The sequence below is a fragment of the Gordonia lacunae genome, assembly GCF_002149015.1.
GTDB classification, from domain to species: domain Bacteria; phylum Actinomycetota; class Actinomycetes; order Mycobacteriales; family Mycobacteriaceae; genus Gordonia; species Gordonia lacunae.
Genome location: NZ_NGFO01000005.1, coordinates 173,014 through 230,184 on the forward strand (window position 1 = coordinate 173,014; position 57,171 = coordinate 230,184).

Below are 57,171 nucleotides of genomic sequence, written 5' to 3' on the forward strand. Positions count from 1 at the left end.
GTCGGGGTCATGCGTGATGGCAACGCGGATGCCGTGGTCGGTGGCGAGCACCTCGGCCAGCTGGAGGTCGAGACCACCGATCGACAGGCCGTGCTCGGTGAATATCCGTTCGGCCGCCAGGTCGAGAACGTCGATGTGATTGCGCCGGTCATAGAAGAAGTCGCGGACCTCCTCGAAGGGCATCGGGGTCGACGGCGGCCGGGCCGGGTCGCCGGATACCTGCGCCCGGTAGTTGTCCATTTCGTTGTCGGCGGCGGCCAGGCGGCGATGCAGGTTCACCAGTGTCGCCCCGACGGCCGGCATCCGGGCGACGAGTTCGGCTATTTCGGCGCGGCTGACGTCGGGGGCGTCGGGCTGAGCGGCCAGGACGTCGGCGAGATCGGCGACGAGTCGGGCATCACCGTCCGGTGCGAAATAGTCGGCGTCGAGGTCGAATTCGCGTGACAATGTCAGCAACACCGGCACCGTGATGGGTCGCTGGTCGTTCTCGAGTTGGTTGACGTAGCTGGTCGACAGGTCTATCCGCCGGGCCAGTGCGGCCTGGGACAGCCCGCGCTCGTCGCGCAGGCGACGAAGACGCGCCCCCACGAACGTTCGCCGCCCAGAGGATCCGCCCACTGTTCTCGCCACGACGACAGCATAACGCGTGCTTCGTCCGCAACATCCGCAAGTTCGCTCGTGCGCGTCCGCAGAAATACGCATTTGCCAGGTCTTTTCGCGGTTGCCTCGCGATGCGTACGGTGCGGACATGATCAATCATCACGTTCGTACCCATCGCAGTTCGGAGGATTTCCCGCAGTCCGAGCATCTGGCGCAGAAGATCGCCGATGTCGCGGTCGACCCGGTCGAGGTGCCTGCGGACACCCGCGACATGATCATCAACCGCATCATCGACAACGCCGCGGTGAGTGCCGCCTCGGTCATCCGCCGGTCGGTCACCTCCGCCCGTCGGCAGGCGCAGGCTCATCCCAGCGCGCCGGGTGCGACGGTGTTCGGAATCGAGGGCAGCTTCTCGCCGGAGTGGGCCGCGTGGGCCAACGGAGTCGCGGTGCGCGAGCTCGACTTCCACGACACCTTCCTCGCCGCGGAGTACTCCCATCCCGGCGACAACATCCCGGCGCTGGTCGCGGTCGGTCAGCATGTCGGTGCCAGCGGTCACGACCTGATCCGTGGTCTCGCCACCGCCTACGAAGTCCAGGTCGACCTGGTACGTGGAATGTGTCTGCACGAGCACAAGATCGATCACGTCGCCCACCTGGGGCCGTCGGTGGCCGCGGGCCTGGGAACCATGCTGGACCTCGACGCCGAGACCATCTACCAGGCGATCGGGCAGGCGCTGCACCTGACCACGGCGACCCGCCAGTCGCGCAAGGGCCTGATCTCGAGCTGGAAGGCCTACGCGCCGGCACACGCGGGCAAGATCGCGGTCGAGGCCGTCGACCGGGCGATGCGCGGTGAGGGCGCCCCCGCCCCGATCTGGGAAGGCGAAGACGGCGTCATCGCCTGGTTGTTGAGCGGGCCCGATGCCGAGTACACGATCCCGCTGCCCGGGCCGGGGGAGCCCAAGCGGGCGATCCTCGACACGTACACCAAGGAGCATTCGGCCGAGTACCAGAGTCAGGCGCCGATCGACCTCGCACGTCGCATGCGGGAGAAGATCCGCGACTTCGGCGACATCGAGTCGATCGTGTTGCACACCAGCCATCACACTCACGTCGTCATCGGAACCGGATCCGGCGACCCGCAGAAGTTCGATCCGACCGCCAGTCGCGAGACGCTCGATCACTCGGTGATGTACATCTTCGCCGTCGCACTGCAGGACGGCACGTGGGATCACGAGAAGTCGTATGCCCCAGAGCGTGCCAACCGGCCCGACACCATCGAGCTGTGGAAGAAGATCTCCACCGTCGAGGACCCCGAATGGACCCGGCGCTATCACTCGAGTGACCCGAACGAGAAGGCCTTCGGTGCGAAGGCGGTCATCACCCTGCGCAACGGTGAGGTCATCACCGACGAACTCGCCGTCGCCGACGCCCACCCGCTCGGCGCGCGTCCGTTCGCTCGCGACCAGTACATCGGCAAGTTCCGGGCGATGGCCGAGGGTGTCGTCGACACCGCCGAGCAGGAGCGGTTCCTCGGCGACGTCGAGAAGCTCGAGACGATCACCGCCGGAGGCCTCTCCGTGTTGAACACACTCGTCGTCCCCGCGGTCCTGGACAAGGCGCCGCAGACCGGGAAGGGCATCTTCTCATGACATCGACCGCATCCACGTCCACGGTCTCGGGCCTGTTCTCGTCGAGCACCACCGCATCGGCGAAGCGGCAGGCCCTGCGGGCGGGTCTCGACTCCGGGACCCTCCAGCGTTGGCCGGGGGCATTCTCACCGCTCGTGGCGAAACTGATCGCAGACATCGGTTTCGAGGGTGTCTACGTGTCCGGTGCGGTGCTCTCGGCCGACCTGGGACTTCCCGACATCGGGCTCACCACTCTCAGCGAAGTCGCCGATCGGGGCGGATCCATCGCCCGCGCAACCGAACTGCCCACCCTCGTGGACGCCGACACCGGCTTCGGCGAACCGATGAGCGCCGCCCGCACCGTCGCAGCGCTGGAGGACGCCGGACTCTCGGGCTGCCACCTCGAAGACCAGGTCAACCCCAAACGCTGCGGCCACCTCGACGGCAAGGACGTCGTGTCGGTCGGCGACATGGTCAAGCGGCTGGGCGCGGCAGTCGCGGCCCGGCGCGACAGCGACTTCGTCATCTGTGCGCGCACCGATGCCCGCGCCATCGAGGGGCTCGACGCCGCCATCGACCGGGCGAAGGCCTATGTCGACGCCGGCGCCGACCTCATCTTCACCGAGGCCCTGCGTGACCTCGGCGAGTTCGAGCGGTTCCGGAACGCCGTCGATGTGCCGCTGCTGGCCAACATGACCGAATTCGGCAAGTCCGATCTGCTGACGGCGGAGCAATTGACGAGTGTCGGCTACAACGCCGTCATCTACCCGGTGACCACGTTGCGTCTCGCGATGGGTGCGGTCGACCGAGGACTGCGGGAGATCTCCTCGCAGGGAACGCAATCCGGGTTGCTCGACGACATGCAACACCGTAGCCGGCTCTACGAACTGCTGCGCTACGCGGACTACAACGAGTTCGACAGCGACCTGTTCGACTTCACCATCGAGGGAGCATCGCAATGACCACCACCGGAGCGGGCGCCGCGACTCCAGTCGAGACCCCCACCATCTACAAAGGACTCGCCGGTGTCGTCGTCGACACCACGGCCATCTCGAAGGTCGTCCCCGAGACCAACTCGCTGACCTATCGCGGCTACGCCGTGCAAGACCTTGCCGAACACTGCTCGTTCGAACAGGTCGCCTACCTGCTCTGGCACGGCGAGCTGCCCACCGACGGACAACTGGCGCTCTTCACGCAACGCGAGCGAGCGAGTCGCCGACTCGACCGGTCGACTCAGTCGGTCCTGCAACGCATTCCGGACAACTGTCACCCGATGGACGTGGTACGCACCGCGATCAGCTTCCTGGGCACCGAAGACCCTGACGAAGAACTCAGCACGCCGGAAGCCAATTACGACAAGTCGCTGCGGATGTTCGCGGTTCTGCCGACCATCGTCGCCGCCGACATGCGCCGACGCCGCGGGCAGGATCCCATCGCGCCGCATCACGGTCTCGGTTATGCCGAGAACTTCCTGCACATGTGCTTCGGCGAGGTCCCCGACCCCGTGATCGTCCGGGCCTTCGAGAAGTCGATGGTGCTGTACGCCGAACACAGTTTCAACGCATCGACTTTCGCGGCGCGAGTGGTCACCAGCACCCAGTCCGACATCTACAGTGCGGTCACCGCAGCGATCGGCGCGCTGAAAGGTTCGCTGCACGGCGGCGCCAACGAGGCCGTCATGTACGACATGATCGACATCGACCGGCCCGACCGCGCCGCGCAATGGCTGAACGCGAGACTCGACGCCGACGAGAAGATCATGGGATTCGGCCATCGCGTCTACAAGAACGGCGACTCGCGCGTACCCACCATGAAGAAGGCGCTGCTCGACGTCGCGAATCACCTCGGTGAGACCAGATGGTGCGAGATCTACACCGAACTCGAAGCGGTCATGGATGCACGCACCGGCATCAAGCCCAACCTCGATTTCCCTACGGGCCCTGCCTATTACCTGATGGGCTTCGACATCGCGTCGTTCACGCCCATCTTCGTGATGAGCCGGATCACCGGTTGGACCGCGCACATCATGGAGCAGGTCGCCTCCAATGCCCTGATCCGCCCGCTCAGCCAGTATTCGGGTCAGCCCCAGCGCTCGCTGACCTCGGCGTAGTCCCCACACCTCAGCCCGACGAGAGCGAGACACGTGTTCGAGAAAGTCCTGGTCGCCAACCGTGGCGAGATCGCTGTGCGCGCGTTCCGTGCAGCGTTCGAGCTCGGTGCCCGAACCGTTGCGGTCTTCCCGTACGAAGACCGCAACTCCGCGCACCGGGCCAAAGCAGACGAGTCCTATCAGATCGGGAACCCGGGACATCCGGTCCGCGCGTATCTGTCCGTCGACGAGGTCATCGCGGCCGCGGAACGCTGTGGCGCTGATGCGATCTACCCCGGATACGGGTTCTTGTCGGAGAACGAGGGCCTGGCCCGGGCGTGCGCTGATGCGGGGATCACCTTCGTCGGTCCGTCGGCCGACGTGCTGGAGCTGACGGGGAACAAGGCGACCGCCGTCGCGGCGGCGAAAGCGGCCGGGCTGCCGGTCCTGGCGTCGTCGGAGCCCTCGGCCGACGTGGACGAGTTGGTCCGGGCTGCCGGGGACATGGCCTTTCCCGTGTTCGTCAAGGCCGTGGCCGGCGGTGGTGGTCGCGGTATGCGCCGGGTGGCGAAGATCGCGGATCTGGCCGGCGCCATTGCCGCGGCCTCTCGCGAGGCCGACGCCGCATTCGGCGATCCGACGGTGTTCCTGGAGCAGGGTGTCGTCAACCCGCGCCACATCGAGGTGCAGATCCTCGCCGACAGCCAGGGCAACGTGGTCCATCTGTTCGAGCGCGACTGTTCGGTGCAGCGACGCCATCAGAAGGTGATCGAACTGGCGCCGGCGCCGAACCTCGCGCCCGAGTTGCGCGATCAGATCTGTTCGGACGCAGTCGCCTTCGCCCGTCACATCGGATACACCTGCGCCGGGACCGTGGAGTTCCTGCTCGATGAACACGGCAAGCACGTGTTCATCGAGATGAATCCGCGGATCCAGGTCGAACACACGGTGACCGAGGAGATCACCGACGTGGATCTGGTTGCCGCGCAGCTGCGTATCGCCTCGGGCGAATCGTTGGACGACCTGGGTCTGAGTCAGGACACACTACGGATTCGCGGAGCGGCGATGCAGTGCCGCATCACCACCGAGGACCCGGCTGCCGACTTCCGGCCCGACGTCGGGCGGATCACCGCCTACCGCAGCCCCGGCGGTGCCGGGGTTCGCCTGGACGGTGGCGCAGTGCTGGGCGCCGAGGTCAGTGGGCACTTCGACTCGATGCTCGTCAAACTGACATGTCGCGGACGCGATTTCGCGACCGCGGTGCGGCGTGCTCGGCGTGCGGTGGCCGAGTTCCGCATCCGCGGGGTGGCCACGAACATCCCGTTCCTGCAGGCCGTGCTCGACGACGCCGACTTCCGCGAGGGGCGGGTGACGACCTCGTTCATCGAGGATCGGCCCTGGCTCCTGACCTCGAGATCGTCGGCGGATCGCGGCACGAAGATCCTGTCCTACCTGGCCGATGTCACGGTGAACAAACCGCACGGGGAGCGTCCGACGACGGTGTACCCACGCGACAAGCTGCCCGCTCTCGACGGGGCGACGTTGGCGTCGCCGCCGGACGGGTCTCGGCAGCGGTTGCTGGGTCTGGGTCCTGACGGGTTCGCCGCGGAACTCCGCGATTCCACGCGGCTGGGTGTCACCGACACCACCTTCCGTGACGCCCATCAGTCACTGCTGGCGACCCGGGTGCGCACCGACGGTCTGCTGATGGTCGCCCCGTACGTGGCGGCGATGACCCCGCAGTTGCTGTCGCTGGAGTGCTGGGGTGGGGCCACCTACGACGTCGCGTTGCGTTTTCTCAAGGAAGACCCGTGGGACCGGCTGGCGCAGCTGCGCGAGGCGGTGCCCAACATCTGCCTGCAGATGCTCCTGCGCGGTGTGAACACCGTGGGCTACACCCCGTACCCGGCGAAGGTGACCACGGCGTTCGTCGCCGAGGCGACCGCCACCGGCATCGACATCTTCCGGATCTTCGACGCGCTCAACAACATCGAGGCGATGCGCCCGGCGATCGACGCGGTCCGCGAAACCGGGACCGCGGTCGCCGAGGTGGCCATGTCCTACACCGGCGACCTCGCGAACCCGGCGGAGGACCTGTACACGCTGGACTATTACCTTCGTCTGGCCGAACGGATCGTCGACGCAGGTGCGCATGTCCTGGCGATCAAGGACATGGCCGGTTTGCTGCGTGCTCCAGCCGCCACCACGCTGGTGTCGGCGCTGCGCCGTGAATTCGACCTACCGATTCACGTCCACACCCACGACACCCCGGGCGGCCAGCTCGCCACCTATCTCGCGGCGTGGCAGGCCGGGGCGTCCGCGGTCGATGGTGCCAGTGCCGCACTGGCCGGCACCACCAGCCAGCCGGCGTTGTCGGCGATCGTGGCCGCAGCCGCGCACTCCGACCGCGACACGGGCCTCGACTTGCAGGCGGTCTGCGATCTCGAACCGTACTGGGAGGCGCTCCGCAAGGTCTACGCCCCGTTCGAGTCGGGTCTCCCGGCGCCGACCGGGCGCGTGTACACCCACGAGATCCCTGGCGGACAGTTGTCGAATCTCCGTCAGCAGGCGATCGCGCTCGGACTCGGGAACCGGTTCGAGGCGGTCGAACAGGCCTATGCCGCCGCCGACCGCATGCTGGGCAGGCTCATCAAGGTGACGCCGTCGTCCAAGGTCGTCGGGGATCTGGCGTTGGCGCTGGTGGGCCGGGGCGTCACGGCCAAGGAGTTCGCCGCCGACCCGCGCGCCTACGACATCCCGGATTCGGTGATCGGATTCCTCCGGGGCGAATTGGGCGATCCGGCGGGCGGGTGGCCGGAACCGTTACGCACGATCGCGCTCGAAGGACGCGCGGACGCCCCGGCAACCGAGGAACTCGCACAGGAGGATTCGACGGCACTGGACACGCCCGGTGAGAAGCGGCAGCACACCCTCAACCGACTGCTGTTCGCCGGACCCACACGTGAGTTCGACGATCACCAGGAGACCTACGGCGACACCTCGCGGCTGTCGGCGAACCAGTTCTTCTACGGCTTGCGCTACGGCGAGGAACACCGCGTCGAACTCGAACCCGGTGTCGAGTTGCTGATCGGGCTCGAGGCGATCAGCGAGCCCGACGAGAACGGTATGCGGACCGTCATGTGCATCCTCAACGGGCAACTCCGGCCGGTGCAGGTACGCGACCGGTCCGTCGACGCCGAGGTCGCCGCGGCCGAGAAGGCCGACCGCGGCAATCCGTTCCACATCGGTGCGCCGTTCGCCGGGGTCGTGTCCCTGACCGTCGGGGTCGGCGACCAGGTCGCAGCCGGCGCCGCCATCGGCACCATCGAGGCGATGAAGATGGAGGCCACCGTCACCGCGCCCGTCGGTGGGAAGGTCTCGCGGCTGGCGATCGACTCGGTCACCCAGGTCGCCCCCGGCGACCTGCTGGTCGAGATGGTTTGACGCACATCATGTTCCCGACCAGGGCATAGATGGCCCCGGCCGTCGCACTCGCGTGGGAGTCGGCGGCCGGGGGGTCATCTGTGCAGCCGGTCGACCGCCTATCCGGTCAGCGGGATCGACTCGCGCAGGCGCGCCGCCGCGGCCACCATGTTGGTGAGCGAGTCGACCACCTCCGGTGTGCCGCGGGTCTTCAGCCCGCAGTCCGGATTCACCCACAGACGTGCCGCGCCGACGCTCGACAACGCCGCCGACAGGGCTGTGAAGATCTCGTCCTGGCCGGGCACGCGCGGTGAGTGGATGTCGTAGACGCCCGGGCCGACCGCGTTGCGGAAACCTGCTTCGTCGAGATCGCCGAGCACCTCCATGTGCGACCGCGCCGCCTCGATGGACGTGACGTCGGCGTCGAGGTCGGCGATCGCTCCGATGACCTCGCCGAATTCCGAGTAGCAGAGGTGCGTGTGGATCTGCGTGTCGTCGCGGACTCCGGACGTCGCGATGCGGAAGGCCCGCACGGCCCACGCCAGGTAGGCGGGTTTGTCCGCGTCGCGCGCCGGCAGCAACTCGCGCAAGGCCGGTTCGTCGACCTGGATGATCCCGACGCCGGCCTTCTCGAGGTCGACCGTCTCGTCGCGGATGGCGAGTGCGATCTGGTCGGCAGACATCGACAGAGGCTGGTCGTTCCGCACGAACGACCACGCCAGAATGGTCACCGGGCCGGTCAGCATCCCCTTGACCGGCTTGCTGGTCAGCGTCTGGGCGTAGGTGATCCAGTCGACGGTCATCGGCTTCGGCCGACTCACATCGCCGAACAGGATCGGCGGCCGCACACACCGCGAGCCGTAGGACTGGACCCAACCGTTCGCCGTCGCGAAGTAGCCCTCGAACTGCTCGGCGAAGTACTGCACCATGTCGTTGCGCTCGGGTTCCCCGTGTACGAGGACGTCGAGGCCGATCGACTCCTGCAGGGCCACGACATCCGCGATCTCGTTCTTCATCCGGTTCTCGTACTCGGCGCGATCGATCTCGCCCGAGCGGAGCGCGGCCCGCGCCAGCCGGATGGCCGAGGTCTGTGGGTAGGAACCGACCGTGGTGGTCGGCAGCGGGGGCAGTCCCAGGCGTTCCTGCTGCTTGACGAGGCGTTGCTCGGCCGGCCCGCGCGTCACGTCGGCATCGGTGACGGCGTCCAGCCGCGCGCGGACGTCGTCGTTGTGCAGGCGAGGATCCGTGGCACGGCTGGCCAACGCCGACGAACTCTCGGCGAACGCGGCAGCCTGCGCTGCGCGACCCTCGCGCAATGCCGACGACAACACCGCGACCTCGCGGAACTTCTCGGCGGCGAAGGCGAGCCAGCCGCGAAGGTTGGGGTCGAGGTCGTCTTCGGCGTCCAGGGAGTAGGGCACGTGCAGGGTCGAGCACGACGTCGACACGGCGACGACACGAGCTGAACCGAGGACGGTGGCCAGTGTCGCGGCGGCCCGGTCCAGGTCGGTTCGCCACACGTTCCTGCCGTCCACGACGCCGGCGATCAGCAGCTTGTCCGCCAGACCCGGGGTGCCGGCCACGGTCTCGACCGAGCCCTCGACGAGATCCACCGCGACGCCCTCGATCGGGGTTCGCGCGAGATGCGTCAACCGATCACCAGGATCTCCGAAGTAGGTCGCCACCACGATGGCCGGACGCCGCTCCTCGGAGCCCAGGGCGTTGTACACCGATTCAGCCCGCAGACCCAGGTCGGCAGCGGCGTCGGTGACCAGGACGGGTTCGTCCAACTGGACCCACGCGACGCCGGCGTCGGCCAATCGCGTCAGGAGATCTCGGTACAGCGGCACCAGCTCGTCGAGGCGCTCCAGCGGCGCACCCGCACCGTCGACTGCCTTCGACAGCGCCAGGAAGGTCACCGGGCCGACGACGACGGGGCGGGCCGGAAGACCCAGCTCGCTGGCCTCGGCGACCTCCGCCAGCACCTTCTCCGGATTCAGCCGGAAGGTCGTCGACGGGCCGATCTCGGGGACCAGGTAGTGGTAGTTGGTGTCGAACCACTTGGTCATCTCGAGCGGAGTGACCTCGGCGGTCCCACGCGCCGCAGCGAAGTAGCGGTCGAGCGGATCGTCGATCTCGGCGAACCTCGGCGGTAGGGCGTCGAGGAGGACCGAGGTGTCGAGTACCTGGTCGTAGTACGAGAACGTGTTGACCGGGACGGAGTCGTGGCCGGCCTCGGCCAGCTGGGCCCACTGCTCGCGACGCAGGCGCCGCGCGATCGTCTCGAGCTCGGCGCGGTCGAGACGACCGGCCCAATGGCTTTCGACGGCCCTCTTCAGTTCGCGTCGCGGACCGATGCGCGCGGTGCCGAGGACAGTGGTCGTGAACGGTGCCGCGGAGTCGCGGCGGACGGTGTCGGACATGGAAGTCGACTTCTCCTACTGACGGCGGATGGTTCACCGCCCAGCAGGGGAGATCGACCGAGCCACGCCGCGGCAGCACACAACGCGCGGAGTTCGCCGGTACGACCTGCGCCCAATCCTCGAGGCGGCGAGCCACCGGACGCGGCGCGTCCGGTACACCTGGCAGGTCTTCGGGCTCGCCGTCGCTCTCGATCGAGATTCCTACTGACCGTCGCTTCCCAAGCCGGAGCTCAGTGCTGTTGACGGTGGTCGTTACGGCATACCGCTGCGGGGACAGCTCCGGATTCGAACCGGATTCCCTCTTGTCGGCCGGCGCACCGCCGGCGACTCGACGCCGCGTCGAAGAAGAACGACCTTCGCCGCGACGAACCACATGCGACGTCGACCCTAGCCCAGAACCGGCGGGACGAAGCGCACCGGTGTTTCGACGAGCCGGAGGTCAGCCGTCGATCTGATCGCGCCGAAACGACATCATCGCGCGGATCGCGGCGTCGGATGGTGGGGTGGCGGGTTGAAATCGTACGGTGCCCTTGTCCACGTCGACACCGTCGAGGAACGGCCGCGCGGCGTCGACCGCCTCCGGGCTGAACGGGTAGAGACCGATGTGCTTCTTGGTACGCATCACCGAGAGGAGCGGGCTCCCGCGATATGTCAGGGCCGGCATCCCGTAGCCCTTGCCCTGAGCGGTGTCGGGGACCGCGTCGCGAGCCACGGCGTAGATCCGGCCGATCGCCTCGCGATCGGCCGGGTCGAGACCGTCGAGATAGTCGTCGACAGTGCCCATCCGGGGTGGCCTCTCGCCGTGGCGCCGAGCACGCATTTGGCCTGGCCTGCTCGTTCGCGTAACATGGATCGTCGGTGCGCATCGCGTGCCGGGCATCAGCGTGTCAGCACGTGGGTCCGGTCGGCGTACACCGGGTGCAGGTCCTCGCGGACCGGTGCCCACACCCTAACGGACAAACACTGATTCAACCCGGCCATTGCGCCGCGACATCGCCGAGATGTCGTGGTCGCGGCCAGGATCGCGGAGGACATGGCGAAGAAAGACGGGGCCATCGAGGTCGAGGGTCGAGTGATCGAACCCCTGCCCAATGCGATGTTTCGTATTGAGCTGGAGAACGGACACAAGGTTCTCGCCCACATCAGCGGCAAGATGCGGCAGCACTACATCCGCATCCTGCCCGAGGACCGGGTCGTCGTGGAACTCTCGCCCTACGACCTGGCTCGTGGGCGAATCGTGTACCGCTACAAGTAGGACTTTCCCGGCGTCGCCGGGGAGAGACTTCCCGGACATCCGCCGGGGACAGGCTTCTCGGACATCCGTCCGGGAGGAGACCGACACCCACGTGTACGGCCGTTTCGGCGTGCGCGCGGGCGAGCCGAGCAGGAGAGATTGACGTGAAGGTTCAGCCGAGCGTCAAGCCGATCTGCGAGAAGTGCAAGGTGATCCGTCGTAACGGTCGGGTCATGGTGATCTGCGAGAACCTGCGTCACAAGCAGCGTCAGGGCTGATCACGCGCACCCTCCGGGTCGCTTGAGTCAGAACAACTGAAGACCGACAACTGAATATCCAAGGACCTCCCAACACCAGCGGCGACAGACGCGTCACCGCCTACCTCCGGATCAGAGGCCGGAGCCCACGAGGCCGGACACACGGTTCGGCACCAGCTCGCGGGACGGACTGGGAGCAGACCTCTGAGAATCGAAAAGGAAATCCGCCACATGGCACGTGTTGCTGGTGTGGATCTCCCCCGCGAAAAGCGGCTGGAGATCGCACTGACCTACATCTATGGAGTTGGGCGCACCACCTCCAAGGAGATCCTCGAGGGAACGGGCCTGAGCCCGGACCTCCGAGCCAAGGATCTCACCGACGCAGACGTCTCGAAGCTGCGTGAGTACATCGAAGCCTCGGTGAAGGTCGAGGGTGACCTGCGTCGCGAGGTGCAGGCCGACATCCGTCGCAAGATCGAGATCGGCTGCTACCAGGGTCTGCGCCACCGTCGTGGCCTGCCTGTGCGCGGACAGCGCACCAAGACCAATGCCCGCACTCGCAAGGGCCCGAAGAAGACCATCGCCGGGAAGAAGAAGTAATGCCTCCGAAGTCACGTAGCGCAGGCCCCAAGAAGGGCACCCGCCGTCGCGATAAGAAGAACGTCCCGCACGGCCACGCGCACATCAAGTCGACGTTCAACAACACCATCGTGTCGATCAGCGACCCCAGCGGCAACATCATCAGCTGGGCATCGTCGGGCCACGTCGGTTTCAAGGGCTCGCGCAAGAGCACCCCGTTCGCGGCTCAGCTCGCGGCCGAGAACGCTGCGCGCAAGGCCCAGGAACACGGCGTCAAGAAGGTCGACGTGTTCGTCAAGGGACCGGGTTCGGGTCGTGAGACCGCCATCCGCTCCCTGCAGGCAGCCGGCCTCGAGGTCGGCACCATTTCCGATGTCACCCCGCAGCCGCACAACGGTTGCCGTCCGCCCAAGCGGCGTCGGGTCTAGCGGGAAAGGGAGGAACAGAGAAACATGGCTCGTTATACCGGCCCCGCAACCAAGAAGTCTCGTCGCCTTCGCGTCGACCTGATCGGTGGAGACGCTGCATTCGAGCGTCGCCCCTACCCGCCCGGCCAGCACGGCCGCTCGCGGATCAAGGAGAGCGAATACCTGCTCCAGCTGCAGGAGAAGCAGAAGGCGCGCTTCACCTACGGAGTGATGGAGAAGCAGTTCCGTCGCTACTTCGAAGAGGCGAATCGTCGCAACGGCAAGACCGGTGACGAACTGCTGAAGCTGCTCGAGACCCGTCTCGACAACGTCGTGTACCGCTCGGGCATCGCCCGGACCCGTCGCCAGGCCCGCCAGCTGGTCAGCCACGGCCACTTCACCGTCAACGGTGTGAAGGTCGACGTGCCCAGCTACCGCGTCAGCCAGTACGACATCATCGACGTCCGTCCGAAGTCGCTGCAGACCGTCCCGTTCCAGATCGCCAAGGAGCTCGTCGGCGATCGTCCGGTCCCGGGTTGGCTCCAGGTCGTGCCCTCGACCCTGCGCATCCTCGTGCACAGCGTGCCCGAGCGTGCCCAGATCGATGTCCCGCTGACCGAGCAGCTCATCGTCGAGTTCTACTCGAAGTAAGACACACCGCCCGACAGCAACAGCTGTTCGGTTCACCCTCGAGGCCGTCATATAGCGGTCGGCCAAAGGAGATATCCAAGAAATGCTCATCTCACAGCGACCCACCCTCACCGAGGAAGTCATCGCCGAGGATCGTTCGAAGTTCGTCATCGAGCCCCTCGAGCCGGGCTTCGGTTACACCCTCGGCAACTCGCTGCGCCGTACCCTGCTCAGCTCGATCCCGGGTGCTGCCATCACCAGCATCCGCATCGACGGTGTTCTCCACGAGTTCACCACCGTGGCCGGGGTCAAGGAAGACGTCACCGACATCATCCTGAACCTCAAGGGCCTCGTGGTCAGCTCGGACGAGGACGAGCCGGTCACCATGTACGTGCGCAAGCAGGGTCCGGGCACCGTCACCGGTGCCGACATCGTGCCCCCGGCCGGTGTCACCGTGCACAACCCCGATCTGCACATCGCCACCCTGAACGACAAGGGCAAGCTCGAGATCGAGCTGGTCGTCGAGCGGGGCCGCGGCTACGTCCCGGCCGTGCAGAACAAGGCGTCGGGTGCCGAGATCGGCCGCATCCCGGTCGACTCGATCTACTCGCCGGTGCTCAAGGTGACCTACAAGGTCGAGGCCACCCGTGTCGAGCAGCGCACCGACTTCGATCGTCTGGTGCTCGATGTGGAGACCAAGAACTCGATCAGTGCGCGTGACGCGCTGGCGTCGGCGGGCAAGACCCTGGTGGAGTTGTTCGGGCTCGCCCGGGAGCTCAACGTCGAGGCCGAGGGCATCGAGATCGGGCCGTCGCCGGCCGAGGCCGACCACATCGCGTCGTTCAGCCTGCCGATCGAGGATCTCGAGCTGACCGTCCGGTCCTACAACTGCCTCAAGCGCGAGGGTGTGCACACCGTCGGCGAGCTGGTTGCCCGGACCGAGTCGGATCTGCTCGACATCCGCAACTTCGGCCAGAAGTCGATCGACGAGGTCAAGGTCAAGCTGCACGCGCTCGGTCTGTCCCTCAAGGACAGCCCGGCCAGCTTCGATCCGTCGCAGGTCGCGGGTTACGACCCGGCCACCGGCACGTGGTCGGAAGACGCGTCCTTCGACGCCGATTCCGGTGAGGATTTCGCGGAGACCGAGCAGCTGTAGTCGCTCTACAGCGGCGGTAGCTGTCGTTCGCACACACCCCTGACTTCCGCATCGAGTGATGCGGGGTCCTCCTAGGAGAAGACAATGCCCAAGCCCACCAAGGGACGCCGCCTCGGCGGGTCGGCCAGCCACCAGAAGGCGATGCTGGCGAATCTCGCCACCTCGCTCTTCGAGCACGGCCGCATCACCACCACGGAAGCCAAGGCCAAGCGCCTGCGTCCGTACGCGGAGAAGATCATCACCCACGCCAAGGCCGGCAAGCTGGCCAACCGCCGTGAGGTGCTGAAGGACATCCGCGACAAGGACGTCGTGCACACGCTGTTCGACGAGATCGGCCCGTTCTTCGCCGATCGTCCGGGTGGCTACACCCGCATCATCAAGACGCTGCCGCGCAAGGGCGACAACGCCCCCATGGCCGTGATCGAGTTGGTGCGCGAGTCCACCGCGTCGAGCGAGGCCAGCCGCGCGACCCGCGTCGCCGCCTCCAAGAAGGCCGCCGAGGACAAGCTCGACGCCACCGAAGAGGTTGTCGCCGACACCGATCCGGCTGATGGCGCGGACAACGTGGTGGAGGCCGTCGAGGCCGACGCCACCGATGCCGAGGTCGCCAACGCCGAGGCCGTGGCCGAGGCCGTCGACGACGAGTCCAGCGCGGCGACCGCTCCCGATGCCGAGGCAGCCGGAGCAGACGTCGACGGCGACAAGAAGTAGTCGACTGAGTCGAGAATCGCAGACCGAACCCGTCGGCCCGGATCCCGGTGCCGGCGGGTTCTGTCGTCTGCGCTTCGACATCTCCTACGACGGAACCGACTTCGCCGGGTGGGCACGGCAGATCGGTCAACGCAGCGTCTGCGAGGAGTTGGAGAGCCGGTTGTCGACGGTGCTGCGGGTTCCGGTGCGACTGACCGTGGCTGGTCGGACCGACGCCGGTGTTCATGCGACGGGGCAGGTCGCACATGCCGACGTCCCGCGGACCGCGCTGGAGACCAGATCGATCGGCGGCGATCCGGCAACGCTCGTCGGACGACTGGCGAAGATGTGTCCCGACGATGTCCGGGTGACGGCGGTGCGTGTCGTCCCGGCGGATTTCGATGCCCGGTTCTCGGCGCTGCGCCGGCATTACCGGTACCGGTTGACCGACGCGCGCTGGGGTGCCGAGCCGGTGGTCGCGCGGACAACCGCCACGTGGCGCCGACCGCTCGACGTCGACGTGTTGAATGCTGCCTCGTCGGAGTTGCTGGGACTCAACGATTTCGCGGCGTTCTGTCGTCGGCGCGAAGGCGCGACGACCATCCGGGACCTTCAGCGATTCACCTGGACTCGGGATGCCGACGGTGTCCTGCTCGGCGAGGTGAGCGCAGACGCGTTCTGCTGGTCGATGGTGCGTTCGCTGGTCGGCGCGGTGGCGAGTGTCGGTGACGGCAGACGCGATATCGATTGGTGCCGTGGGCTTCTCGACGAGCGGGAACGCAGCAGTCAGGTACCCGTCGCCGAAGCCCGCGGGCTGTGCCTGGTCGGCGTCGACTATCCCGCCGACGACGAACTCGCCGCCCGTAACACCGTGACCCGCGACGTGCGTGGGTCGATCGGCTGCTGCGGAGGCTGACGCGACGACGCCCCTGACATCGGCCCTCCAGGAGCCGGCCGGCGACGATACGTCGGCGGTGGCTCTCTGGTGGGCGGCTCTCAGGGGCGTTGTGGCGACTGTGGCGGTTAGTTGCCGAGCTTGAGACCGTTCTTGTCGCGCACGTTGCCGGTCAGCATCATGATGCCGTCGATCAGAGCCCACACGGCCACACCGAAGACGATGAAGATCCCGACGATGAAAATCGCGGTGATGTACCCGAGGACGGTCAGACCGAGCTGGATGGCGCCCGTGGTGTTGTCGCCGATGTAGAAGCGGCCGACGCCCAGGCTGCCGAGGAAGATCTGCAGCAGGCCGGCGACGAGCTTGGACTTGTCGGAGAGCGGTTCACCGGTGGCCGGGTCCCGTCCGTACGGCGCGGTGGGGTCGGGCGCGCCACCATAGCCGTACCCCGGTGCCGCGGGATATCCGCCTTGCGGTGCCCCGTACTGCTGGGGTGTGCCGTACTGCTGCGGCGCCCCGTACTGCTGCGGTGCGCCGTACTGCTGGTTCCCGTACTGCTGGCCCCCGTACTGTTGTCCGCCGTACTGGGGAGTGTCGAAGCCGGGTTGGGACGTGCCCGCCGCGCCGTGGTCCGGACCCGTCGGCTGTTGGGTGGAGTCGGTGCCGTAGGACGGCGCCGGGTCGGCAGACGGTGGCTGCTTCACGAACGGGTCGTCGGGCTTGTCGCCGGAATTCTCTGGTGTGGTCATCGGGTGGATCCTCCTCGTGGCTTGGGTGGAAACGGTGTGTTCGGGTCGACAGTGGGAGTGACGTCGGACGACTCGACTCAGACGGCGGCGGCCAGTTGGCGTGCGTAGTACACGCGACCGGAGACGTCGCTCATCGCCCAGGGTGACGTGGCCGGGATGTTGGTGACGTGCATGACGCCGCCCGCGCCCCGGACGCGTACCTGGATGTAGCCCGTCGTGCGCCGTTCTTTCATCAGCAAGAACAGCAGACTCAGGAAGCAGACCAGAAAGAACCCGACCAGCGCCAGCACCAGGCCCGTCTGCGACATCTGTTCGGAGGACACGGACATGTCGGTGACCTCCCACTGCGAACCCGCGAGCGGGAATGTGCCCGACGGCGTGATCACATAGTGCTGCGTGCACGTGATGTCGCCGATGACCACGAGCGGCGGTTCGGGCAGGGCTGCGGCACCCGCGTCGACGTAGGGGTTGCCGTACACGGGAGCCGGGCCGGTGCTCGGGAATCGGGCCGGATCGGAGTAGTCGGCGGGGGCCGGCACGAATCCGGGGCTGGAGTCGTACGCGTTCGGCTGATGGGGCAACGGACGTGTGCCGTGATCGCCACTACCCGGGTAGGTCATCCAGCAATGGTGGCATACGCGTGTGTGTTTCGGGTCAGGTGGCGTTGCGCTCGTCTTCGAAGGCCTCGAGTACCTCGTCGACGGTGTCGTCGTCCCCGACGAACTGCTCCGGATGGGCGCCCTCGGACATGAGGTGCCGCCAGTTGAGGGGGTCGAACTCGACCGGCGCGTGGCGCGAGATGAAGTCGATGACGATCCGGCAGAAGCGCTCCGGGTCGTCGTGGAACGGGAAATGCCCTGACCCCGAGAAGGTCTCGAACTCGGAGTGGGGGATCGCCGAATGCGCCAGCTCGCCGTGGTGATGGGGGATGACGATGTCCCGGTCGCCCCATATGAGCAGGACCGGCAGGCGCTCGGTGAGGTAGCAGCGGTCGAGCATCGTGACGGACTGCCCGCGCCAGTCGACGACGGCGCGCAACGTGCGGAGGAAGGCCGCCGACGCGGTCGGGTCGGCGAGCCCGCCGAGTACCCGCATGAGGTCCTCGTGGTCGGCCAGCAGATGTTCGGGCGTTGCCGAGGACGGGAACAGGGGCGGGACCGGGGCGGCGACGATCGCTTTCGCGAGCGTCGTGAGACCGGGGACGACGCCGGGGACACGGAGCACCGACAGCACCTGCGGGACGACGGGCAGCGAGAACAACCGCAGGGCGGGATTGACGTCGCGGGTGACCCCGCCGGCGGCGACCAGCACCAGGCGCTCGACGAAGCGCGGGAACTGATAGCAGAACTGCATCGCGACGCCGCCGCCCAGTGAGTGGCCGACCACCGTCACCTTGCTGATCCCCAGGACGACGAGAAGGTCGCGCATCCCGTTGGCGAAGGCCGGCACCGAGTAGTCGGCGCGGGGCTTGTCGGAGTTCCCGTGCCCGAGAAGGTCGGGAGCGATGACGGTGTAGTGCTGCGCCAGGATCGGGATGACCTCGTCCCACGTCGACGAATTGTCGCCGATGCCGTGGATGAGCAGCAGCGCGGGACCGCTGCCGGCGATCCGGTAGGCGCGCCGGTAGCCGTGAATGGTGTGGTACTCGACGCGGACGTCGGTATCGGACACCGGGCGCAGTGTCGGACCGGGCGTGGTCGGGGACGAATCCCGCTGCATCGTGGGCACTGCGTCTCCCCTCGGTGTCGCGCGTGCAGACATCAGGTCGCGTCGTCGGCGACGGGCCCCCGCACATGACAACGGTCGTTGTGCTCCTCTGACGTCGAGTAAACCGCATCCCCGGTCGTCGTGCGCGTCGGGTCCGGACCTGGCGGGCGTGACCGGGGGTTACCGGGACCTGAATGCTTGCCGACGCCTTGCACGTCGAACCGTTCCCAGGGCCCGGGCAGGCCTCCTGCGCCACTACTGTGGGATGTGATGAATCCCTTCGACATCGAGTCCTTTGTGGCCACCGGTGGCCTCATCGGTCTGTGCGTGCTGGTCTTCGTGGAGACCGGCATCCTGGTCGGGTTCATCTTTCCCGGTGACTCCGTACTCTTCACCGCAGGCGTGTTCGCCGCGCAGCCCGACCCCTTCGCGCCACTGTGGTTGCTGTGCGTCGCCGTCCCGCTGGCAGCGATCATCGGCGACCAGTGCGGCTACTTCATCGGCCGCCGCGTGGGCCGCGGTGTGGTCGAGGGCAAACTGATGCGCACCATCGGACCCGAGTACCTCGCCAAGACAAACCACTACTTCGACCGCTTCGGGCCGCTCACCGTGTTCTTCGGCAGGTTCATCGGCATCGTCCGCACTCTCACCCCGCTGGTCGCCGGGTTCAGCGGCATGCCGCACCGCACGTTCACCTTCTTCAGTGTGCTGGGCAGCTTCGTCTGGGCGGCCGGGATCATCTTGCTCGGTTACTTCCTCGGCAACGTCCCGGTCATCCGCGACAACATCGAGATCTTCATCATCGCCTCGGTGCTCACGATCGTCGTGCCCACCTTCATCCACCTCGCACGCCGGTGGCGGCTGGCGCGGCGGGACCGGCGAGCGGACCGCTCGGAAGCCGCCTAGGCGTCTACGCCCTTGGGTGCGATCCACTCGGGGTAGGTCGGTGGTGCGGGCGCTGGTCTGACTGCAAAGTCGGTCATGCTTACCCCGTCCCGGGCATGATCTCGTGAACTATGCCAACGGCAACGACATGAGAACGTTTGCCATCGTGAACATTGTCACCGTAGGAACGGCTCCTCCCGGTGTCCCGGACCTCCGGAGAAATCGTCGGCGATGGTGGCCGCCAGCTCGACGAAAGAACGCTTCGTCGGCTTCGACATCAGTTCCAGATCGACATCCGCGCCTTCGGCGAGATGATCGTCGAACGGGATCTTGTGGACGGCGCGGCATCGCGTGAGGAAGTGCTGGCCCAGCTGGTCGGTGTCGATGGTCGACGAACCGGGTCGCGACGAGCTCAGGACGACGACGGCCCGCGAGACGAGATGTCCGAACCCATGCGCCTCCAGCCAGTCGAGGGTGGCCCCGGCGCTGCGAGCACCATCCAGAGCAGGAGAGCTGACGAGGATGATCATGTTCGCGAGATCCAGGACGCCGTTCATCGCCGAGTGGCTCAGGCCGGTGCCACAGTCGGTGATGATGATGTTGTAGAACCGCTGGAGCACGGTGATGACGCCGCGGTACTCCTCCTCGTTGAAGGCCTCGGCCATCGCCGGATCTCGTTCGGAGGCAAGGACTTCGAGTCGGCTCGGCGCCTGCGAGGTGTGCGCCCGGACATCGGAGTAGCGGTAGACGTTCTCGTCGGCGAGCAGGTCACGGACCGTCGACCGTGTCTGTTGCGGAATCCGTTGTGCGAGCGTCCCGAGGTCGGGATTGGCGTCGACGGCGATGACGCGGTCGCCACGCAGTGAGGCGAACGTGGAGCCGAGGCCGACGGTGGTCGTGGTCTTGCCGACGCCGCCTTTGAGCGACAGTACGGCGATGCGATAGTCCCCGCGGACCGGCCGGTTCACGCGTTCGAGCAACTGTTGATACTCGATGTCGCCCTGCGACTCGCCGGGATTGATGGCACCTGCCGACAGCGTGTGCACCGCCCGACGCCACCCGCGGCTCGGAGCACGACGGGCCTTGCGGATCAGCGCGACCTCGTCGAGCGACGGGCCTCCCGGCGGCGGCCCGTATCCGTGCTGCATCGGCTGCCCGGGGAATGGCTGCCCAGGGTGGTTCGGCCCAGGGTGGTTCGGCCCAGGGTGGTTCGGCCCAGGGTGGTTCGGCGCGGGGCCGGACCCCACCGGTGCGGGACCCGCGTGCGGTGGAGGTTGGTGACCGGCGACCGGGGTCGGCGGGAGCGACTGCTGAGACGGTCCCGGATCGGCAGCAGGATGGGAACCGGGGGGAGGGGGCACAGGTGAACCGGGCGGCGCGAAACGGGGGTCGGCGTGCTGCGGTGGCATACCGGGCGACGGCGACGGCACGTTGAACTGGGCGGGACCGAACTGATCCGGACCGAAATGATCCGATCTGGGGCCGGGCGGCCACGGGGGCGCGGTGGGATTCGTGGGTGGCGGAACCTCGGGACGGAATCGCGGCGGCGGGGTCCCGTTGGCTTGGGGATCGGCCGGCTCGGCTCCGGGGTGCATCGACGGGCCGAATCCGCCGACAGGCGGTTGCGGGAAGTCCGGCTGATCGGACACCGGCGCGACGGGGTCGGTGTCGGCCTCGGGTCCCGAAGGAGTCGGCGCGCCGACAGATGCTCCGCTGTCATTCGGGCGAACGGACGGTTGGGGTGGTGGCGGCCCGGGGTCGCTGGGCGGCGGTGCGAACTGCAGCCACGGCGGCGGCGCAGGTGCATCGGCCTTCGGGCCGTCTGCCCCAGGTCCGTCGGGCCTCGTGGGGTTCTCGTACGTCATCGGGGAATCCTCTGGTCAAGCGGCCGGGCGCCGATCGCGACTGGCTGCGAGTTCGGCGAGGCGTACGCACATCCACCCCGTTGTCGATCAACCCCGGCTGCGTCCTGCGGCAGTGTACCCAAGGCCGTCGGCCTGGTCCGGACGAGATCCACAGACCGTCGGACCGCACACGTTTGGCATTGCGTATCGCAGGTGTGGTGGCCTTCACGCGAGTATGGCAGTATCAGGCACTCACACATGTGCGCAGCGGGGTGCGCGGCTCTTCACGGATCCGCATGTGGGAGGTCTGGTTCCGTCGAACGAGAATTCGATGGAACCGAAAGGGACCCCGGCTGCGTCATATTCGGCGTGAAGGGGGTGCAGCTTTCCATGACCTACTCCGACGAGTCTCGGGATCCCGTCGACGGTGACGCCGGCGACCCGTGGGCGGTGATGCACGAGTTCACGACCGCTCGATCCCGATCCGGCGGCCTCGGCGTCCGAACCACGGCCCAGGGCCTGCCCGTATCGGTCCGTATCGAGTCGTCTGAGCTCGCCAAAGACCCAGCACTCCTCGCCGCGGACATCCTCCGGCTCTGTCAGCAGGCGGCGATGTCTGCCGGCATCCGACTCCGCGAGAACCTGTTGGCCTCCGGCATCGATCGAGACCTCGTGCAGGAGATGCAGTTGCCCCGGCCCGACGACCTGGCGCGGGCCGAGTGGCGCGACGACGAGGAAGCCGACGCCCCCGCGACGTGGTTGCAGCGATGACCTGGGGAATGGATGAACTCGAGGCGCGTGCGCAGCGCCAGCTGGACGGTTTGCACGACTTCCAGGAGAAGTTGCGGGCGATCTCGGTGCGCGAGACGTCGGCCGACGGCCTGGTCACCGCCGAGGTGGACGGCAAGGGCGCGCTCGTCGATCTGCAATTCGGTTACGGCGCCATCGAACTCGGCGCGAGCCGGCTGGCCGACCAGATCGTGACGACCGCTGCGTTGGCCGCCCAGAAGGTCTACGCCCGGATCGCCGTGGTGACCGAGGAGTTCAACGAGTCGTTCGGCGACATGTTGGCTGCCCGTCCGGCCGAATGACGAACCGGCCGACATTGACATCGTTTCCATCAGACTGACAATCACGAGGGGGTTCGAGAATGACGAACGTCAAGGTGACACCGGAGGTGCTCGAGGGCTTCGCCGCCACGAATGCCGCGATGGCCACCGCGGTGGGCACCGCGGGATCCATCGACGCTGCGGCAAACACGGCAGCGATGGTCCCCGTCTTCGGGCTGATCGGCCAGGAGTTCCTCGCCGCATTCATCGCGGCGCAGGCCAGTCATCTCATGTCGGTGGGGCAGCTGGCGGCCGTACACGCGGCCACCGCCGCATCCACCGCAGCGGGCCTCGCCGAATTCGAGGGCACCGACGCCTCGAGCGCCGCGGCCATCGGCTCGGTGCTGTGACGGTCCCACCGCAGACGCCGGCACTACCGGGCATCCCCGATGTGCCGGCCCTGAATCACATGACGGTGCAGCAGATGATCGAGGCGACGCCGCTCGGGCCGATCCTGGACCGAACCGTCGCCGACGTGCTCGGCGGGATGGGGTTGCCGCCGCTGCCCGTCCTGCCACCGCTGCCGCCGATGCCGGGACTGCCGCCGTTGCAGCCGCCGAATCTCGACATGTTCATCAAGCCGATGACCGACCTCCTGGGGGGATTCGGCAGCGGTGATCTCGCTGGCGGTGGCTTCGACCCGACGATCATCTTCGAGAGCCTCACCAAGGTCCTCGAGACCTCGATGACCATGGGCCAGAGTGCTCTCAAGCTCGCCGACCAGCTGTGGACGGGCCAGGGCGCAGTGAGTGCCGGCGCCAAGACCGCCGAGGCCGGCGCCAACAGCTCGGCGCTTGCCACGCAGGGCTCCGGGATCTCCCTGGACACCAAGACCGCTGCCGCGATCGTCGCCAAGGGGCTCGCGGTCGTGCAGGGGATCATCGCGGCCACCATCGCGAAGATCACCAGCCTGGCGGTCCCGATGATGATGACACCGGCAGTCGGTGCGGGCTTCGCAGCCGCGGCCGGGTTCGCCTCGATCGGGCTTTCCCAGGCCACTGCCGCGGTCGCCGTCACCCGGGCCGAGTTGCTCGGTCCGACAACCGCGATGGCGGTGAACGGTGCGCCGGTCGCGGTCACCGGGGCACCCACCGCCGGCGCCGGACAATCGCCGTTCACGCTGGCCAGCTCGATTCTCGACGTCGTGTCGCCGGCCATGTCCACGGCCACCGAACTGCCGACCTCCCTGATACAACCGATCAGCAAGATGCTGAACGTCGATCACGAGTCGCCGGCCGTGGTCCGGGCCGCGCTGTCGCCGAAGACCAAAGGCGGCGTGGGGGGAATCATGACGCCGCTCAGTGCTTCTCGTCCGACCGTTCCGACGAACTTCTCGCTCGCGGAACCCGCGCTCGGCGGTGCCTCGAGTGCCAGGCCGATGACGACGACGCCCGCCGCGATGCCGATGGGCGGCGCTCCGATGGGGGCGGCCGGTGCCCGCGGTGCGGGCGCGGCGGACGACCAGCACGCCGTTCCCGACTATCTCGTCACCGAGGACAACGGCCGCCGCGTGGTCGGAGACTCACCGGAGGTCGCACCGGCTGTCATCGGCTACGAGGAAGCCGCCGACCGCGATCCGAGCCCGGACATCGAACTCCGACTGGGCGTACCCGGTCCGAAACGAAACGAGGAAGTATGAGCAACTCCCGACTCCGCGTCGAACCAGCGGAACTGATCTCGGCGGCAAGCGACCTCGATCGGATCGCCGATCGGCTCGAACTGGCGCTCACCGGCGCCGGCCGCGCGCTTCCGGTCGCGGCTCAGGGCCGGGACGAGGTGTCGACCGCGGCGGCCGCGAGTTTCACCGCAGTCGCCGACAAGTTCGAGAAGGACACGGCCACCGGTGCTCTCGAGATGCGAAAGATCGCTGCCGTGCTACGGGCACAGGCCGCGGGTTTCATCGAAGGCGACGCCGAGGCATCGGATGCCTTTCGGGTGGCGCTGTAGAGGTCGCCCGAACCATCCCGCGTAGCCGACCTCGTTGAGCTCACCGACATTCCACCGCTCACCACCGACATTCCACCGGCGCCCGAAGGGAGGCACTCGATGATCGGATTCACCGGAGTCAACTGGGACGCACGGCCGACCGAACAACTCGCGGCCGACCTCGGTGCGGGCCCGGGCCCGTCGCCGCTGGCGGAGGCCGGGATGGCGTGGGCGGCACTCGCGACCGAGGTCGGCGAGGCCGGTGTCGAATTCGCCGCCGTGCTGGCCCGACTCGGCGTGCACTGGCAGTCCGCGCAGTCCAGCGCCGCCTTCGAGAAACTGACGCGGTTGGCACCATGGTTCGCCGACGTCGCGGCCGCGGCCGTCGAGAACGCGGCGCGTGCCGAGTCCCAGGCCGCGGCCATCACCGTCGCACGGCTCAACATGCCTGACCTCGCGGAGGTCGACGTCGTCGAGAAGTTGCACGAGATCGCCACCACGGCCACCGCGGTCGCGCCGATCATCGCCGGCGCCGCAGCCCAGGCCGAGCGTGCGGTCGCGCACCAGCGCATGCGCGCCGCGCGGGTGATGCAGACGTATGAGAGCGCCACCGAACCGGTTGCCGCGCCGTGGGAATCGGCGCAACCGGCGCCGGTGCTGGTGTCCGGCGAGCCGCTCGCTGCCGAGCAGGCGGCCGCGGCGCGGGCATCCGCACCACCCCCGCAGCCCCCGGCCTCCGTGGCGCCTCCCGGTGTGGCGATGCCCGTGGGCCTCGGGGGAGCGTTCCTGCCGCCGCCCGAGAAGCTCAAGTACGCACCGACCATCGTGGCGAGCGGCTCACCGCAGGTCGCCCCTACGACGCCCGGCGGCGCGCCGGCGACGTCGGCTCCCAGCCAGGGTCCCGGCGTACCTCCTCCGGTGACCCCCGGCATGGCGGCAACGGACCGAGGTGCAGTCGTCCGCACGGTCGCCGCCGATGCCGCCGATCTCGACTCACCGGACGCGCCGACGTCCTCGGCGAGTGAATCCGTGGAGCAGCCGGCCACGTGGGCCGAACTGGCCACATCGGATCGTCCGGCCGCACATTATATCTCGGAACCGGACGCACTCGACCGTCCAGATGTCGATCCGCGATACCTGTCGGAAACCCTCATGCTCGGCAACCCGGGTGAGCGCCGATGATGCCGATCACGCACGACGCCGGAATGGTCGTCGACGCCGCGGTCCTGCGCAGGCTGGGCGAACGCTTCGGGGTTCAGACCTGGCCGGTCGTTCTCGATCTGGGTGACGTCGAGAATGACGGCGCCGAAGCGGAACCCATCGCGACCGCCGACGCCGACGCGAGGATCGAGGCACTCGGACTCGTCGAGCACGGCGAGGTGTCGGCCTGGGCTGGGACCGTGCTGCGGGTGCTGGCGCAACCATGGCGCGAGATCGAGATCCGTTCGTACTCCGAGGATGCCGTTCGCCGAATCTGTCTGGCGCGCAACGGTCTCGACCATGTGTTCGTGAAACGCACCGGGCCTCGGGTCGAGGTCACGGTCGTCGATGTCGCCGACGTCGAGGCACTCGCCGGTGTCGTTCGGGCGCAGTTCGACGCATCCGGATCCGATGCCTCGTCACCGGCCGACTTCGGTGCCTTCGCGGCTCCGTCCGACGAGGTCGTCGACCGGCTCGGGCGCTGCCGGACGGGGATCGAGACAACCGACGCCCTGCACGCGCTGGGAGCGACGCCGACTGATGCGGCCGTCGTGTCGGCCGCCTTCGCGTCGTGCCGGACGCGCACCGAGATCGTCGCCTCGATGAACGAGGACGGGCGATTCGCTCAATCTTCTGGGACTGTGGCGGTTTTCGACACCGATCGGGGTCGAATCGTGTCCAGTCCCAGCAAGTCCCCGGACGGTCGGGTGTGGACCACCTTCTCGCCGGGAACGGGTCATCGAATCGCACAGGCCGTCAGCCTGTTGATAGAGACCCTGCCCGGCGGGAAATGGATGCCATGATCCGCATCGGGGGATTCCGCGGAACAGACCGCCGCGGGAATCAACTGTCAGGGGTATCTGTGTCACGGATACCAACGGGGGCATCGCCAAACGGTGCCGTTACACAGGAGGAGCACTCATGCTGAACTTGCCCGGAGCAGGCGGCGGCGCCGGCGTCACCGTGAACGTCGCGGACGGACAGGCCACCGCAGCCAAGGTAGGCAGTCTCGTCGAGGACATGAAGGCTGTCATCAACCAGATCGCACAGCACGCCGGTAATGCGACGCCGACATGGCAGGGCTCGGCCGGTGTCGCGTTCGATGGCACGCACACCGACTGGAACAAGGCCGCGCTGACGATGAATCAGCTGCTGGAGCAGATCAAGACCCAGCTCACCAACGGCTTCGCCGGCTACGAGGATCAGGATGCGGCCGCGGCACGCGGATTGAACACCAGCGTCTGACATCGGCCTGCCTTCTCACCTCCACGTTCTGCGAAAGGAATCACCATGAACGGCTCGATCAACTACGACTTCGCCGCCCTCGGCGATCTCAGCGGCGGCCTGCGAGCTGCCTTCACCCGTCTCGAGGACCTCAACACGCAGCTCAAGGCGCAGGTCGCGGCGCTCGACGGGAACTGGAACTCACAGCAGGCCAAGGCTGCCTACGTCGATGCGCAGGGCGCCTTCGATCGCATCTTCACCCAGTCACGCGACTCGCTGACCTCGCTCGAGCAGGGTGTCAGCAACGCCAGCCGCGTCATGCAGGACACCGACGCAGCGATCGGAACGGGTTTCCGCGGTCTCGTCTGACCGCCGAACCTTCGTATCGCTCCGACGCCAGACGGGGACCCTGCGGGCACCGCGCCCGTGGGGTCCCCGTCCACGTCGACTGCCTCCCACCCCGCAGAGCGGCATGGGTCCGGCGCGGGCCGAGGTTTCCGGTGCCGGGCAACCGGGAAAGGAGCTTCGCACGCCGACGGACACGCCTTTACGGATGCGCTTCGATCCGAACATCGTTCGGATAGCGTAGGCATTCGCTCCAGGCGAGTTCGTCCTCGTCGCACGACCGCGTGCGGGCCAGTGACTCTGGTTTCCGCCGGACCATGGGAGGACCCGATGAGTAGCCCGTTCAGGCGCGTCAAGTCGGTCGAGCAATCGATCACCGACACCGACGAACCCGATACCAGACTCCGCAAAGACCTGACCTCGTGGGATCTGACGGTTTTCGGCGTGGCCGTCGTGGTCGGCGCCGGGATCTTCACCCTCACGGCTCGCACCGCAGGCAATCTCGCCGGGCCCTCGGTGTCGTTGGCCTTCGTGCTGGCGGCCATCGCGTGCGGGCTCGCCGCGCTCTGTTACGCCGAGTTCGCGTCGACGGTGCCGGTCGCCGGGAGCGCCTACACCTTCACCTTCGCGACCTTCGGCGAGTTCATCGCCTGGATCATCGGGTGGGATCTGATCTTGGAGTTCGCGCTCGCCGCCTCGGTGGTCGCCAAGGGATGGTCCCTCTACCTCGGCAACATCCTCGGGGCATCGGCGTCGATCGAGATCACCGACTCCATCAGTTTCGACTGGGGTGCGGTCCTGCTCATCGCCGTCCTGACGGTCCTCCTCGCACTCGGAACCAAGTTGTCGTCGCGGGTGTCGCTCGTCATCACGACGATCAAGGTGTTCGTTGTCCTTCTCGTCATCGTCGTCGGCGCCTTCTACATCTCGGCGAAGAACTACGACCCGTTCGTTCCCCCCGCCGCTCCGCCTGCCGAAGGCGAGTCGGGTCTGCACCAGACGCTGTTCTCGGCGATCACCGGCGCCGAGGGCAGCACATTCGGGTGGTACGGCCTGCTCGCCGCCGCGTCGCTGGTGTTCTTCGCGTTCATCGGCTTCGACGTCGTCGCCACCACTGCCGAGGAAACCAAGAACCCGCAGAAGGCGATGCCACGCGGCATCCTCGGGTCGCTGGCGATCGTGACCGTCCTCTATGTCGGCGTCAGCCTTGTCGTCTCCGGCATGGTTCCGTACCCGGAGCTGGCCGACAGGACGGACCCCGCCACCGGGGAGGTGTCCGGGTCGACCCTCACCACCGCCTTCGAGTACCACGGTGTGACCTGGGCCGGCTGGGTCATCAACCTCGGTGCCCTCGCCGGTCTGACGACGGTCGTCATGGTGCTGATGCTCGGCCAGACCCGCGTCGGATTCGCGATGGCCCGCGACGGCCTGCTGCCCCGGTCGTTGGCTCGTACGGGCAAGCGCGGGACGCCGGTGCGATTCACCATCCTCGTCGGCGTCGTCTCGGGTGTGCTCGCGGCCTTCTTCCCGATGGGGACTCTGGAAGAGATGGTCAACATCGGTACGCTCTTCGCGTTCGTCCTGGTGAGCGTCGGAGTCATCGTCCTGCGCCGGACGCGGCCCGATCTCGAGCGTGGCTTCCGCGTGCCCCTCGTCCCGCTGGTACCGATCCTGTCGATCCTCGCGTGCCTGTGGCTGATGCTGAACCTCTCGGTCGAGACCTGGATCCGGTTCGTCGTGTGGATGGTCCTCGGCGTCGTCATCTACTTCGCCTACGGCTACCGCAAGTCGGTCTACGCGCGGCGCGAACGCGGCGAGCTGGTGGGCGAGGCCGATGCCTCCGCCCCTGGGGTGGCCGCCGAGGACGGTCCGTCGCGGGGTAGCTGAGCTCCGACGCCCCTGCCCCTCGGAACCGGCCGGTCGTTCCGATAGCCTGGATCGAACGCATTCGCGCCTGCATCTTCAGGCGCCCGACGCGAACGACAAGGGGATCAGATGACGACTGCTCAGGACGAGCTGAAGGCCGACAGCCGCAACGGAATCGACTACAAGGTGGCCGACCTGTCCCTCGCGGACTTCGGCCGCAAGGAGATCGAGCTCGCCGAGCACGAGATGCCCGGACTCATGGCACTGCGACGCGAGTACGCGGACGTGTTGCCGCTCAAGGGGGCTCGGATCTCCGGCTCGCTGCACATGACCGTGCAGACCGCCGTTCTCATCGAGACCCTGACCGCGCTCGGTGCAGAGGTCCGCTGGGCGTCGTGCAACATCTTCTCCACCCAGGACCACGCCGCCGCGGCCATCGTGGTCGGCCCCCACGGCACCCCGGAAGAGCCGAAGGGTGTGCCGGTCTTCGCCTGGAAGGGCGAGACGCTGGAGGAGTACTGGTGGGCGGCCGAGGAGATGCTGACCTGGCCGGGTGAACCGGCGAACATGATCCTCGACGACGGCGGTGACGCGACGATGCTCGTGTTGCGCGGCGCCGAGTTCGAGAAGGCCGGTGTGGTCCCGCCCGCCGAGGACGATCACCCGGCGGAGTACAAGGTGTTCCTCGAACTGCTGCGCAAGCGATTCGAGACCGACAAGGGCAAGTGGACCGCGATCGCCGAGTCGGTCCAGGGCGTCACCGAGGAGACCACCACCGGTGTGCTGCGGCTGTACCAGTTCGCCGCCGCCGGCGACCTCGCTTTCCCGGCGATCAACGTCAACGACTCCGTCACCAAGTCGAAGTTCGACAACAAGTACGGGACCCGGCACTCGCTGATCGACGGCATCAACCGCGGCACCGATGTCCTCATCGGCGGCAAGAAGGTGCTGATCTGCGGCTACGGCGACGTGGGCAAGGGCTGCGCGGAGTCGCTCGCCGGCCAGGGCGCCCGTGTCCAGGTCACCGAGATCGACCCGATCAACGCGCTGCAGGCGCTCATGGACGGCTTCGACGTCGTCACCGTCGAGGACGCGATCGGCAACGCCGACATCGTCATCACCTCCACGGGCAACCTCGGCATCATCACCCTCGAGCACATGCGGGCGATGAAGCACCAGGCGATCCTGGGCAACATCGGCCACTTCGACAACGAGATCGACATGGCCGGACTCGAGCGGTCGGGCGCCAAGCGCATCACCGTCAAGCCGCAGGTCGATCAGTGGATCTTCGAGAACGGCAAGTCGATCATCGTGCTGTCCGAGGGGCGCCTGCTCAACCTCGGCAACGCGACCGGTCACCCGTCGTTCGTGATGAGCAACAGCTTCTCGAACCAGGTGATCGCCCAGATCGAGCTGTGGACGAAGACCGACGAGTACGACAACGAGGTCTACCGCCTGCCCAAGCACCTCGACGAGAAGGTCGCGCGAATCCACGTCGAGGCACTCGGCGGGACGCTCACCAAGCTCACCAAGGAGCAGGCCGAGTACATCAACGTCGACGTCGAGGGCCCCTACAAGCCCGAGCACTACCGCTACTGATCTGCAACGAGAAAGGGGCGTCCCACCGCGGTGGGACGCCCCTTTCTCGTACGGTGCCGGTTGTGGTCAGGTGCAGGCCGGTCAGGTTCCGATGTCGGGTTCGGCGTCGGGGCAGTAGATCCACGAACCCTGCTCCTTGAGGAACCGCTCCCGCGACTTCTCCGAAGCCGTTCTGTCCGTGCCTTTTTCGAGGTGAGACACGACTTCGGACTGGGCGACGTTGCCGTCGAAGGCCGTGTCGAGGAAACCGTCGAGGACAATGTCTCCGCCGTCGGCGGGTGGTGCCTCGGTGATCCGCTCGCGTGACTGGGTGCACACCGCGGCGCGCATCCGGCCGACGTCGCGCGCATTGCGGGCGGTGATGTAGGCGAGCAACGCGGAGCGGATCTCCGCCAGCGCCGTGTAGTCGGTCGATTCCGGCTCCGACCCGGACCCGCTCGGCGACGGGTCGCTCGACGTCGAGGTCGGGGCCGATGAGGGTCTCGACGTGCCCGCGGCCACGGAGTCGCCCGACGACGATCTGCTCACGACGACCGTCACCACCAGGGCGATCACCGCGACGACCGCGACGCCGCCGAGCGCACACGCGACGATGACCCCGGGGTTGCGTCGAGGTGGTGGTGGTGGTGGTGGCCCGGGCGGACCACCGAAGCCAGGAGTCCCGGGTCCGGGCGGCCCGTACTGGCCGGGGATGAACGGCGGACGGCCGTACGGAGCCCCGGGCGGCGGCATCGGCCCGCGTCCGGGCCGGGGGCCGTAGCCACCGGGTCCCGTCGGACCGGGGTAGGGACCTCTCGGACCTTGCTGACCCGGGCCCGGCCGGCCTGGGCCGGGTGGACCGTAGGGCGGCGGCCCACCACCAGGTGGAGGTGGCTGATAGGTCATGGAACGCCTTCCGCAATCGTTGGTCCAAGGCTATCGAAACGGTTCGATGAGAGCACCGGACGAGTCATTCGGTCGGTGCCGTCCGGCCGGCGCTCAGGTCGTCGGCCAGATCCTGGATGTTCTCACCGTCGAAGCGGTACCAGGGTGACATCCACGCGGTGTCGGCGAGCTCGCGGTACACGGCGTCGACGCGGCGCTGGAGGGCGCCGTCGCGCTCGTAGGCGTCTCGGGCCCGTGCCGCGTCCTTCTCGGCTCGGGCCGCGGCGCGCTGCATCGCGACCTCCGGTGCGACCCCGAGCAGTACATGGCGGTCGGGGACGGGCATGCCGAACCGTCCGAACTCCAGGTCGACCACCCAGCGCACGACCTCACCGGCAGCGTCCTGCTCGAGCCGCGCCGCGTTGTACGCGGCGTTGGAGGCGACATACCGATCGAGGATCACGATGTCGTGGGCGTCGGTGGCGGCCTGGATGTCGTCGACCGCGCCGGCCCGGTCGAGCGCGAACAGCAGCGCCATCGCGTACACGCTGTTACGGAGATCGCCATGCGAACCGTGGAGTGCCTCGGCGGCGATGTCCGCGGTCGCCGAGCGGCCGTAGCGTGGGAACGTGAAGGTCGCCACCCGCAGGCCGGCCGCCGACCACCGCTCGATCAGACCGGTGACCAAGGTGTTCTTGCCGGCGCCGTCGAGTCCTTCCACGGCTATCAATTGACCCACGCGGGGGAGTCTAGGGCGTGTCGGCAAACACGCCCCAGAGGCGTGGAACCAATCGGGTCAGAACGTCCGTCCCGGCGCGTCGATCACCACGGTTTCATCACGGTGATGTCACCATTGACATCATGAAGCCCCGCATCCTTGTCGTGGACGACGACGCCGCGCTCGCCGAGATGCTGACGATCGTGCTGCGCGGCGAGGGTTTCGAGCCCTTCGTGGTGGGCGACGGCACACAGGCTCTGACCGCCGTCCGGGAGATCCGTCCCGACCTCGTGCTCCTCGACCTCATGCTGCCGGGGATGAACGGCATCGACGTGTGCCGGGTGCTGCGCGCCGACTCCGGTGTGCCGATCGTGATGCTGACCGCGAAGTCCGACACCGTCGACGTGGTGCTGGGGCTCGAGTCGGGCGCCGACGACTACATGGTGAAGCCGTTCAAGCCGAAGGAACTGGTCGCCCGAGTGCGCGCTCGACTGCGCCGGACCGACGAGGAACCCGCAGAGCTCCTGTCCATCGGGCCGGTGGAGATCGACGTCCCGGCGCACAAGGTCACCCGCGATGGCGTGCCGATCTCCCTGACCCCGCTCGAGTTCGACCTGCTCGTCGCGCTCGCGCGCAAGCCCCGCCAGGTCTTCACCCGCGATGTCCTCCTGGAACAGGTGTGGGGATACCGGCACCCGGCGGACACTAGACTCGTCAACGTGCATGTCCAGCGGTTACGCGCCAAGGTCGAAACCGACCCGGAGAATCCCGAGGTCGTCCTGACGGTGAGGGGGGTCGGCTACAAGGCCGGCCCGCCGTGATCGGTCGATCTCGACGACGGGTCAACAGCACTCTCGGACGCTTCACCCGCACCGCCGGCGCTGTCGGACGTGCCTTCGGGCACATCTGGCGGCGCTCGCTGCAGTTGCGGGTCGTCGTGTCCACGTTGGTGCTGTCGGTCGTCGTCCTCCTCATCCTCGGCTTCGTCCTGGTCACCCAGATCACCGACCGGCTCCTCGACGTCAAGCTGGCGGCGGCGACCGAGGAGATCGACCGCGCCCGCATCTCCGTGGAACGCGACCTGTCGAGCGGCGCGGGCAACATGTCGGTGCAGAATCGCCTGCGCCAGACGCGATCGCTGCTCACCGACCGGGATGCCGACACCGGCCAGGCGTCGGGCGCGGTCGGTGCCTTCGACACCGTGCTGCTGGTGCCGGGGGGCTCCGACAACGGGGTCGCGAGCGGTGTCGGGCCCACCGCCGAAGTGCCGTCGAACCTGCGCGACATGGTGCGCGGTGGGCAGGTGGCCTACCAGTACACGCAGGTCCCCGACGGGACGGGCGGCAGGGCGCCGGCCCTGATCGTCGGCAGTCCCACGAACGCCTCGGTGCCCGGCCTCGAGCTGTATCTCGTGTTCCCGCTGACCGCCGAACAGAACACGCTCGACCTCGTCCGCGGGACGTTGCTGACCGGCAGCATCGTGTTACTCGGTCTGCTGGCCGCGATCGCCTGGCTGGTGTCGCGGCAGGTCGTCATCCCGGTGCGGTCGGCGTCGCGGATCGCGGTGCGGTTCGCCGACGGCCGCCTCAAGGAACGCATGCCGGTCCGTGGTGAGGACGACATGGCCCGGCTCGCGATGTCCTTCAACGACATGGCCGAGAGCCTGTCCAAGCAGATCACCCATCTCGAGGAGTTCGGCGGGCTGCAGCGTCAGTTCACCTCCGACGTCAGTCATGAACTGCGCACGCCGCTCACCACCGTCCGGATGGCCTCCGACGTTCTCTACGAGGGCCGCGAGGATCTGGACCCCGTCCGCAAGCGTTCGGTGGAGTTGCTCGACAAGGAGCTCGACCGGTTCGAGACGCTGCTCAACGAACTCCTGGAGATCTCGCGCCACGACGCCGGTATGGCCGAACTCGCCGCCGAACGGATGGACATGGCGATCCCGATCGACGGCGCCCTGGCCACCGTGGGCCATCTCGCCGAGGAGACGGGCACCGAGCTCATCCTCGACCTCCCGGCCGAACCGGTCCTGGCCGAGATCGACCCGCGTCGCGTCGAGCGCATCCTGCGGAACCTGCTCGCCAACGCCATCGACCACGGGGAGCGGAAACCGGTGACGCTGACCATGCGTTCGGATGGTGACGCGGTGGCGATCACCGTGCGTGACCAGGGCATCGGATTGCGACCGGGGGAGGAGAAGCTGGTGTTCAACCGATTCTGGCGTTCCGACCCGTCGCGATTCCGGCGCTCGGGCGGTACCGGTCTCGGGTTGGCCATCAGCATCGAGGACGCGCGCCTGCACCAGGGTCGGCTCGAGGCGTGGGGCGAGCCGGGTAAGGGTGCGTGCTTCCGGCTGACCCTGCCGCTCGTGCGCGGTCACAAGGTCCTCGGCTCGCCGCTGCCCCTGAAATCGGTGGGCACCCTGCAGCGCACGTCCGCGCCCAAGGCGACCGGGCGTGCTCCGGGGAGCCCGGGAGTGGGTGCCGAATGACCCGGTCATCCCGGTCGGCCGGCGGCGTGGTCGCACTGGCCCTGTCGGTCGCGGCGCTCCTCATGCTCGCCGCGTGCGGGGCGATCCCCAACGACTCCTCGCCACAGCCCATCAAGTCGTTCGAGCGGGAAGGGGCGACCAACGCGGTCCCGGTGCCGCAGGCCGACATGGACCCCGAGGCGCTGGTGCGGGCCTTCCTCAAGTCGACGGTCGATCCCGATTCGGCTCATCGCGCAGCCCGGGCGTTCCTCACCCCGGTCGCCTCCCAGCAGTGGGACGACCGCGGGGACGCGCTGATCGTCGACGAGATCAACACCTTCGTCGACCAGCGCAACGAGGATTCGGTGCGGATGCGGCTGATCGGCGACAACGTCGGGACCCTCAAGTCCGACGGCCAGCTGCTCCCGGCCTCGGGGCGGGTGGAGACCAGCATCAGCCTCACCCGATCCGGTGACCAGTGGCGGATCGACGGGCCGTTGCCGAACGGCACGATGATCGACCGCGACCAGTTCGACAGCACATACCGTCCGGTCTCGCTGTACTTCAGCGACCGAACCGGCCGGCGCCTCGTGCCCGACCCGCGCTGGCTCTATGCCGGACAGGCCACCGACCCGACGGTGCTGGTGAACCGTCTGATCGCCGGACCCGCGTCGGATCTGGCGGCGGCCGTGGACAGTGGCTTCCCCAACGACGCCGCGCTGCGGGGGCCGGTCGTGGGCCTCGCCGGCGGCGGGGTGCGGGTGGATCTCGACGGTATCGGGAGCGCGCCGGCCCGCGATCGCACCGTGCTCGCGGCGCAGATCATCTGGACCCTCAACGGCGCCGACATCTCCGGGCCCTACGTCATCGACGCCGACGGCGCCCCGCTGGCCGCCGAGCGGGCCTCCGGATGGCAGACCGCCGATGTTCGGGCCTTCGACCCGAACTCCGTACCGACCACTGATGTCGGGCTCAACATCGTCACCGGCGGAGCCCTGCGCGCGGTGACCGACACCGCGACCGTGCCGGTTCAGGGACCGCTGGGGTCCGCGCGTGATCTGCGTTCGGCGACGATCTCCGACAACGGGGCACGGGTCGCCGGGGTCCGCGGCCCGTCCGGTCCCGACCGCAGACTCGAGTTGGTGATCGGTGACTACGGCGGCGACATCGGCCCGATCGTCGGCGGCTCGTCGATCACCCGTCCGTCGTTCGGCGCCGACGAGAACACCGTCTGGGTCGTCGTCGACGGCAAGCCGGTCCAGTGGCAGCGCGACGACGAGGGTACCCAGACGGTGCCCGTCGAGGCGTCGTCGATCCCGACGGTGGCGCGCGGTGCGATCACCGAGATGCAGGTGGCGCCGGACGGTGTGCGCGCCGCCCTGGTGGTCGGCGGCCAGATCGTCTTCGCCGTCCTGTCGACCAACGCCGAGGGCCAGGTGTCGCTGACGAGTCCACGGATCGCGGCCTACAACATCGGCAACCGCGCGGTCTCGGTGGACTGGGCCTCGCCGACGACGCTGATGATCGCGCGCGAGGCGCCGGAGTCGCCGGTCGTCCAGCTGTCGATCGACGGCACCCCGGCCGTGGGCCTGCTGAGCGGGAACGTGTCGCCGCCGGTGCGGGCCGTGGTCGCCAACACGTCCACGATCTATGTGGGCGACCAGCGCGGGGTGCTCCGCCTGGGCAGCAGCAACGGACAGCCCGATCAGTACTGGACCGAGGTCGAGCCGGCGATGATCGAGGGCGCGATCCCGGTCCTGCCCTGACGGCAGCGACACACGGACCGGGAACGGAGCCCTCAGGCGGCCGCCAGCACGACGACCGCCACGACGTCCACTCCGTTCTCGGCCAGCACACGCACTGATTCGGCCGCGGTCGCTCCGGTGGTCAGCACGTCGTCGACCAGGATGGCCGTCGCTCCTCGGGTCGGCGAGCCGCAGGCCCGTACGCGCACCGCACCGCGGAGGTTGCGGGCGCGGGCCCGGGCGTCGAGTCCGGCGGAGTCCCGTGCGGTCGCCGACGTCATCAGCAGCGGCGCCACGTGTACGCGTCGGCCCAGGGCAGGCGCCGCATGATTCGCCACCGCGGTGACCGGGTCCCCGCCGCGCCGACGGGCGGTCATCCGACGGGTCGGAGCCGGGATCAAGAGCATGCGGTCGGCGTCGGGGAGCTCGCCCCAGCCGGCGAGCACGCGGATCCCGCGGGCGAGCGCGGTCCCCAGTGGACGCGCGAGATCCCGCCGATCGTGTTCCTTGATCTCGATGATCGCGTGCCGGTGCGGTCCCCGATACCGGCCCAGCGCCCATACCGCGACGCCCGGGTCGACTCGCGGGTGGGCGGCGATCGGAACGTCGGACACCGCGTGCTCGCATCGTCGGCACCAGCGGGTGCCCGGCCGCTCGCAGCCGCCGCACAGGACCGGGAACACCAGATCTGCCCCCGCGTCGAAGACCTCCCGCCGCCACGTCACGCGCCGACGGTAGAACACTCCGCACCGCGGTGGCGGGTCCCGAGCGACGGTGTGGACAACCGGCGTGCAGGGCCCGACCGGGACCTTCTACCCCGATCGTCCCGACATGCCGACGCCGCGCCGCAAAACGTGGCCGATACCGGAACTTGCGGCTACGGTCGGGGGTACAGCAGGTTGCCGGTGGCCCTCGAGGCCGGTGCCGGCCACGACCGCTTCTGCCGGGAGGTGATGCCCCTGTCATTGAGTGTCAGCTGTCAGCTGACATGGACACATCCTCGGTGCCGTTCGAATCATCAGTGCGACAACAGATCACGATGATCCAACCGGTTTCGGGACAATTCAGGAGGTAGTTGAATGTCCACAGTCATCCACCGCAAAGGCCAGCGCGAACCGAAGACCGCCGACCCACGGCCGACCGTGGAGGAGGGCCTCGCGCCCGACCGCCAGCCAGCCGAGAACGATTCCTACGATCCAGAGTTCGCCTTCGTCCGCCCACCGGGAACGGTGGAATCCGACGATCCGGCCGAACCAACAGCGAAGGTCGTGTTCAGCGGCCGCAACGTCGAGATCCCCGACCACTACCGCATCTACGTCGGCGACAAGCTCGCTCGTCTCGAGCGATTCGATCCGACCATCTACCGATTCGACGTCGAGCTGAACCACGAGCGCAACCGGAGACAGTCCAAGGTCTGTCAGCAGGTGGAGATCACCGCGACGGGCAAGGGGCCGATCGTACGGGCGCAGGCCTGTGGCGAGAACTTCTACGCCGCGCTCGAACACGCGCTGGACAAGGTCGAGTCCCGACTCCGCCGCGTCAAGGACCGCAGGCGTGTCCACCACGGCAACCGCCGGCCGCTCTCGGTCGCCGAGGCCACCGAGATCGGTGCGCCACCTCTGCGCGACAACCAGCTCTCGGTGGACGGCTTCGTCGGTGATCCCGGAACGGACTCCGCCGACTCCGCCGAGCGGTGGGACGACGGTGTGGAGGAATACACGCCGGGCCAGATCGTGCGCGTGAAGGAACACACCGCGGTACCGATGACCGTCGACGACGCGCTGTACGAGATGGAACTGGTCGGCCACGACTTCTTCCTGTTCCACGACAAGGAGACCGACAAGGCGTCCGTGGTCTACCGCAGGCACGCCTTCGACTACGGGCTCATCAGGTTGACGTGAACCGCGAGCGGCCCTGATCGGCGGTCACGTGGTCGGCGTCCGAGAGAGGAACTCGGGACCACCTGACGGTCCGATCAGGGTCTGCTCAGCTCACCTCGCTACCATGGGATCCGGTCTGTGCGTTCGCGCGGGCCGGATTCCGTGTGTTTTCTACAGGTGAGGGACTCGATCCACGGTGCTGAACAAGCTGTTGCGTGTCGGCGAAGGCCGCATGGTCAAGCGACTCGATGCGATCGCATCGCACGTCGAGGCGCTGTCCGATGACGTCGAGGCGTTGACCGACGCCGAGTTGCGTGCCAAGACAGACGAGTTCAAGGAGCGGATCGCCGACGGGGCGTCGCTCGACGAGCTGCTGCCCGAGGCGTTCGCGGTGGCCCGCGAGGCCGCGTGGCGCGTCCTCGACCAGAAGCACTTCCACGTCCAGATCATGGGCGGCGCCGCGCTGCACTACGGGAACATCGCCGAGATGAAGACCGGTGAGGGCAAGACGCTCACCTGTGTGCTCCCGGCGTACCTGAACGCACTCTCCGGTGACGGCGTCCACGTCGTCACCGTCAACGACTACCTGGCCAAGCGCGACTCCGAGTGGATGGGTCGCGTGCACCGGTTCCTGGGTCTGGACACCGCGGTGATCCTGACCGGGATGAGTTCGGCCGCGCGTCGGGAGGCCTACGCCGCCGACATCACCTACGGCACGAACAACGAGTTCGGCTTCGACTACCTGCGCGACAACATGGCGCACTCCCTCGAGGACCTCGTCCAGCGCGGTCACGCCTTCGCCATCGTCGACGAGGTCGACTCGATCCTGGTCGACGAGGCCCGCACGCCGCTGATCATCTCCGGCCCCGCCGAGGGGTCGAGCAAGTGGTACACCGAGTTCGCGCGGATCGCCCCGCTCCTCGAGCGCGACGTGCACTACGAGGTGGACATCAAGAAGAAGACGGTCGGCGTCCACGAGGCCGGTGTCGAGTTCGTCGAGGATCGCCTCGGCATCGACAACCTGTACGAGGCGGCCAACTCGCCCCTGGTCAGCTACCTGAACAACGCGATCAAGGTCAAGGAGCTGTTCCAGCGCGACAAGGACTACATCGTCCGCAACGGCAACGTCATGATCGTCGACGAGTTCACCGGGCGTGTGCTCGACGGACGCCGCTTCAACGAGGGTCTGCACCAGGCCATCGAGGCGAAAGAGGGCGTCGAGATCAAGGCCGAGAATCAGACGCTGGCCACGATCACGCTGCAGAACTACTTCCGCCTCTACGAGAAGCTGTCCGGCATGACCGGTACCGCCGAGACCGAGGCCGCCGAGTTCGACCAGATCTACAAGCTCGGGGTGCTGCCGATCCCGACGAACAAGCCGATGATCCGCAAGGACCAGGGCGACCTCATCTACAAGACCGAAGAGGCGAAGTTCGCCGCCGTGGTCGACGACGTCACCGAGCGGCATGAGGCCGGACAGCCGGTGCTGATCGGTACGACCAGCGTCGAACGTTCGGAGTACCTGTCGCGCCAGCTCAAGAAGCGCGAGGTGCCGCACAGCGTCCTGAACGCGAAGTTCCACGAGCAGGAAGCCCAGATCATCGCCGAGGCCGGCCGGATCGGTGCGGTGACCGTGGCCACCAACATGGCCGGCCGTGGTACCGACGTCGTGCTCGGCGGCAATCCCGACATCATCGCCGATACCCGGTTGCGCAAGGCCGGCCTCGACCCGGTGCAGACCCCCGACGAGTACGAGGCGGCCTGGGACGAGGCCATCGAGGTCGCGCGCACCGACGCCGCGAAGGAGGCCGAGGAGGTCCGCGCGGCGGGCGGGTTGTACGTGCTCGGCACCGAACGCCACGAGTCGCGTCGTATCGACAATCAGTTGCGCGGTCGCTCCGGCCGCCAGGGTGATCCGGGCGAGTCGCGGTTCTACCTGTCGGTGGCCGACGAACTCATGCGCCGGTTCAACGGCGGTGCGCTCGAGGCGATCATGAACCGCCTCCCCGACGATGTGCCCATCGAGGCCAAGATGGTCACCAAGGCCATCCGCAGCGCTCAGACGCAGGTCGAGCAGCAGAACTTCGAGATGCGCAAGAACGTGCTCAAGTACGACGAGGTGATGAACGAGCAGCGCAAGGTCATCTACGCCGAGCGTCGAACGATCCTGGAGGGCGAGGATCACCACGAGCAGGTGAAGCAGATGGTCGCCGATGTCGTCGGAGCCTACGTCGACGGCGCGACGGCCGAGGGTTACGCCGAGGACTGGGATCTCGACGAACTGTGGTCGGCCCTGCGCACGCTGTACCCGATCGAACTCGATCCGAAAGATGTTGTCGGTGAGTCCGAATACGGTGAGCGCGATGACATCTCGGCCGAAGAGTTGCGCGAGAGGCTCGTCGATGACGCTCGCGCCGCGTACGACGCCCGCGAGAAGCAGATCGACTCGATCGCCGGCGAGGGTGCGATGCGCCAGCTCGAGCGCAGCGTGTTGCTGAGCGTGCTCGACCGCAAGTGGCGCGACCACTTGTACGAGATGGACTACCTGCGTGAGGGCATCCACCTGCGTTCGATGGCCCAGCGTGACCCGGTCGTCGAGTACCAGCGCGAGGGCTTCGACATGTTCCACGGCATGCTCGAGGGCCTGAAGGAAGAGGCGCTGACCATCCTGTTCAACGCGCAGGTGCAAACCGAACAGCCGGCGCAGCAGCAACCGCTCCCGAGCGCGGCCGATCTGCGTGCGGCGGTCGGCGCGGGCGCCCCGGCGCCCGTACCCGCGGCCCCGGCGGCGGAGTCCGGCGCCCAGGCCCCGGCTGCCCTGCGGGCCCCGGCCCAGTCGGGTGACCCGGCGGTCACGTACTCCGGTCCGGGCGAGGGCGGCGGTACGGTCGTGCACTCCGAGGAAGAGGAGCTCTCGGGCGCGGCGGAATCCGCCAGCCGACGTGAGCGCCGCGCTGCGGCGCGCGCGACCACCAAGGGGGCCCGGCCGAAGCCGCCCAAGTCCAAGAAGCAGCGTCGCTGACACGCGCGTTCCGACCGCCGGCGGTCAGCCCCGGGTTCTCCGGGCTGACCGCCGGCGGATTTTTTTCGTACCCGAGGGAACCGGGACGCCGGCTGCTGCGTCCAAGTCCCATGCACCGACTCCTCACGGGTCCTGAACCTGGCCCGACCAGCACGTCCCGGCCGCACGTGTCCGGGCCGCTGCAGACACCACGGGTGCGGGTTCGTCCCGCCCCGCCGTACGAGCCCGCCGGTCCGGTGGTGACCGCGACTCGCGGCGTGTCCCACTCCTCGACTGCCCGTCCGTTCCCGGCGCCCACACCCGGGACGGGCGCGGCCCGGAAGACCGCGTCGGCCGCCGCCGAGGCCAGGCGCTTCACCGTGGCGGTGTCCCGCCTGCTGTTCGAGGTGGTCGACCGTCGGCGCTCGGTCGCCCACCTGGGCGACGTGGTGTCCCCGGCCATCGCCGACCAGATCGCGGCGCTCGTGCGGCACGACGCCTTCCGGGTTCCCGAGGCACACGCCGCCGCGTCGGGCGCCGCACCGACGCCCTCGATGGCTCAGGTCCCGACCGGGAACGTGCTGCGGCGCGTGCACGTCCAACTGTGCGATCCCAGTGTCGCGGAGGTCTTCGGGTCGTATGAGGGCGGGGGACGGACCCGGGCGTTCGCCGGACGCATAGAGCGCAAGCCGATCCGGGTCCGAGGTGTCGTGCCCGCCGGCCGCCGGTCGCTGGGTCGCGTCGAGTACCGCTGGCAGCTGGTCGCACTGGAATTCAGCTGACGAGTCGCGGGTGGCCGAACGGCCATCGCGCGGACATCGGCCTGCGCCGACCACGGAAACCCGCATCGACGACTAGGATCGGCGACGTGGTCACCCGTCTGTCGCCCCGCGACGCGATGTACTACTTTCTCGATGATTCGCGATCGACGACCCACCTCGGGGCGCTGCTGATCGTCGACCCCACGGCGGGACATGCTGCCCCGGGTGAGTCCGCGGACGCCGACGCCGGCGCCGACACCGCGTCCGGCGGCGCGTCCCGGGAGCCGACGCTCGATTACCCGGGCCTGGTGTCGCTGGTCGAGAACCGCCTGCAGCTCATCCCGCGTTACCGTCAGGTCGTCCGTGAGGTGACCCTCGGGCTGGCGCGTCCGGTGTGGGTCGACGACCCCGACTTCGACATCAACTTCCACATCCGGCGGGCGGGACTCCCGCGTCCGGGCGGCACCACCGACCTCGACGACCTGGTCGCGCGCGTGATGTCCCGGCCGCTCGACCGCACCCGGCCTCTGTGGGAGATGTACCTCATCGAAGGACTCGCCGACGGCCGGTTCGCGATTCTCACGAAGTCGCATCGATGCCTCATCGACGAGGCGGGCAGCCGGGAGATCAGCGAGGTCATCTGCGACGGCACCGAGCAGGCCGATTCTCTGCCTGAGGAGTTGTGGATGCCGGGCTCGCCGCCGGGTGGCACCCACCTCGTGGTCGGTGCTCTCGCCGAAGCGCTGGCGCGTCCGGGCGATCTTGTCGAGACGGTGCTGCACGGCAACGGGATCGTGTCCGAGATGCGGTCCGCCGTCGGAACCACCGTGCGCCGCGTCGGGGACGTGGTGTCGCAACTGACCGACTCCGCGCCACGTAGCCCGCTCAACAACGCGGGCACCACGACCCGGTCGTTCACCACCGTCACGTTGCCGCGGCGCGATTGCGCGAAGGTCGCCGAGTATCACGGCTGCACCATCAACGATGTCGAGCTCGCGATCATCTCCGGTGTCATGCGCAAGTGGATGCTCTCGTTCGACCCGGCCGAGGGTCCGGCCGACACCGTGCGCGTCGTCGTCCCGCTGTCCGCGCGCGACCCGGGGGTCGAACGCGCGGCCGAGCCGGAGCCCGGCTGGATCGGGGTGGGCAGACCGAGCTTCGTCACGGATCTTCCGGTGGGTGAGAGCAATCCGGCTGTACGGCTGGCGCAGGTGGCCGGGCTCGCCGACCGGTACGCGCAGTCCTCGCGCCGGATGAACCTCGGTCCGAGCCCGCTGTTCCCCGAACTGGGTGTGGTGCCGTTCCCGGAGTTCAGTTCCCGCGCATTCCGGTCGCTGAACAGCCGTGCCTACAACGTCCCGGTGGCGATGAGCACGGCCCCCGTCCCCGACCGTTTCGTGCTCGGCGCGCCGGTGTGCCAGACGTTCTCGATCCCCACGCTCGTGTCGCAGCGTGCGTTGGCGATCAGCATCGTCGAGTACCGTGACGATCTGCACTTCGCCTTCGTCGCCGACCGCGGGGTCATCGCCGACCTACCCGCGATGGCCGACTACGTGTCCGAGTCCTTCGAAGAGTTGAGCCAGCCCTACCGCGAGCCGACGGGAGTAGTTGACGAATGAGGGTGTACCTGCCGGCGACGTTGGCGATGCTGTTGCGGCTGAACACCGACGGTGAGTTCCGTCCGCTCGGTGGCACCGGCTTCGCGCTGACCCCCGCGCTGCGCGAGGCCTTTGTCTCCGGCGACGACGAAGAACTGTCCGAGGTCGCGTTGCGCGAGGCGGCGCGCGCTTCACTCCGCCTGCTCGCCGGGGAGGCCCCGGAGGACGGCGACACCGATGCCGAGGCCGAACTCGTCGCCGACGAGGCGGTCACCGGCCCGGGGGACACGCCCCGTCTGCCGCCTCGGCGGGTGGTCGTCGCAGCCGACGTCGAGAACGTGACGCCACGTCCCGACCTGGACGACGCGGTGGTCAAGGTCTCCGGGCCGATCCCGCTGTCGGCGATCGCATCGGTTCACGTCGACGTCGAGGAGGCGGAGCCGAAGGTCCGGGCGGCCGTGGTGGTCATCGACGCCGCCGACATGGGAGATCTGGATGCCGAACTCGCTGTCGGCGATGTCGAGGACTTCGATCTCGCCTGGTACGCGACCCAGGAGCTACCGTTCCTCCTCGAACTGCTCTGAGTCGGCAGGCTAACCTACGGTTGCGTAGGTTACTGTGTCCCCGACACGCTCCCGACGTCGAAGGCGGTTAGTGAGATGGGCTTGCTCGAGCGATTCGAGGAACCGGTTTCCGGTGTTGCGGCGCGCAGCCGCGGCGCGCAGTGGGCTCGAGCCGCACTCACCCGGATCACGACGCCGCTCCTCCCCGACGACTACCTGCACCTGGCGAACCCGCTGTGGTCGGCCCGAGAGCTGCGCGGCAAGGTCGTCTCGGTCACCCGGGAGACCGAGGACACCGCGACGATCCGCATCCGGCCGGGATGGGGCTTCTCCTTCGACTATGTGCCGGGACAGTACGTCGGCATCGGTGTCCTGATGGAGGGGCGATGGGCGTGGCGCTCGTACTCGCTCACCTCGACCCCCGACTCCTCGGCGAACGACAAGACGATCTCGATCACGGTCAAGGCGATGCCCGAGGGATTTCTGTCCAGCCACCTGGTCAACGGTCTGAAGCCCGGGACGGTCGTGCGTCTCGCCGCACCGCGCGGCGAGTTCGTACTGCCCGACCCGCTGCCGGAGAAGGTTCTGTTCGTGACCGCGGGAAGTGGTCTCACGCCCATCATCTCGATGCTCCGGACCGTCCGGCACCGCGACCAGCGCACCGACATCCGGCTCGTCCACTCGACACCGACCCCGGCCGACCTGCTGTTCGCCGACGAACTCACGACCCTGGCCGACGACGGCATCGTCGACCTGCACGTGCAGTACACGCGATCGGACGGGCAGCTCACCCCGGAGGTGCTGCCGACGCTCTGCGCCGACTGGCGCGAACGCCAGACCTGGGCCTGTGGGCCTGCGGGCTTCCTCGACGGCCTCCAGCGCCTGTATGCGGAGGCGCATCTGGCCGAGCGGTTGCACATCGAGCGGTTCGCGCTCGAACGCGGCGTCGTCGGAGCCCACGGGGGCACCGTCACGTTCGCGCGGTCCGGGAAGTCGGCGGTCGCCGACGGCGCGACCACGCTGCTCGAGGCGGGGGAGTCGGCCGGCGCGATGATGCCCTTCGGATGCCGGATGGGGATCTGTCAGAGCTGCGTGGTCATGCTCGACAAAGGGTGTGTGCGCGATCTGCGCTCGGGAGTCGAGCACGTCGAGGGCGAACGGATCCAGACGTGTGTCAGCGCCGCGGCGGGGGACTGCACACTCGACGTCTGACCAGCGAATACGCTGCGTACCGCTCGTGCCGACCGGTGACCCGGTAGGGTGAACGACGTGCGTGGTGAGAGGAAACCGGCCCGTGGAAACGCCGGCGAAGGCACCAGTGAAAGCTGAGGCTCCGGTCCCCAGCCCGATCCCCGTCCTGAGTGACGGAGGGGTCACGTTGCGGCCGCACGAGCCCCACGATCTCGATCGGATGGTCGAGCTCGCGGCGGACCCGGCCATGATGCGGTGGACCCCGATCCCGGCACCGTACAGCCGCGCGGCCGCCGAGCGTTTCGCGCTCGACTACGCGCCCCGGAGCTGGGCGAACGGTACCCGGATGCTGTGGGCCGTCGAATTCGACGGGCGGTTCGTCGGCACCGTCGACATCGAGGGCGAGGGTCCGCTGACGCGGCTCAGCTACGACCTGCACCCCGATGCCCGCGGGTGGGGTGTGATGAAGCGTGCGGTCCTGCTGGCCGTCAACTACGCGTTCGGTGAGGCGGGCAAGGAGGTCGTCCGCTGGACGACCGTCGCCGGCAACATCGATGCGTTGCGGGTGGCCCATTCATGCGGCTTCCGCCTCGACGCCGCGGTGCAGAACGGCGTCGAGGTCCGCGGTCACATCCGCGACGCCTGGGTCGGATCGTTGCACGCGAACGATCCGCAGCACCCGAAGACCGAGTGGCGCACAGACGTTTTCGAGACCGATCGGTTCCGTCTCCGGCCGTTGGCGGAGTCCGACGACCCGCGAATCCGGGAGACCCTCGACGACCCGGCATCGCGCAAGTACCTCTTCGCACGGCCCGATCCGTTGGAGCTCGAGCACGCCGCCGCCGAGCGTCTCCGCAAATGGTGGACCGCCGCGCAGGGCACGACGTGTACGTGGGCCGTGGCCGACCGCGAGACCGACGACTATCTGGGCGACATCACCCTCCTGCACATCGACGAGGTCACCGGAGCCGAGGCGGGTTTCTACACGCATCCGGAGGCGCGCGGGAAAGGCGTTCTCGCCGAGGCGTTCCCGGCTGCGGTTCGGTACGCCTTCGACAAGCTGGGGTTCCGTCGCCTGACTCTCTTCGCCGCTGACAGCAACGAGGGCAGCAAGAAACTCGCCCGCAACGCCGGCTTCCGCGAATTCGGGACCCAGAAGCTCGCCGCCCGATCCGACGGTGTCTTCGAGGACCTCGTCGGCTTCGAGTTGTTCCGCGACGACTACGAGGCCAACCGCAACACCTGACCCGCCTGCTGGCGTCGACCGTGCGTCTCGTGGCGTCGACCGTGCGTCGATTCGCGTCGACCGGGCCATCCTCTCCCCACGGCCGAGGGCGTTCCCGGATCGCCCGAGTCGTGGTTCGTCACACTCACTGGACACGACGCCGTCGCCAACCTACGCTTGCGTAAGTTACGGAAACGTAGGCGTAGGCAGCGGTCGACAGGCGCACCTCGAACGCGCGTGACCGACCACCGGCGAAGGGAACCACACATGGCGATCTCCGACATCCCCGAATACGCACATCTGACCGAGTCCGACGTGGCCGCTCTGGGCGCGGAACTCGACGCGATCCGCGCCGACATCGAGGCCGACCGCGGTGAGCGCGACGCGCGCTACCTGCGCAACACCATTCGCTTCCAACGCGGCCTGGAGGTGACCGGTCGTGCCCTGCTGTTCGGCTCGACCCGCCGATCGGCCTGGTGGGCGGGTGCCTGCGCGCTCGGCGTCGCCAAGATCGTCGAGAACATGGAACTCGGGCACAACGTGATGCACGGGCAGTGGGACTGGATGAACGACCCGGAGGTGCACAGCACCACCTGGGAGTGGGACAACACCGACCCGTCGGCGCACTGGAAGCACACCCACAACTACATCCATCACAAGTACACGAACGTGCTCGGCATGGACGACGACGTGGGCTACGGTCTCCTGCGCGTCACCCGCGATCAGCGGTGGCGTCCGTTCAACTACGGAAACCTCGTCTACAACACCATTCTCGCGCTGGCGTTCCAGTACGGGGTCGCGGTGCAGCATCTCGAGCTGGGCAAGAAGCGCAAGACCCCCGAGGCGCAGGAGGAGTTCCGGCGCAATCGCAACGACGTGCTGTCGAAGATCGGCAAGCAGGTCGCCAAGGACTACCTCGCCTACCCGGCGCTGGTCAGTGCGGCCACGGGGCACAAGGTCGGATACGGCCGCGCCTACGCGAAGGCGGCGACCGCGACCGCGCTCGGCAACGTGATCCGCAACGTGTGGAGCAACGCCGTCATCTTCTGCGGGCATTTCCCGGACGGTGCGGAGAAGTTCACCAAGCAGGACATCGACAACGAGACGCAGGCGGAGTGGTACCTGCGCCAGATGCTCGGCAGTGCCAACTTCGACGCGGGGTTCCCGCTCGCCTTCATGAGCGGCAACCTGTCGTACCAGATCGAGCACCACATCTTCCCGGACCTGCCGAGCAACCGGTACGCCGAGATCGCGGTGCGCGTGCGCGCGCTGTGCGACAAGTACGACCTGCCCTACACCTCGGGGCCCTTCCCGGTGCAGTACGCGAAGGCATGGCGGACGATCGCCAAACTGTCGTTGCCGGACAAGTACCTCTCCGCGACCGCCGACGACGCGCCGGAGACGGCGTCCGAGCGTCGGTTCAAGGAGGGGCTGCCCGAGGGCGTCCGTCTGCAGGCGACGATCGACGAGGAGACCGGAGCGCGCCGGGGACTCCGCTCGGCGATCGCGTCTCTCCGCTCCCGGCGGAGCCGGACCGTCCCCCGCCCGCTCCGTGCGCGGCGTACCCGGGCCGTCACCGGCACGTCGGATCTCCGTTCCGACGAGCGGGCCGCCTGATCGCCGCAGGTCAGACGGCCGGCAGTCATCGAAAACAAGGCAGTGACCCCGGCAGGGGCATAATGAGGCGCAATGGCAATCACTGATATCAACGAGTATGCGCACCTGACCGACGCCGACGTGGAAGCACTCGGCGCCGAGCTCGACGCGCTCCGCCGTGAGATCGAGGCGGACCGCGGCATGCGTGACGTCCGATATCTTCGGCGCACCATCTTCGCGCATCGCGCCCTCGAGGTCGCGGGCCGCGCCGCGCTGCTCGGCAGCCGCTCCCGGCCCCTGTGGCTGCTGGGGACCGGTGCGCTCGCGCTCTCGAAGATCATCGAGAACATGGAGCTCGGGCACAACGTGATGCACGGGCAATGGGACTGGATGAACGACCCGGAGGTCCACTCGACCACCTGGGAATGGGACATGGTGTGCGCGTCCCCGCACTGGAAGCACTCGCACAACTACATCCATCACAAGTACACCAACGTCCTCGACATGGATCACGACGTCGGGTACAAGACGTTGCGCGTCACGCGCGACGAGCCGTGGCAGCCCAAGCAGCTCTTCCAGCCGGTCACCAATGTGATGCTCGCGCTGCTGTTCGAGTGGGGTATCGGCCTGCACGACCTCGACCTCAAGGACGCGATCTCGGGCAAGAAGCCCAAAGAGGTCGCCGTTCCGCAGCTCAAGGTCTTCGCCCGCAAGGTCGGCAAGCAGCTGGCCAAGGACTACGTGTTGTTCCCGGCGCTGTCGGGACCGAACTTCACGCACACACTGACGGCCAATCTCACCGCGAACCTGATCCGCAACGTCTGGGCCTACGTGGTGATCTTCTGCGGGCACTTCCCGGACGGTGCGGAGAAGTTCACCGCGGACACGCTCGAGAACGAGACCCAGGGCCAGTGGTACCTGCGGCAGATGCTCGGCACGGCGAACTTCGACGCCGGCCCGGCAATGGCCTTCTTCAGCGGCAACCTCTGCTACCAGATCGAGCACCACCTCTATCCGGACCTGCCGAGCAACCGGTACGCCGACATCTCGGTGCGGGTGCGCGAGCTGTGTGACAAGTACGATCTGCCGTACACCACGGGGTCGATTGTGGTGCAGTACCTTCAAACTCTGCGCACCATCAACAAGCTGGCGCTGCCCGACTCGTTCCTGCGCGACACCGCCGACGACGCCCCGGAAACCGCGTCGGAGAAGCGCTTCGCCGGGATGACCCCCCGCGCGACCGGTCTCAAGACCGCCATCCGCGAGCTGCGCGCCCGCCGTCGACGGCGCTGACAACCGGTTCGGTCACTCGGGGAGCGGCTCGTTGCGTCGCTCCGGGGACCGTGGCTCCTCGGCTGGGTCACCCTCCCCGCCGCTGACCGCTGCCAGAAGATGCCGCACCGCCATGGCGCGGCGGTACGAGTGACCGGTCAAATCGTCCAGCTTGCACTCGGGGTCCGCCGGCGGGCCCAGATGTGTACAGCCGCGCGGACATTCCTCGATCGCGGTGTGCAGGTCGTCGAAGGCGGCGACGATGTCGTCGGGTCCGACGTGTGCGAGTCCGAAGGACCGGATGCCGGGTGTGTCGATGACCCAGCCGCGCGGGCCGCTGTCGTCGGGAAGCGCCAGTGCCACCGACTGGGTGGAGGTGTGCCGGCCCTTGCCGACACCCGACACCACGCCGGTCGCCCGATACGCGTCCGGCACAAGGCGATTGACCAGGGTGGACTTGCCCACCCCGGAGTGACCGATGAACGCGGTGATCCGGCCGCGCAATGTCGACAGGATCTCGTCGAGGGGGTCGTCGCGCCCCGCGCACACCACCGGTAGATCGAGATCGGCGAAGGCCGCGGTGAACTCGGCCGGGTCGGCGAGGTCCGACTTGGTCAGACACAGGACAGGCGACAGTCCGCCCACATAGGCCGCGGCCAGCGCACGTTCGACGAAACCGGTGCGCGGCGGCGGGTCCGCCATGGCGGTCACGATGAGGAGCTGATCGGCGTTGGCCACCACGATCCGTTCATACGGATCGGAGTCATCTGCGGTGCGTCGCAACACGGTTCGTCGCTCGGCGACGCGCACGATGCGCGACAGCGTGTCCGGCCGTCCGGACAGGTCACCCACGACGGAGACGTCGTCGCCGACGACGATCGGAGTGCGGCCCAGCTCCCGGGCGCGCATCGCGACCACCCGCCGGGCCGGGTCGCCGTCGAGCACCACGCCCCAGCGGCCCCGGTCCACCGACACCACCATGGCCTGCTCGGCGTCGTCATGCGACGGTCGCGTCTTGGTGCGCGGTCGGGTGCCCTTTCCGGGACGAACCCGTACGTCGGATTCGTCGTAGCTCGCCGCGCGGCGACTCAACGGGGTGCCTGTCCTCGACAACTCATGCGCGCCCCAGCATCCGCTGCCACATCCCCGGAAAGTCGGGCAGCGTCTTGCTCGTCGTCTCGATGTCGGCGACGATCACACCGGGTGTGACCAGGCCGATGATCGCGCCGGCGGTGGCCATTCGGTGGTCGGCGTAGGACTCCCACGTGCCCCCGCGCAAGGACGCACCCGCGGTACCCCTGATGCGGAGGCCGTCGTCGGTCTCGGTGCACGTCCCACCCAGCCGGGTGATCTCCGTGGTGAGCGCGGCCAGCCGGTCGGTCTCGTGTCCGCGGAGATGCGCGATCCCCGACAGCACCGACTCCCCGTCGGCCAGTGCGCACAGCGCGGCGATGGTGGGGGTGAGTTCCCCGATGTCGCGCAGGTCGAGGTCGACGGCCTTGAGCACCTCGGGTCCGCGGACCGACAGTGTGCCGTCGAGATGCTCGACGGCACAACCCATTGCGGCCAGGACATCCGCGATGCGCGCCCCCGGCTGGGTGGTCACCGCCGGCCAGTACGGCACCCGGACGGTGCCGCCGGTGACGGCCGCCGCGGCGAGGAATGCGGCGGCGTTCGACAGATCGGGTTCGACCGTCCAGTCGACGGCCGCGATGGGTCCGGGTGCAACAGTCCAGACGTTCGGGACAGAGGTGTCGACGACGACGCCGGCCGTCGCGAGCATGTCCACCGTCATGTCGATGTGCGGGGTCGACGGGACGGGTGGTCCGTCATGCCGGATCACGACGCCGGCGTCGAATCGCGCCGCCGACAGCAGGAGTCCGGACACGAACTGCGAGGACCCGGACGCGTCGATGGTGACCTCGCCACCGGGGACCGACCCGGTGCCGTCGATGGTGAAGGGCAGTCGATCGCCGTCGACGGCGACACCGAGGCCGCGCAGCGCGTCGAGGATGGTGGTCTGTGGCCGTTCGCGCGCATGGGGATCGCCGTCGAAGAGCACGCGGCCGGTGGCCAGGGCTGCGGCCGGGGGCAGGAAACGCATGACGGTCCCGGCGAGGCCGCAGTCCACCGCGGCGCCACGGAGAGGACCGGGCAGGACAGACACCGTGGTCTCGCTCGCGGGGTCGACCCTGATCTCGGTACCCAATGCCTCGAGCGCGGCGAGCATCAGGTTGGTGTCGCGGCTCCGAAGCGTTCCGCGGACGGTCGACGGTCCCTCGGCGAGGGCGGCGAGGACCAGTGCGCGGTTCGTGATCGACTTGGAACCCGGCAGCTCCACGGTTGCGTCGAGGCCGCCTCCGGCGGGTGCGTCGAGGCCACCCGCGGCCGACGCGCCGGGTCCTCTGGTCACGGTCGGCGCGTTCCAGGAACTCATGGCGTCCAGTCTGTCATGGACCGCGCACGCCTCCGGCCGCCGATTCGCCTCATCTGGCCTGCGGCCGCGGACCTCGCCGGCGATGCCGTCCGGGGCGCCGGGTCTACCTGGTGTCCTTGCGCAACGGATGATCGGCGGGGATCTGGACGACGATGAGGGTGCGGCCGTCCGGGTCGGTCGCGTGCATCTCGATGAGGCCCCAGGGCTCGGTACGCGGTTCGCGGGTGACGGGGACGCCGCGCTCGCGAAAGCGTTCGGCGACGGCCTCGGCGTCCCGGACCTGAAGCCAGAGAACCGAATCGCTCGCCGGCGCCGGCTCGTCGGTCGTCATGTGGGACGAGATCTCGATGAGTCCGTTGCCGGCGAAGAACACGACGCCACCCGGATACTCGCGGTGGACGGGCAACTCGAGCCGGTCGCGGTAGAAGGATTGCAGGCGTTCGGGATCGGCCGAGAGCAGGAGCACCCGACTGGACAGCACCTCCATCTACTGCCCCTCGGTGGTGCCGGCCGAACCGCCGAGCGCGTGGCCGCGGTTGAGATCGCTCCCGTGACTGGCCGCGTCGTAGGCAGCGCGCTCGCGGGCCAGTCGGTCGGTCTCACCGATCGGCGCCGAATCACCGAAGGCGAACGCGGAGTCGTGCGGCCATTCGTGCGGGAGATCGGGATCGACGATGCGCCCGTCGTCGTCTGCCGGCTCGGGATCGTGTCTGGGGGACATGGGCTCCACGATAGGCCGGATCGGTGTCCGCGCGCCGGATCTCGATCGACGCACACCGTTGCGCGATCGTGCGGTCGTCGCAGTACAACCGCAAGGTCGCGGGCCTGGTGGTGTGCCTCGGAAACAGGCGACTGGTCTCCGGCGTTCGATCGGCGCCTGGCTGTGTTGTCGTCGGTCGAGATAGCTCCGCTATCCCTCCCTCCTCCGCCTTGCCAGATCGCCGATCGCTCCACCGGATACCGGCCACCTGTTTCCGAGGTACACCACTGCGTTGTGCTGGGCCGGGGTTCCGCACGCGATCACCGCGAGGGATCATGACCAGCACCGAGGACCCGACCGACGCGGCGTCCCGGGGAGATCACGTCGCTTCCCTCCGGCCACGACGCCTGGGTGGTCGGCGACGACCCCGTGGTCCTCGTGGACTTCTACGGCGCCAGCAACTACGCGAAACAGCACGGGTGAGGGCCGGGCCCGGGTGAGCACACCCGGTCAGGACCCGCGACGGGAGAATCCACCCGAGGTGTAGCCGTCCCAGGTGTCGAAGAGTCGCAACACCTTCGGGTCGCCGAGGCTCTTGATGTGATCGGCCAGGTCTTTGGGCGTTGCCGGGTTGGTGACGATGAACGGGTGCAGCGACGAGTCGTGGTCGGCCAGATAACGGAGGGTGCCGGCCGGGGTGTCGGGGTCTGCGGCCGCCAGTGCGTCGCGCGGGTCGAAGGCGGCGGCGCGCACCCCGTCGGCGCCGGAGAGGTCGGTGGATACCTGGGGTGCGCCGACCACCGCGATGTCCCCGGTGTTGTGGTAGTCGACCGGATCGGCAGAGACGCTCCGGGTGTTCAACAGGAGGTTCAACACGATCGCGGTGAGCGCGCCGGCCGAGATCCCCGAGTGGAAGATGGTCTGGAACCAGTCGGGGAACTGGGCGTAGAGGTCGAGGACGACGTTGACCGGCGCCTCGCCGAGTTCGCGATCGGTGTAGTAGACCTTGGCCTCGGTCAGCATCGCCACACCGACCGAGATCGCGACGACCAGGATGTTGGTGTTGGTGAGCTTCGCCTTGGCGAGCGTCCGGATGCCGCTGGCCGCGACCATGCCGAACAGGGCCACCCCGGCGCCGCCGAGGACCGGCAGCGGGATGCCCTCGATGACGGCCGCCATCTTGGGCAGGAGACCGAGAACGACCAGGATGACGCCCGCGCACGTCGCGACGTGCCGGGTCTTGACGCCCGTGATCGCGACCAGGCCGACATTCTGCGCGAACGCCGTGTAAGGGAAGGTGTTGAACACGCCACCGAGCGCGGTGCCCAGACCGTCGGCGCGCATGCCGTCGGCCAGCTTGCGCGGGGTGATCTTCTTGTCGACGATCTCGCCGACGGCGACGATGTCGCCGGTGGTCTCGGTCATGATCACGACGCCGACGATGATCATCGAGATGATCGCGCTGACCTCGAAGGTGGGCGCGCCGAACTGGAACGGCTGGGGGATGCCGACCCACGGGTACTCGCCGACCTGATCCCAGTGCGTCATCCCGAACGGGATCGAGACGACCGTGCCGATCGCGAGGCCGAGCAGGATCGACACCCGGCGGATCGCGGCGGGGGCGAAGCGCTCGATGCCGACGATGACGGCGAGCGTCAGGAATCCGAAGGCGATGTTCTTGGGGTCACCGAAGTCGGGGCCCGCGGCGGTGCCACCACCGAACCAGCCTGCCGCGACCCGCATCAGGGACACGCCGATGATGAGGATGATCGTGCCGGTGACCAGTGGCGGGAAGAACCGGATGAGTCTCCCGACGATCGGCGCGACCGCGATCATGAACACACCGCACGCGATGACCGAACCGTAGATGGCGGTGATGCCGTACGACGTGCCGATGGTGATCATCGGACCGACGGCGGCGAAGGTCACGCCCTGCATCAGCGGGAGGCGGACGCCGAACCGCCAGAAGCCCACGGCCTGCAGGATCGTCGCGAGGCCGGCGACGAACAGGTCGGCCATGATGAGGTGCACGATGTCGCCCTGCTCGAGCTGCCCGGCGCCCACCATCGCGCCGCCGACGATGAGCGGCACCGCGACGGCTCCGGCATACATGGCCAGGACGTGTTGCAGGCCGAGTGGGAAGAGGCGGACGAAGGGCGGGATCTCGTCCACCGGATGTGCGGCGGCCCTCCCGTTCCGGACGACATCGAGAATCGACATGGACAAAGTTCTACGGTTCCCAGGTTTCGGCGACTGTGCAGACGTGTGTCCGCGAGGTTTCCGCCAAGATGTATCGGTGACCTCCACGACCGCCCGCCGCAGCGCGGGAATCCTGCTCTATCGCCGGACGCCCGCAGAAGGCTCCGACACCGGTGTCGACGTCCTCCTCGTGTTCCCCGGTGGTCCGATCTGGGCGCGCAAGCCGGACGCGGGGTCGTGGTCGCTGCCCAAGGGTCTCGTCGAACCGGGGGAGGACGAGTGGACCGCCGCCCGGCGTGAGTACGCCGAGGAGATCGGCAGTCCGGTCCCGGACGGCCCGCCGATCGAACTCGGCGAGGTCACCCTCAAGAGCGGCAAGCGCGTGATCGGGTTCGCCGTGGAAGGCGACCTCGACGTCGCGTCCGTCGTCAGCAACACCTTCGATCTGATGTGGCCGCCGCGGTCGGGGCGGATGCAGGCGTTCCCCGAGATCGACCGCGCCGAGTGGTGCTCGCCCGATCTGGCGCGGACCAGGCTCAACCCCGCTCAGGTGCCGTTCGTCGACCGCTTGCTCGAGGCGTTGTCGCCGAGGAGGTAGACGCGGGTGAGGTCCCGCCACAGTGGGAGGTGCGGATCGGTCAACGGGTCGCGCCGGTCGATCAGATAGGTCGTCGCCGCGCCGCGCATGCTGGTCAGGAGCAGCGGATAGAGATCGGCGTAGTGCGGCGACGCGGTCAGCTCGGGACCGAGGAAACCGGCCACCGCGCGGCGCACGGTCTGGCCGATCTCCCGCTCGGTCGGCAGCAGTGCGGTGCGCAGATTGGTGTTGGTCCGCGCCGCGACCCACAGCTCCATCGACGCCACGAAGTACGGCTGATGGAAGGTCGACCACCCGACGTCGGTCGCCAGCGCGATGCGCTGGATCGGATCGTCCGGCCAGTCCACGCGGCTGGGCAGTTCGGCGATGCGGGTACGGGCGAGGTGTCCGACCGCCGCCATCAGAAGCACGTCGCGTGAGGGATAGTGGTGCAGCAACCGGCCGCGACTGACGCCGGCCTCGTTCTGGATCGCCACCGTGCTCGCCGCGGCGTACCCGCGGTCGACGAGGACGCGGATCGCGGCATCGAGGATGCGGGTCTGGGTGACCCCGCTGCGTTGTTGCCGCGCGCGCCGGGCGGCGCCGGGAGAGGTGGTCACGGAGGCATCGTAGTTCGGCGCGGCGCGGATCATCGACGCCTCACACGTCGAGGATGTGGGGGAGCCCCGCCCGGTAGCGGTCGCGATCGATCTGCTTCAGCGGTTCGAGCATCGGCAACTCCCAGAGCGGGAACACGGTCGCCGCGCGGGCGGGACTGTCGGCGGCCGCGATGATCGCGTTGGTCACCCGACGCCCGGATTCGTTGGCACCCTCCATCGTCGCGAGATCGATGTTGCTCCGGACGTGGTCGCCACCGATGAACAGATTCGGAATGGACGTGTAGGCGTGCGGCCGGTTCTTGTACGAGCCCGCCGTGTTCACCATGAGCGGGGTCGCGTTGGCGATGGACGGTGACCAGGTGATGCCGGGGTCCAGGGACCAGGTGACGATCTCCTCCGACCGCAGGATCTTCCGTGCCCCGGAGTTCATCGCGCGGCTCATCTGCGCCCACACCTCGCGCGCGATCTCCTGCCTCGTGCACTGTCTGGCGGGTTTGCCGTAGAGGATGCCCGGCTTCTCCCATTCCGAGATGTCGATGGACAGACAGTCTTTCACCCGGCCGTCGCCGTACTCGCGCCCGAAGTCGACGTTCCACGGCCGCGCTTGGAACAGGCCCGTCAGCGCCCACGGGGTGCCCAGTGCCGCGATGTGGCTCGGCGGCATGTCGGCGCGCCGGGAGAGGAAATACTGGATGCCGACCATCCAGTCGTCCTTCAGTGCGTGGATGCCGGCCAGCGAGGGATCGGCGGTGATCAGTTCGGGGGACAGCAGGGGACGGAGACGGTCGATCGGCATCGCGGCGACGTACCAATCGGCATCCACGGACGCTCCCGAACTGAGTTGCGCCCCGCCGATCCGGCCGCGGGCGAGTGTCAACCGTGCCAGACCGGTCCCCATCTCGAAGCGCACGCCGCGGCCGCGGAGGTGGGCCACCCAGGGGTCGATCCAGGCATGGGTGGTGGGCCGGTTGAGGATCCGGTCGACGCCGCCGTGCACGAGCCCGGCGTCGTAGCCGCTGATCAGTCCGGTCGCCGAGGTGGCCAGTGCCAAGCCGATCTGACCGATGGTGCGTGCCGACGCGGTGTCGGGTTTGGCCGCGACGAGTGCCCGGGTGAGCGCGCCGACGAGGTATCGCTGATAGGCGCGTGACTTGCCCTTGGATTTCACGAACTGCATCCAGGACTGGTTCTCCCACTGGCCGATCCGGCGCTCGGTGCAACTCGTCGCGATGATCAGTTCGCGGGTGACGAAGAAGGCGAGTTCGGGAAGCGGTACAT

Annotated in this window: 54 protein-coding genes, 1 pseudogene and 1 riboswitch (2 of these 56 cut by a window edge); of the genes and pseudogenes, 38 read left to right on the plus strand and 17 right to left on the minus strand. The window is 68.1% G+C overall.

From position 1 onward, the window contains the following. Positions 1-630: the 5' portion of a short-chain fatty acyl-CoA regulator family protein gene (locus CA982_RS06085; protein ID WP_244176147.1), read on the minus strand. The gene continues 858 nt to the left of window position 1, outside the view; 630 of the gene's 1,488 nt are visible here — the first part of the coding sequence; it begins with the start codon at positions 628-630; its stop codon lies off the left edge, out of view. 118 nt (positions 631-748) lie between these two features. On the opposite strand from CA982_RS06085, the gene prpD reads away from it, so the two are divergent. From prpD to CA982_RS06105, 4 genes are read left to right on the plus strand one after another with little or no spacing between them, the layout of a single operon-like run. Further along, on the plus strand, positions 749-2,254 hold the full coding sequence (prpD, locus tag CA982_RS06090; RefSeq protein ID WP_086534439.1) for a 2-methylcitrate dehydratase PrpD: 1,506 nt from the start codon (positions 749-751) through the stop codon (positions 2,252-2,254). Beyond that, entirely contained in the window at positions 2,251-3,195 is a 945-nt protein-coding gene (gene prpB / locus CA982_RS06095) for a methylisocitrate lyase (protein ID WP_086534440.1), read from the plus strand. Before prpD ends, prpB begins: the two co-directional genes overlap by 4 nt. Then, positions 3,192-4,343, plus strand: a complete 1,152-nt coding sequence (locus CA982_RS06100) for a bifunctional 2-methylcitrate synthase/citrate synthase (RefSeq protein WP_086534441.1) — start codon at positions 3,192-3,194, stop codon at positions 4,341-4,343. Before prpB ends, CA982_RS06100 begins: the two co-directional genes overlap by 4 nt. A gap of 33 nt (positions 4,344-4,376) precedes the next feature. Next, positions 4,377-7,766: a pyruvate carboxylase gene (locus CA982_RS06105; RefSeq protein ID WP_086534442.1), complete on the plus strand. Its 3,390-nt coding sequence runs from the start codon at positions 4,377-4,379 to the stop codon at positions 7,764-7,766. A gap of 98 nt (positions 7,767-7,864) precedes the next feature. On the opposite strand, the gene metE is transcribed toward CA982_RS06105, so the two are convergent. Then, the gene (gene metE, locus CA982_RS06110; protein WP_086534443.1) at positions 7,865-10,168 is read right to left on the minus strand and encodes a 5-methyltetrahydropteroyltriglutamate--homocysteine S-methyltransferase; all 2,304 of its coding nucleotides are present in this window, start codon (positions 10,166-10,168) and stop codon (positions 7,865-7,867) included. 144 nt (positions 10,169-10,312) lie between these two features. Further along, positions 10,313-10,515, minus strand: a riboswitch (cobalamin riboswitch). A 92-nt stretch (positions 10,516-10,607) separates the two neighbouring features. After that, positions 10,608-10,952 (minus strand): iron chaperone, encoded by a 345-nt coding sequence (locus CA982_RS06115; RefSeq protein WP_086534444.1) that lies wholly within the window; start codon positions 10,950-10,952, stop codon positions 10,608-10,610. A gap of 249 nt (positions 10,953-11,201) precedes the next feature. Between CA982_RS06115 and infA the strand changes: the two genes are divergently transcribed. From infA to truA, 8 genes are all read left to right on the plus strand, one after another. After that, the gene (gene infA, locus CA982_RS06120) at positions 11,202-11,423 is read left to right on the plus strand and encodes a translation initiation factor IF-1 (protein WP_004023539.1); all 222 of its coding nucleotides are present in this window, start codon (positions 11,202-11,204) and stop codon (positions 11,421-11,423) included. 143 nt (positions 11,424-11,566) lie between these two features. Further along, positions 11,567-11,680 (plus strand): 50S ribosomal protein L36, encoded by a 114-nt coding sequence (gene rpmJ / locus CA982_RS06125; protein WP_005207978.1) that lies wholly within the window; start codon positions 11,567-11,569, stop codon positions 11,678-11,680. Between the two features lie 210 nt (positions 11,681-11,890). Further along, entirely contained in the window at positions 11,891-12,259 is a 369-nt protein-coding gene (gene rpsM / locus CA982_RS06130; protein ID WP_004023537.1) for a 30S ribosomal protein S13, read from the plus strand. Continuing rightward, positions 12,259-12,666 (plus strand): 30S ribosomal protein S11, encoded by a 408-nt coding sequence (gene rpsK / locus CA982_RS06135; RefSeq protein WP_004023536.1) that lies wholly within the window; start codon positions 12,259-12,261, stop codon positions 12,664-12,666. The genes rpsM and rpsK overlap by 1 nt, the downstream gene beginning before the upstream one ends. A gap of 24 nt (positions 12,667-12,690) precedes the next feature. Then, positions 12,691-13,296, plus strand: a complete 606-nt coding sequence (gene rpsD / locus CA982_RS06140) for a 30S ribosomal protein S4 (protein ID WP_086534445.1) — start codon at positions 12,691-12,693, stop codon at positions 13,294-13,296. A gap of 82 nt (positions 13,297-13,378) precedes the next feature. Then, on the plus strand, positions 13,379-14,431 hold the full coding sequence (locus CA982_RS06145) for a DNA-directed RNA polymerase subunit alpha (protein ID WP_086534446.1): 1,053 nt from the start codon (positions 13,379-13,381) through the stop codon (positions 14,429-14,431). A gap of 84 nt (positions 14,432-14,515) precedes the next feature. After that, the gene (gene rplQ / locus CA982_RS06150) at positions 14,516-15,142 is read left to right on the plus strand and encodes a 50S ribosomal protein L17 (protein ID WP_086534447.1); all 627 of its coding nucleotides are present in this window, start codon (positions 14,516-14,518) and stop codon (positions 15,140-15,142) included. Continuing rightward, positions 15,099-16,037: a tRNA pseudouridine(38-40) synthase TruA gene (gene truA / locus CA982_RS06155; protein ID WP_086534448.1), complete on the plus strand. Its 939-nt coding sequence runs from the start codon at positions 15,099-15,101 to the stop codon at positions 16,035-16,037. Before rplQ ends, truA begins: the two co-directional genes overlap by 44 nt. A gap of 107 nt (positions 16,038-16,144) precedes the next feature. Here the strand turns inward: truA and CA982_RS06160 are convergent, their stop codons facing one another. The 3 genes from CA982_RS06160 to CA982_RS06170 form a co-directional block, all read right to left on the minus strand. Beyond that, on the minus strand, positions 16,145-16,768 hold the full coding sequence (locus tag CA982_RS06160) for a TM2 domain-containing protein (protein ID WP_086534449.1): 624 nt from the start codon (positions 16,766-16,768) through the stop codon (positions 16,145-16,147). Between the two features lie 77 nt (positions 16,769-16,845). Next, positions 16,846-17,388 (minus strand): hypothetical protein, encoded by a 543-nt coding sequence (locus CA982_RS06165; RefSeq protein ID WP_086534450.1) that lies wholly within the window; start codon positions 17,386-17,388, stop codon positions 16,846-16,848. A 34-nt stretch (positions 17,389-17,422) separates the two neighbouring features. After that, complete coding sequence (locus CA982_RS06170) at positions 17,423-18,487, minus strand: alpha/beta fold hydrolase (RefSeq protein ID WP_086534451.1); 1,065 nt, start codon at positions 18,485-18,487, stop codon at positions 17,423-17,425. A 258-nt stretch (positions 18,488-18,745) separates the two neighbouring features. Between CA982_RS06170 and CA982_RS06175 the strand changes: the two genes are divergently transcribed. After that, the gene (locus CA982_RS06175) at positions 18,746-19,381 is read left to right on the plus strand and encodes a DedA family protein (RefSeq protein WP_086534452.1); all 636 of its coding nucleotides are present in this window, start codon (positions 18,746-18,748) and stop codon (positions 19,379-19,381) included. A 155-nt stretch (positions 19,382-19,536) separates the two neighbouring features. On the opposite strand, the gene CA982_RS06180 is transcribed toward CA982_RS06175, so the two are convergent. Beyond that, positions 19,537-20,955: a MinD/ParA family ATP-binding protein gene (locus CA982_RS06180; protein ID WP_425269039.1), complete on the minus strand. Its 1,419-nt coding sequence runs from the start codon at positions 20,953-20,955 to the stop codon at positions 19,537-19,539. Positions 20,956-21,594: 639 nt separating this feature from the next. Between CA982_RS06180 and CA982_RS06185 the strand changes: the two genes are divergently transcribed. From CA982_RS06185 to ahcY, 11 genes are all read left to right on the plus strand, one after another. Next, entirely contained in the window at positions 21,595-21,975 is a 381-nt protein-coding gene (locus CA982_RS06185; RefSeq protein ID WP_086534511.1) for a hypothetical protein, read from the plus strand. Positions 21,976-21,983: 8 nt separating this feature from the next. Next, entirely contained in the window at positions 21,984-22,295 is a 312-nt protein-coding gene (locus tag CA982_RS06190; protein ID WP_086534454.1) for a YbaB/EbfC family nucleoid-associated protein, read from the plus strand. A 59-nt stretch (positions 22,296-22,354) separates the two neighbouring features. Then, positions 22,355-22,663 (plus strand): type VII secretion target, encoded by a 309-nt coding sequence (locus tag CA982_RS06195; protein ID WP_086534455.1) that lies wholly within the window; start codon positions 22,355-22,357, stop codon positions 22,661-22,663. A gap of 59 nt (positions 22,664-22,722) precedes the next feature. Continuing rightward, complete coding sequence (locus CA982_RS06200) at positions 22,723-23,952, plus strand: hypothetical protein (protein ID WP_425269040.1); 1,230 nt, start codon at positions 22,723-22,725, stop codon at positions 23,950-23,952. Beyond that, entirely contained in the window at positions 23,949-24,260 is a 312-nt protein-coding gene (locus tag CA982_RS06205; RefSeq protein ID WP_086534457.1) for a PE family protein, read from the plus strand. Before CA982_RS06200 ends, CA982_RS06205 begins: the two co-directional genes overlap by 4 nt. A gap of 99 nt (positions 24,261-24,359) precedes the next feature. Beyond that, positions 24,360-25,421 carry a PPE domain-containing protein gene (locus CA982_RS06210; protein ID WP_086534458.1) on the plus strand — a complete coding sequence of 354 codons (1,062 nt, stop codon included), beginning with the start codon at positions 24,360-24,362 and terminating at the stop codon, positions 25,419-25,421. After that, a complete protein-coding gene (locus tag CA982_RS06215) occupies positions 25,418-26,242 on the plus strand; it encodes an ESX secretion-associated protein EspG (protein ID WP_086534459.1) in 825 nt (274 codons plus the stop codon). Before CA982_RS06210 ends, CA982_RS06215 begins: the two co-directional genes overlap by 4 nt. A gap of 118 nt (positions 26,243-26,360) precedes the next feature. Further along, the gene (locus tag CA982_RS06220) at positions 26,361-26,684 is read left to right on the plus strand and encodes a WXG100 family type VII secretion target (RefSeq protein WP_014927790.1); all 324 of its coding nucleotides are present in this window, start codon (positions 26,361-26,363) and stop codon (positions 26,682-26,684) included. Positions 26,685-26,729: 45 nt separating this feature from the next. Beyond that, complete coding sequence (locus CA982_RS06225; protein ID WP_086534460.1) at positions 26,730-27,032, plus strand: WXG100 family type VII secretion target; 303 nt, start codon at positions 26,730-26,732, stop codon at positions 27,030-27,032. Positions 27,033-27,338: 306 nt separating this feature from the next. Further along, positions 27,339-28,895: an amino acid permease gene (locus tag CA982_RS06230; protein ID WP_086534461.1), complete on the plus strand. Its 1,557-nt coding sequence runs from the start codon at positions 27,339-27,341 to the stop codon at positions 28,893-28,895. Positions 28,896-29,003: 108 nt separating this feature from the next. Continuing rightward, positions 29,004-30,473: an adenosylhomocysteinase gene (gene ahcY / locus CA982_RS06235; RefSeq protein WP_086534462.1), complete on the plus strand. Its 1,470-nt coding sequence runs from the start codon at positions 29,004-29,006 to the stop codon at positions 30,471-30,473. An 81-nt stretch (positions 30,474-30,554) separates the two neighbouring features. Here the strand turns inward: ahcY and CA982_RS06240 are convergent, their stop codons facing one another. Beyond that, on the minus strand, positions 30,555-31,205 hold the full coding sequence (locus CA982_RS06240) for a hypothetical protein (protein ID WP_244176148.1): 651 nt from the start codon (positions 31,203-31,205) through the stop codon (positions 30,555-30,557). A 217-nt stretch (positions 31,206-31,422) separates the two neighbouring features. Then, complete coding sequence (locus tag CA982_RS06245) at positions 31,423-32,076, minus strand: dTMP kinase (protein ID WP_086534464.1); 654 nt, start codon at positions 32,074-32,076, stop codon at positions 31,423-31,425. Positions 32,077-32,189: 113 nt separating this feature from the next. Between CA982_RS06245 and mtrA the strand changes: the two genes are divergently transcribed. The 3 genes from mtrA to lpqB are packed head-to-tail and all read left to right on the plus strand — an operon-like array spanning position 32,190 to position 36,294. After that, entirely contained in the window at positions 32,190-32,876 is a 687-nt protein-coding gene (mtrA, locus tag CA982_RS06250) for an MtrAB system response regulator MtrA (RefSeq protein WP_081487056.1), read from the plus strand. After that, positions 32,873-34,549 (plus strand): MtrAB system histidine kinase MtrB, encoded by a 1,677-nt coding sequence (gene mtrB, locus CA982_RS06255; protein ID WP_086534465.1) that lies wholly within the window; start codon positions 32,873-32,875, stop codon positions 34,547-34,549. The genes mtrA and mtrB overlap by 4 nt, the downstream gene beginning before the upstream one ends. Beyond that, positions 34,546-36,294, plus strand: a complete 1,749-nt coding sequence (gene lpqB, locus CA982_RS06260; RefSeq protein WP_086534466.1) for an MtrAB system accessory lipoprotein LpqB — start codon at positions 34,546-34,548, stop codon at positions 36,292-36,294. Before mtrB ends, lpqB begins: the two co-directional genes overlap by 4 nt. A 32-nt stretch (positions 36,295-36,326) precedes the next feature. On the opposite strand, the gene CA982_RS06265 is transcribed toward lpqB, so the two are convergent. Continuing rightward, entirely contained in the window at positions 36,327-36,998 is a 672-nt protein-coding gene (locus CA982_RS06265) for a ComF family protein (RefSeq protein ID WP_086534512.1), read from the minus strand. 354 nt (positions 36,999-37,352) lie between these two features. Between CA982_RS06265 and hpf the strand changes: the two genes are divergently transcribed. The 9 genes from hpf (at position 37,353) to CA982_RS06310 (ending at position 49,381) form a co-directional block, all read left to right on the plus strand. Further along, a complete protein-coding gene (hpf, locus tag CA982_RS06270) occupies positions 37,353-38,174 on the plus strand; it encodes a ribosome hibernation-promoting factor, HPF/YfiA family (protein ID WP_086534467.1) in 822 nt (273 codons plus the stop codon). A gap of 175 nt (positions 38,175-38,349) precedes the next feature. After that, the gene (gene secA, locus CA982_RS06275; protein ID WP_086534468.1) at positions 38,350-41,175 is read left to right on the plus strand and encodes a preprotein translocase subunit SecA; all 2,826 of its coding nucleotides are present in this window, start codon (positions 38,350-38,352) and stop codon (positions 41,173-41,175) included. A gap of 110 nt (positions 41,176-41,285) precedes the next feature. Then, on the plus strand, positions 41,286-41,936 hold the full coding sequence (locus CA982_RS06280; RefSeq protein ID WP_167383336.1) for an Rv3235 family protein: 651 nt from the start codon (positions 41,286-41,288) through the stop codon (positions 41,934-41,936). A gap of 86 nt (positions 41,937-42,022) precedes the next feature. Then, positions 42,023-43,534 carry a wax ester/triacylglycerol synthase domain-containing protein gene (locus tag CA982_RS06285; protein ID WP_086534469.1) on the plus strand — a complete coding sequence of 504 codons (1,512 nt, stop codon included), beginning with the start codon at positions 42,023-42,025 and terminating at the stop codon, positions 43,532-43,534. Next, on the plus strand, positions 43,531-44,097 hold the full coding sequence (locus CA982_RS06290) for a DUF6912 family protein (RefSeq protein ID WP_086534470.1): 567 nt from the start codon (positions 43,531-43,533) through the stop codon (positions 44,095-44,097). Before CA982_RS06285 ends, CA982_RS06290 begins: the two co-directional genes overlap by 4 nt. Positions 44,098-44,172: 75 nt before the next feature. After that, a complete protein-coding gene (locus CA982_RS06295; RefSeq protein ID WP_086534471.1) occupies positions 44,173-45,288 on the plus strand; it encodes a ferredoxin reductase in 1,116 nt (371 codons plus the stop codon). A gap of 82 nt (positions 45,289-45,370) precedes the next feature. Next, a complete protein-coding gene (locus CA982_RS06300) occupies positions 45,371-46,513 on the plus strand; it encodes a GNAT family N-acetyltransferase (RefSeq protein WP_425269036.1) in 1,143 nt (380 codons plus the stop codon). A gap of 246 nt (positions 46,514-46,759) precedes the next feature. After that, positions 46,760-48,109, plus strand: coding sequence for a fatty acid desaturase family protein (locus tag CA982_RS06305; protein ID WP_086534472.1), 1,350 nt, complete (start codon positions 46,760-46,762; stop codon positions 48,107-48,109). Positions 48,110-48,181: 72 nt separating this feature from the next. Then, a complete protein-coding gene (locus tag CA982_RS06310; protein ID WP_086534473.1) occupies positions 48,182-49,381 on the plus strand; it encodes a fatty acid desaturase family protein in 1,200 nt (399 codons plus the stop codon). Positions 49,382-49,393: 12 nt separating this feature from the next. On the opposite strand, the gene rsgA is transcribed toward CA982_RS06310, so the two are convergent. From rsgA to CA982_RS06330, 4 genes are all read right to left on the minus strand, one after another. Then, positions 49,394-50,452: a ribosome small subunit-dependent GTPase A gene (gene rsgA, locus CA982_RS06315; RefSeq protein WP_086534474.1), complete on the minus strand. Its 1,059-nt coding sequence runs from the start codon at positions 50,450-50,452 to the stop codon at positions 49,394-49,396. 22 nt (positions 50,453-50,474) lie between these two features. Next, on the minus strand, positions 50,475-51,797 hold the full coding sequence (gene aroA, locus CA982_RS06320; protein ID WP_086534475.1) for a 3-phosphoshikimate 1-carboxyvinyltransferase: 1,323 nt from the start codon (positions 51,795-51,797) through the stop codon (positions 50,475-50,477). A gap of 103 nt (positions 51,798-51,900) precedes the next feature. After that, entirely contained in the window at positions 51,901-52,284 is a 384-nt protein-coding gene (locus CA982_RS06325; protein WP_086534476.1) for a VOC family protein, read from the minus strand. Beyond that, positions 52,285-52,518 carry a hypothetical protein gene (locus CA982_RS06330; protein ID WP_086534477.1) on the minus strand — a complete coding sequence of 78 codons (234 nt, stop codon included), beginning with the start codon at positions 52,516-52,518 and terminating at the stop codon, positions 52,285-52,287. A gap of 348 nt (positions 52,519-52,866) precedes the next feature. Here CA982_RS06330 and CA982_RS27160 point away from each other — a divergent pair. Next, positions 52,867-52,980 (plus strand): annotated as a pseudogene (locus tag CA982_RS27160) (cupin domain-containing protein); the annotation flags it as partial. Positions 52,981-53,007: 27 nt separating this feature from the next. On the opposite strand, the gene CA982_RS06340 reads toward CA982_RS27160, so the two are convergent. Continuing rightward, the gene (locus CA982_RS06340) at positions 53,008-54,717 is read right to left on the minus strand and encodes a nucleobase:cation symporter-2 family protein (RefSeq protein WP_086534478.1); all 1,710 of its coding nucleotides are present in this window, start codon (positions 54,715-54,717) and stop codon (positions 53,008-53,010) included. Between the two features lie 76 nt (positions 54,718-54,793). Here CA982_RS06340 and CA982_RS06345 point away from each other — a divergent pair, with 76 nt between their 5' ends. Continuing rightward, positions 54,794-55,294, plus strand: coding sequence for an NUDIX hydrolase (locus CA982_RS06345; RefSeq protein ID WP_086534479.1), 501 nt, complete (start codon positions 54,794-54,796; stop codon positions 55,292-55,294). On the opposite strand, the gene CA982_RS06350 is transcribed toward CA982_RS06345, so the two are convergent. Beyond that, positions 55,243-55,893 (minus strand): TetR/AcrR family transcriptional regulator, encoded by a 651-nt coding sequence (locus CA982_RS06350; protein ID WP_086534515.1) that lies wholly within the window; start codon positions 55,891-55,893, stop codon positions 55,243-55,245. The genes CA982_RS06345 and CA982_RS06350 overlap by 52 nt on opposite strands. A 40-nt stretch (positions 55,894-55,933) precedes the next feature. Then, positions 55,934-57,171: the 3' portion of a hydroxysqualene dehydroxylase gene (locus CA982_RS06355; protein ID WP_086534480.1), read on the minus strand. The gene runs 595 nt beyond the window's last position; 1,238 of the gene's 1,833 nt are visible here — the last part of the coding sequence; its start codon lies beyond the right edge, outside the window; its stop codon occupies positions 55,934-55,936.

Excerpts from the sequence above, each read along its gene's own strand:
- CA982_RS06215 (WP_086534459.1), top strand. The coding sequence starts at position 25,418 with ATGATGCCGATCACGCACGACGCCGGAATGGTCGTCGACGCCGCGGTC.
- CA982_RS06145 (WP_086534446.1), top strand. The coding sequence starts at position 13,379 with ATGCTCATCTCACAGCGACCCACCCTCACCGAGGAAGTCATCGCCGAG.
- CA982_RS06175 (WP_086534452.1), top strand. The coding sequence starts at position 18,746 with ATGAATCCCTTCGACATCGAGTCCTTTGTGGCCACCGGTGGCCTCATC.
- prpB (WP_086534440.1), top strand. The coding sequence starts at position 2,251 with ATGACATCGACCGCATCCACGTCCACGGTCTCGGGCCTGTTCTCGTCG.
- lpqB (WP_086534466.1), top strand. The coding sequence starts at position 34,546 with ATGACCCGGTCATCCCGGTCGGCCGGCGGCGTGGTCGCACTGGCCCTG.
- CA982_RS06290 (WP_086534470.1), top strand. The coding sequence starts at position 43,531 with ATGAGGGTGTACCTGCCGGCGACGTTGGCGATGCTGTTGCGGCTGAAC.
- CA982_RS06225 (WP_086534460.1), top strand. The coding sequence starts at position 26,730 with ATGAACGGCTCGATCAACTACGACTTCGCCGCCCTCGGCGATCTCAGC.
- CA982_RS06170 (WP_086534451.1), bottom strand. The coding sequence starts at position 18,487 with ATGCAGCGGGATTCGTCCCCGACCACGCCCGGTCCGACACTGCGCCCG.
- rpsK (WP_004023536.1), top strand. The coding sequence starts at position 12,259 with ATGCCTCCGAAGTCACGTAGCGCAGGCCCCAAGAAGGGCACCCGCCGT.
- CA982_RS06330 (WP_086534477.1), bottom strand. The coding sequence starts at position 52,518 with ATGTCCCCCAGACACGATCCCGAGCCGGCAGACGACGACGGGCGCATC.
- aroA (WP_086534475.1), bottom strand. The coding sequence starts at position 51,797 with ATGAGTTCCTGGAACGCGCCGACCGTGACCAGAGGACCCGGCGCGTCG.
- truA (WP_086534448.1), top strand. The coding sequence starts at position 15,099 with ATGCCGAGGCAGCCGGAGCAGACGTCGACGGCGACAAGAAGTAGTCGA.
- prpD (WP_086534439.1), top strand. The coding sequence starts at position 749 with ATGATCAATCATCACGTTCGTACCCATCGCAGTTCGGAGGATTTCCCG.
- CA982_RS06190 (WP_086534454.1), top strand. The coding sequence starts at position 21,984 with ATGGATGAACTCGAGGCGCGTGCGCAGCGCCAGCTGGACGGTTTGCAC.
- infA (WP_004023539.1), top strand. The coding sequence starts at position 11,202 with ATGGCGAAGAAAGACGGGGCCATCGAGGTCGAGGGTCGAGTGATCGAA.
- CA982_RS06220 (WP_014927790.1), top strand. The coding sequence starts at position 26,361 with ATGCTGAACTTGCCCGGAGCAGGCGGCGGCGCCGGCGTCACCGTGAAC.
- CA982_RS06280 (WP_167383336.1), top strand. The coding sequence starts at position 41,286 with ATGCACCGACTCCTCACGGGTCCTGAACCTGGCCCGACCAGCACGTCC.
- CA982_RS06200 (WP_425269040.1), top strand. The coding sequence starts at position 22,723 with ATGACGGTGCAGCAGATGATCGAGGCGACGCCGCTCGGGCCGATCCTG.
- CA982_RS06165 (WP_086534450.1), bottom strand. The coding sequence starts at position 17,388 with ATGACCTACCCGGGTAGTGGCGATCACGGCACACGTCCGTTGCCCCAT.
- CA982_RS06180 (WP_425269039.1), bottom strand. The coding sequence starts at position 20,955 with ATGCACCCCGGAGCCGAGCCGGCCGATCCCCAAGCCAACGGGACCCCG.
- CA982_RS06310 (WP_086534473.1), top strand. The coding sequence starts at position 48,182 with ATGGCAATCACTGATATCAACGAGTATGCGCACCTGACCGACGCCGAC.
- ahcY (WP_086534462.1), top strand. The coding sequence starts at position 29,004 with ATGACGACTGCTCAGGACGAGCTGAAGGCCGACAGCCGCAACGGAATC.
- CA982_RS06340 (WP_086534478.1), bottom strand. The coding sequence starts at position 54,717 with ATGTCGATTCTCGATGTCGTCCGGAACGGGAGGGCCGCCGCACATCCG.
- CA982_RS06305 (WP_086534472.1), top strand. The coding sequence starts at position 46,760 with ATGGCGATCTCCGACATCCCCGAATACGCACATCTGACCGAGTCCGAC.
- CA982_RS06100 (WP_086534441.1), top strand. The coding sequence starts at position 3,192 with ATGACCACCACCGGAGCGGGCGCCGCGACTCCAGTCGAGACCCCCACC.
- CA982_RS06115 (WP_086534444.1), bottom strand. The coding sequence starts at position 10,952 with ATGGGCACTGTCGACGACTATCTCGACGGTCTCGACCCGGCCGATCGC.
- CA982_RS06205 (WP_086534457.1), top strand. The coding sequence starts at position 23,949 with ATGAGCAACTCCCGACTCCGCGTCGAACCAGCGGAACTGATCTCGGCG.
- metE (WP_086534443.1), bottom strand. The coding sequence starts at position 10,168 with ATGTCCGACACCGTCCGCCGCGACTCCGCGGCACCGTTCACGACCACT.
- CA982_RS06325 (WP_086534476.1), bottom strand. The coding sequence starts at position 52,284 with ATGGAGGTGCTGTCCAGTCGGGTGCTCCTGCTCTCGGCCGATCCCGAA.
- CA982_RS06195 (WP_086534455.1), top strand. The coding sequence starts at position 22,355 with ATGACGAACGTCAAGGTGACACCGGAGGTGCTCGAGGGCTTCGCCGCC.
- CA982_RS06230 (WP_086534461.1), top strand. The coding sequence starts at position 27,339 with ATGAGTAGCCCGTTCAGGCGCGTCAAGTCGGTCGAGCAATCGATCACC.
- hpf (WP_086534467.1), top strand. The coding sequence starts at position 37,353 with ATGTCCACAGTCATCCACCGCAAAGGCCAGCGCGAACCGAAGACCGCC.
- rpsM (WP_004023537.1), top strand. The coding sequence starts at position 11,891 with ATGGCACGTGTTGCTGGTGTGGATCTCCCCCGCGAAAAGCGGCTGGAG.
- rpsD (WP_086534445.1), top strand. The coding sequence starts at position 12,691 with ATGGCTCGTTATACCGGCCCCGCAACCAAGAAGTCTCGTCGCCTTCGC.
- CA982_RS06185 (WP_086534511.1), top strand. The coding sequence starts at position 21,595 with ATGACCTACTCCGACGAGTCTCGGGATCCCGTCGACGGTGACGCCGGC.
- CA982_RS06210 (WP_086534458.1), top strand. The coding sequence starts at position 24,360 with ATGATCGGATTCACCGGAGTCAACTGGGACGCACGGCCGACCGAACAA.
- rplQ (WP_086534447.1), top strand. The coding sequence starts at position 14,516 with ATGCCCAAGCCCACCAAGGGACGCCGCCTCGGCGGGTCGGCCAGCCAC.
- CA982_RS06160 (WP_086534449.1), bottom strand. The coding sequence starts at position 16,768 with ATGACCACACCAGAGAATTCCGGCGACAAGCCCGACGACCCGTTCGTG.
- CA982_RS06240 (WP_244176148.1), bottom strand. The coding sequence starts at position 31,205 with ATGCCGCCGCCCGGGGCTCCGTACGGCCGTCCGCCGTTCATCCCCGGC.
- CA982_RS06295 (WP_086534471.1), top strand. The coding sequence starts at position 44,173 with ATGGGCTTGCTCGAGCGATTCGAGGAACCGGTTTCCGGTGTTGCGGCG.